Raw genomic sequence first — 57,671 nt, 5'->3', positions numbered from 1 at the left:
CCTGCACGTTGCGGTGGCCGAGGCTGTAGACCAGCGACCCGGGGAACGGGTTGTCGGGCGGGACCGACCCGTCGGGCCGCATCCGCAGGATCTTGCCGTTGCGGCTGGCCGGGTTCTGCGCGTTGGCGGTCTGCCCCGCGTCGCCGACGCCGGCGTAGAGCAGGCCGTCCGGGCCGAAGGCGATGCGCCCGCCGTCGTGGGTGCTGGCCCGGGCCAGGCCGGTGAGGATCGGCGTCTGGGTCTGCGGATCGGCGAGCCGGAACCGGACGATCCGGTTGTCCGTGGCGGTGGTGAGATAGACGTACACGTAGCCGTCCTGGGCGTAGGTCGGCGAGACGGCGAGGCCGAGCAGGCCGCCCTCGCCGACCGGGGTCACACCGGAGATCTGGGCCACCGCCTCGGTCGGCTGGCCGGGCCGCACCCGCAGCACCTGGGCGGAGTTGCGCAGCGTCACCAGCGCGCTGCCGTCGGGCAGGAAGTCCATCCCCCAGGGCACCGTCAGGCCGCTGGCGGCGACCTGGGGGCGGCTGAGGTCGAAGTCGCCGACGGCGAGGGCGACACCCGCCACCGGGCGGGGGCCGGCGGCCGACGGCGGGTCGGCGAGGGCCGCCGCGCCGACGCCGCTCACCGCGAGGCCCGCCACGACCGCCGCCACCATCATCGACCGGGCTCTCACGGCACACCCCTCCCACCAGCCAGCCAACCATCGGCGTCAATATATCCGGCCGGCGGGGGATCCGACAGCTCGGCGACGCGGGCCGGGTGCCGGCAATCACCGGGCGGCGGGGAGCCGGCCGTCGCAGCGGACGTCCGGGTCGGCGACCGGCCGCCGGGGCATCATCCAGTCCAGGACCGTCTCCTCCACCGGCCAGCCGTGCACCGACACCACGCTGTACGGCACCCGCGCCGCCTCCGGGCAGAGCACCTGCGACCGGACCCGGCCGTTCGGCAGGAACCGCACCCCGGCCGCCCGGTCCAGCACGATCGTCGACGTGTCGGTCACCGTGATGAGCGCGCCGAGCACCACCTCCGGCCCCGTCCGGTCGGCCGGCGTCGGGTCCGCGCCGGTGCCCGCCTCGGCGTCGGCCGCCCCCGCCGGGGCCAGCTCGACCGCGGCGGTCGGCAGCACCGGGACCCGGAGGAAGACCGCCCCCATCACCAGCGGCAGCACGGCGGCGACCGCGTACGCCAGCCCGTGCGTCAGCACCGGGGCGCTCCAGCCGGGGATCGGGCCGGTGAGCAGCACCGCCGCGGCGGGCGGCACCGCCAGCAGCGCGGCCGTGGCCAGCTCGTCCTGCCGCAGGGCCGACCAGATCGCCGGGCCCAGCGCGGTGTACGCCAGCACGGCCGCCGCCAGCGGCAGCGCCACACTCACCAGCAGGATCCGGGTCGGCTGGTCCGGATGCAGGTAGCGGGTGCGCAGCGCGAGCAGCCAGAGCCCCAGCATCAGCAGCGTCGGCAGGAAGCGCAGCTGCCACGTCAGCGCCCCCAGCGCGACGGCGCCGGTGAGCACCCAGCCCGGGGTGCGCGCCGTCCCGGAGGCCAACAGCGACCGCTCCGGGTCGAACCGGTCAGGGGCGCTGAGCCGCAGCAGCCGACCGAGCACGCCGAACGTGAGCACCACCAGGGGAAAGGCCCAGACCAGCGCGATCAGCAGCGCGCTGAGCAGGCCGAGCGGGCTGACGTACTGCACCAGCAGCAGCATGGTGGACATGTCCTGCCGGCTGAGCTGCCACAACCGCAGCACCAGGAGCAGGACGGGGAACGCGGGCAGGAGCGTCAGCAGCCACTGCTGCGCCTGCCGCGCCCCCGCCATGCGGCGCGGCCGCCCCGACTTGCCGGGGCCGGCGGCGATCCGGGGTGCGCCGGGGCCGGTAGCGCGATCCTCTCCCACGGCCACTGCCGTACCTCCACCTTCCTCGGCTCGGGCTGCCGCTGTTCCGCGACGGACTGCGGGAGGTTGTACCGCTGCTGCCAGCGCAGGTTCGCGTCGTACGCGTTCTCCCAGGTCGAGTTCTCCTCGTCCTCGGCCGACGCGTATAGGGCGAGGTCGACCAGGTCCCGCAGCGCCTCGTTGGGGCCGGTGTTGACGCCCCACTTCTCCTGCGCCGAGGAGCCGATGTCCCAGTGCCGCAGCGGCTTGGCGCCCCGCAGCTCGGCCGGGAAGCGCTGACCGTCGTCGTCGGGCCGGTCGCCGGTGACGAAGCCGGCAAGGATCGCGGCGTCGGTGGTGACCGCGTACACCTTGCCGTCGTAGAGCAGCTGGACGCAGTCGCTGATCCGGTTGCGGCCGATCGGCTTGGCGCCGGCCTCCCGCAGCCGCTGGGCGGAGGTCGAGGTGGTCAGCGTGCAGACCGTCCGGCCGCCCAGGTCCTCCAGGCTGCTCACCTGCTCCGCGTCGCCGACGCTGTCCAGGGTGATCACCGACTGCTCCGTGTAGAGGTAGGGGGCGGAGAAGACCGCGCCCTCCTCCTCCCGCTGCTTGGTGATGCTGTAGGAGGCGATCACCAGGTCGACGGTGACGAACCCGTCTCCGTCGCGGGCCTGACGGCGGGCCCGGTCCTCGCTCTCGATCGGCAGGAACCGCACCTGGGACCGGTCGAAGCCGAGGTAGCCGGCGATCATGTAGGCGATGTCGACGTCGAAGCCCTTCCACACGTTGTTCGGGAACCGCTGGGAGATGCCGGGCTGGTCGTCCTTCACCCCGATGAGGAGCTGCTGCCTGCCCTTCATCCCGGCCTGCTCCAACAGCTCGTCGCGGGTCGGCGGGCCGAACGCGAGCACGATCGGGATCAGGGCCGCCGCGAGGACGGCCAGCGTGACCGCGAGCCCCACCAGCCGGATCTGTCGGACCCGCGTGACGCGCGGCGGGGCGTCCCCCGCCGTGGCCGGCCGGGCCGGGCCCGGCTCGCTTGCCTGACTCAACTGCATCCTCCCCCGCCACACGGCCACGTGACCGGCCCTCCATTGTGAGCCACCGCCCGGGTCACGGCGAGCCGCCATCCCCCGGCGACCGGCCGGATACCGGACAGGCCGGCCGCCGGCCCGCCGGGCGGGCCCCGATTCGGCGGTATCGCCCCGGCGGCGGCGGCGATCGCGAGAGAGTCGGTGCCGAGAGGGTCGGTCCTGACCACCCGGCGAGAGGAGCAGGATCCCGTGCCACGATCCCGTCGCCTGCCGGCGCTGCTCGCCATGGCCGGGGGCCTCCCGCTGGTCGAGGCCACGATCCTGATGTGGCTCGACTTCGTCTCGCCGCAGGCGCTGGCGCCGCAGGTCACGGCGGTCTGGCCGTACGACACCTACCACGACCTGCGGTGGCTGTTCGTCTACCACGACTCGTGGCCGACCTTCGGCCTCGGCATGGTGGCGGCGATCGTGCTCCGGGGCGCCCTGTCCGCGCTGCTGGTCCTGCTCTCCTGGCCGGCGCAGGCGCCCCGCCCGCCCACCGGCGCGCTGGTCCGGCGCAACCTCGGGGTGGCCACGCTCACCGCCGCCATCGTCACGCCCTTCGCCGCGCTGTCGGTCGCGGCGTCGGCGGTGGCCCTGTCCTGGTACCTGTTCGTCTCGCTCGGCCCGATGATCCTGCTCGCCCCCTTCCTGCAACGGATGGCCGTCGTCCCCCACGGGTGGCGGGGCCTGCCGTCCGCGGAGCTGTTCGGCTGGTCGCTGCTGGACCTGGTGCTGCTCTCCGTGACCGGCGGCCTGGTCTGGAGCGCCGCCCCGGGCTGGACGCCGTTGGTCGCGCTGGGCGCGGGGGTGTGCAACGGGCTGCTCTGGCACCAGACGGTGCGCGCGGCCCTGCGGCCCGCCCACGTGCGGTTGCCACGGCTGCCGGCGGTGCCGGTCGTGGTGGTGCTGGCGCTGGCCGTGCCGCTGGTCATGCAGATCCTCGCGGTGCCGCGCAGCGGCATGCGGGACTCGTTCGGCCCGCCGCTGTTCTCGCAGCCGCTCGCGGCGTCCGTCCCGTACGCGGTGCTCCTGCTCGCCGGGCACGACAGCACCTACGACGGCCGGCCGGCCGCGGACCCCCGGGTGTGGCGCTACTCCTACGCCGGGGTGGACGCCCGGGGCCGGCCGTTGCCCTACGCGGCGTTGGCCACCCACCAGTCGCTGGCGACCAGCTCGGAGCTCCTGGCCGCCCAGGTCGACGCGCTGCACCGGCTCACCGGCCGGCCGGTCGCGCTGCTCGGGGAGAGCGAGGGGGCCATGGTGGCGCGGACCTACCTGCGCGACCGGCCGGACTCGCCGGTGCGCGCGCTGCTCATGTTCAGCCCGCTGGTCCGCTCCGGGCGGGCGTACTATCCGCCGGCGGAGGCCACCGGCGGCTGGGGGGTCGGCACCGGCTGGGTGCTGCGCGCCATGTTCGGACTCGCCAACCGCCTCGGCAACGGCACCAGCAACCCCGACGAGCCCTTCGTCCGCTCCCTCATCGACAACGCGCCCTTCTACCGCTACCAGACGATGTGCCCCGTCCCCGGGGTGCGGATGATCGCCTTCCTGCCGACCGTCAGCTCCGTGGAGGCTCCGCCGGGGCCGTTCACCAGGATCCCGGTCGTCGAGGTGCCCGCCTTCCACGCGGGGTTCCTCGGCCGCCGGGCCGTCGCCGACGAGATGATCGACTTCCTCGCCGGCCGGAACCTCGACAAGCCACGCGCCGAGTACGGCGTGCTCCAGCGCCTCGGGGCGGCCTGGCAGGCGCCGCCCCTGACGGTCACCCTGAACCCGGCCTGGCGAAGCCAGGTCCCGCCGGGCACGAAGCCGTTCCTGAAGTCGCAGCTCTGCGCGCCGGTCAGCTGATCCCCCGCCCGCCCGGCGCGGCGGGCCGCCGGCGGCCCGCCGCCCGCAGGCACCCGGCGAGCAGGCACACCGCCACGGCGGCGAGCAGCGCCGACAGCGCCCGCTCGACCGGATGGTAGGGCAAGAGCAGCACGGTGAGCAGGATGCCGAGCGAGCCCGCGCCGGTCGCCGCGAGGATGGTGGCCCGCCGGTTCACGGTCAGCGCCAGGGCCGCCGCGACCGTCGCCAGCCCCGCCGCGAGCTGGAGCCACGCCCACCCCGTGACGTCGAGCCGCCGGAACCCCTCGTCGACCACCACGTACGGGTCCACCCGCACGACGCTCGCCCCGACCGCCGCGTCGATGGCGCCGGCCACGCCGAGGAGCAGCCCGGCGACGAGCCGGCCGCTGCGCCGGTCGTCCGGCCCCGCCCCGCTGTCCGGGGGACCGGCCCGGCGCGGAACGGGTCCGTTCGGATCCAATCGCTGTCCTCGCATGCCGCTCCAGCGTGGTGCATCCCGGGCGCGCCCGGTGGCGCGGCCGTCGTGGCTCCCGTCGCCCTGCCGCCGGCAGGGCGACCGCCCTGTTGCCGAGGATGTCAGGTCCGCCGTCGAAGGCGGGCAGAAAGGCCCTATTTGGCGGGGCGCTGGCGGGCGTATTGTCGTCGTGTGGCACAACGGAGCGTCAGCCGCGCGCGGCCGGTCGTCGTCCTGGCCGGGATCAGCGTGACCGCCTCGGTCGCGATGGCGGTCGGGGTGTGGGGCAGCCGTCTCTGGGCCGGGAACTCGTTCGTGACCGCCTGCGTGGTCACGGCGCTCGTCGCGTCCGTCGGCGGCCTCGTCGTCGTGCCGTTGCTCAGCCGGTTCGCCGCGCGCGGGAACGGCCGGTCCTCGGCCGACTGACGCCCCACAGGCCAGCGCACCCCCACCTCGCGCCGGGCGGCGGGCCCGGGCCGGGTCAGGGCGCGCGGCCGTCGGTGGGCGTCCCGCCGCCGCGCCGCCGGACCAGCCAGCCGACGGCGGCCCCGGCCCCCGCGCCCCCGCTGGCGACGAGGGCGAGCTGCATGATCTGGTCGGCCTGCAGTCCGGCCCACTTGGCCATCGAGATGACCACGACGATCGGCAGCAGGGCCGCGCCGGCGTAGACGAGGAACATCAACGCCTGGTGCCAGCGCAGCCGGATGTAGAGCTGGTTCGTCGTCTCGTCGTCGGTCGCCCGGCGCAGGTGGTGGTCGCGGAACTCCAGCTCGGTCCTGGGGGGCTTGCTGTCGTAGGGGCTCGGCTTCCCGCGCCCGACGGCGCTCCGGCCGCGCGGTGTCCGATCGTTGTTGTTCGTCGCCGGGGCGCTCACTGTGCCCCCTCCCGGGGGATCGGAGGTTGTTCTGTGGGGGAGCAACATGTCCAGGCTACGACGACCACGACTGTCGCACAACGTGACTGCGAGCGTCCGTTCGCGTGTCGTCCTGCGTGACGCCCGACATCGCCGTCACCCGTCCGAGGGTATCTGCCAGAAACCAGCCGGGTGCCTGCTCCCTCATGGAGCAACACCGCGTACAGTGGAGACACCCCCTCCGAGGAGGTGTCGGCGTCATGGCCAGGCCGGAACTGACGAAGATCATCGCTGCCCGCATCCGCCGCCTGCGCGACGAACGCGGCTGGTCCGCCCGGCAGCTCGCCGAGCAGTGCGAGCAGCTCGGCACGTCCTCGCTGTCCCGCAGCGCGATCGCCAAGATCGAGGCGGGTCTGCGGGGAATCGACGTGGAGGAGCTGCACCTGCTGGCGACGGCGCTCGGGGTCACCTTCGACCAGCTCACCGCCGACACCGCGGTCACCGTGCTCCACCTGTCCCACCTGCGGTTCGCGCCGGGGCAGGCGTTCGGCGCACCGGTGCCGGCGGGCGCCCACGAGGAGGTCCTCGCGGCGTTGTGCGCGGACCTGGACCTGGTCGCCCGCAGCCTTCCGGGCGCCCGCCCGGACCTCGTCGTGGTCAGCGGCGACCTGGCGGTCACCGGGCGCCCCCGGGAGTTCGACCTGGTCAAGTCCTTCCTGGAGGGGCTCGCCGAGCACCTCGGCATCGGCTTCGGCCGGATCGCGGTCGTGCCGGGAGAACGCGACGTGAACGAGGCGGCGGCGCGGGCGTACCTGGCGCAGTGCGAGGCCGACGACGTCGCCCCGGTCAAGCCCTACTGGCACAACTGGCGGCACTTCGCCACCCTGTTCGACGCCTGGCCGGAGGACCGCCAGCAGGCCCGGATGCAGAAGGAGCACCCGTGGAGCCTGTTCGAGCTGCCCGACCTGCGGGTGGTGGTCGCCGGGCTCAACTCCACGATCGACGCCGAGCCGGCCGCCGGGACCGGCCCCCGGCCGGGCCGCATCGGCGCGGAGCAGGCCCGGCACGTGGCCGAGTCGTTGGCCACGTACGAGGAGCGGGGTTGGCTGCGGATCGGCGTCGTGCACCATGATCCGCACGGCCGCTCCGAGCCGGCCCACGAGCGGCTCGCCGACGCCGAGCTGCTCGACGGGGCCCTGGGCCACCGGCTGAACCTCCTGCTGCACGGCACCGGCGACGAGAAGGCCCCCGCCGGCGGCCAGTTGGCCGGCGGCCTGCCGACCTACGGGCTGGGTCCCCTCCCGAGCCCGGAGGCGGCCAGCCGCTACCAGCTGCTGCGGTTGACCGAGGACGGCCTGGTCCGGCTCAGCCGCCGGTTCGACCGGGAGCAGGCCCGCTGGCTGGGCGAGACCGCCGACGTGGTCGAGCGGCCCCGGTGGTCGCCGCCGACGCCGGTCGTCTGGCGGGCGGCGGAGAACACCTTCCCGGTGTCGTCGGCCCACCGGGTCGTGGCGCGCTCCGGGGACGGCTGGAGGCCCGCCGGCTCGGACTGGGATCAGCTCGACTCGCGGCGTCTGCTGCTGGACCAGATCGCCGACGTGTGCGTGGCCCGGCACCCGGGCGCGGTGGTGCACCGCATCAAGGGCGCGTTCCCCTACCTGCGGGTGACCTACGCCGACGGCGGGCGGGCGCGGCAGCTGCGCATCGGCGCCTGCGTGCGCACGGTCGACGAGCACGACGTGGACACCTTCCTGGAGCAGGTGCACGGCGCCGACCCCGACGTCGAGTCGGAACTCGTCTACCAGGGCGAGGAGCCGGCGCGGGCGCTGCGCGACTACGCCCGCCGACGCAAGGTGCGACTGCGCAGCTTCCGCCAGTTCCAGGGGCTGCTCGACCTCACCGGCTACCTGCGGACGCAGTCCGAGGCGCTGCTGGCCGACCCCCGCTATCCCGCGCAGGGCTACGTCCCGCAGCGGTTCGTCGACAAGACCCACGCCGCGGCCCGCCCGCGCGTCGACGACGACGAGACCCGCGAGGACCTGGTCGGGGAGCTGCTGGAGCTGGTGGGCGGCGACGAGGGCCGGTTCGTCCTGCTGCTGGGCGACTTCGGGCGCGGCAAGACCTTCGCGCTGCGGGAGCTGACCCGGCGCATCGGCACCGAACTGCCGCACGTGCTGCCGGTCCTGATCGACCTGCGGGCCTCGGACAAGGCCAACACGCTGGAGGGGCACGTCGCGGCGCACCTGGCCAACCACGGCCACGACAAGATCGACCTGCCCGCCTTCCGGTACATGCTGGACCACGGCCGGATCGTGCTGATCTTCGACGGCTTCGACGAGCTGGTGGCCCGGGCCACCTACGCCCGGGCGGCGGACCACCTCGGCACGCTGCTCGCCGCCGCCCGCGGGCAGGCCAAGATCATCGTTGCCAGCCGGACCCAGCACTTCGCCGCGCACTCGCAGGTCGCCACCGCGATGGAGGCGCGGATCGGCAGCCTGCCCCAGCGCCGCGTGCTGAGCCTGTCGCACCTGTCCGCCGCGCAGATCCGCGCCCTGCTGGTCCAGCGCTTCGGTGGGCAGGTCGAGGAGGTCGACCGGCGGCTCGACCTCCTGGCGAGCATTCCCGGGCTGATGCCGCTGGCCACCAACCCACGGATGCTGGGCTTCATCGCCGACCTGCCCACGGACCGGCTGCGCGCGGTGTCGGCGGCGAGCGGCACGATCAGCCCGGCCCGCCTGTACGAGGAGATCATCGACGCCTGGCTCGGCTACGAGGGCGACCGGACGCAGGACATCCGGGGCGTGCCGGTCGGCCTCGCCGCCGGGGACCTGTTCGCGGCGGTCACCGCGCTCGCGCTGCGGCTGTGGGAACGCGGCGAGGCGCTGATGCGGGTCGAGGAGATCCAGGACCTGGCCGGCACGCTGACCGATCTCGCCGGCCGGCACCTGTCCGCCGAGCAGATCACCCATGCCATCGGCGCCGGCAGCCTGCTCATCCGCACCGACGACGGGGTGTTCAGCTTCATCCACGAATCCGTCACGGAGTGGCTGGTCGCCCGGCACCTGGCCGACGACCTCTCCGCCACCGGCCGCGAGCACACCGGCCGGTTGCACGCCCACCCGCTGTCCCAGCTCACCATCGACTTCCTCTGCGACCTGGCCGAGCCGTCGGTCTGCCGGCGCTGGGCGCAGGGGGTGCTGGACGATCCCGACGCCACCCCCGCCGCCCGGACGAACGCGGGGCGAATCATCGCCCGGTTCAGCACCTCCCCCGGGCTCAACCTGCGCTCGGCCCTGCTCAGCGGGCTGCACCTGACCGAGCGGTCGTGGCCGGCGGCGGACCTCACCGACGCGGACCTGACCGGGGCCCGGCTGGCGGACATGGTGCTCGCCGGCGCCACCCTGCGCGGGGCCCGGCTGGCCGGCGTCGCCATCGAGGACAGCGACCTGTCCGGGGCCGACCTGCGGGACGCGGACCTGTCCGGGGCCCGGATCGTCGGCAGCAGCCTGGCCCGGGCCGACCTGACCGGGGCCGACCTGACCGACGCGCGGATCCTCACCACCGACCTGTCCGACGCGGTGCTGACCGACGTGCGGTGGCGGAGGGCGGCGGTGGTGTCGGCGACGGCCGCCCCGGCGGCGCTCGACGGGCTGCGCCGCCGGGGCGCGGTGGTGCTGCCCGGCAGCCCGCTGACCACGGCGGTCCGGCCGGTCGCGCTGGGCGTCCTGTTCGGCTTCGAGGAGGGCCGGCTGCCGCGCCCGGTCGGCTACGACGCCGAGGGCGCGTTGCTGGCGATCGGCTGCGAGGACGGCTCGGTGCTGATCTGCGACGCCCGGGACAACCGGCCGCTGCGCACGCTGACCGGCCACGAGTGGCGGACGTACTCGGTGAACTTCAGCCCCACCGAGCCGCTGCTGGCCACCGGCGCCCAGGACGGCCTCGTCCGCCTCTGGGACGCCACCACCGGCGAGTGCCGGCACGTGCTGTCCGGGCACCGGGAGTGGGTGTGGCCGCTGCTGTTCGACAGCAGCGGCACAATGCTGGCCACCGGCGACAAGGACGGCGTGGTCCGGGTCTGGGAGGTCGCCACCGGGCGACTGCGGTGGGAGCTGCCGGGGCACCGGGCGCCGGTGTGGACGGGCACGTTCAACCCGGACGGCTCGACGCTGGCCACCGGCGACGACGGCGGCGTCGTGCGGCTGTGGGACCTGCGCACCGGCCTGCTGCGGCAGCGCGCGGAGGCGGAGGACAAGCTGACGTACTGGCTGCGGCACGACCCGGGCGGCACCTTCCTGGCCGGTGGCGCGGAGGACGGCGTCCTGCGGCTGTGGGACCCCAGGACGGGCCGGCTGCTGCACCGGCTGACCGGGCACGCGGGGCCGATCTACACCTTCGACTTCCACCCCTCCGGCCGGCACCTCGTCAGCGCCGACGTCACCGGGTCGGTGCGACGCTGGGACCTGCCGGAGGGCTGCCACTCGCCGGTCGGCCGGGAGGTGGGCCGGCACAGCGGGGCCGTGTACCGGGTCGCGTTCAGCCCGCGCGGCACGATGTTCGCCACCGGGGACAGCGACGGGTGGGTCAGGATCTGGGACGACGCCACCTGCGAGGTACGCCACGAGCTGGACCGCCACTACGCCTCGGTGTGGCCGATCACGTTCCGCCCGGACGGTGACCGGCTGATCAGCAGCAGCAACGACTTCACCACGAAGGTGTGGAGCACCGGCAGCGGCGAGTCGGCCGCCGTGCTGCGCGGCCACGGCCGGCAGATGCGGGCCGTGGCCTTCAACCGGGACGGATCACTGCTGGCCACCAGCAGCAACGACGGGCTGGTCCGGTTGTGGGACCCGGTCGCCGGGGAGTGCCGGCAGGTGCTGGAGTCCAACCGGATGGACCGGCTGGTCTCGGTGGCCTTCGGCGCGGAGCCCCATCTGCTGGCCACCGCCAGCAACGACGGGCGGGTCTACCTGTGGGACGCCGAGGCCGGCGCGGAGGGCCGGCAGCTCGAGGTGTCGAGCGACGCGGTCTGGGCCATGGTGTTCGACCCGGCCGGGGACCGCATCGCCGTCGCCAACGACGACCACACGGTGCAGCTGCTGATCCGCACGACCGGGCGCACGATCGGGTGGCTGCGCGGCTTCCGGGGCCGGGTCCGGGCCCTGGCCTACTCCCCCGACGGCGCGACGCTGGCCACCGGCTGCGACGACGAGCTGGTCCGCCTGCACGACCCGGGCTCCGACGAGGCGCGGGTGCTGCCGAAGACGCACAGCGGCCGCATCGTGTCCCTGGCCTACCGGTCGGACGGGCGGATGCTCGCCTCGGCGAGCGCCGACGGCACGGCGGTGCTGTGGGACCCGCACGGGCAGGCCGTGCTGCGGGTGCTCCAGCCGGGGCGGCGCAAGTTGTGGACGGTGGCCTTCCACCCGGACGGCCGGCTTCTCGCCACGGCCGGCGACGACGGGGTCATCGACCTCTGGGACACGCGGACCGGCCAGCGGGTGCAGGAGCTGACGGGGCACACGCGCCGGATCTGGTCGGTGGCGTTCAGCCCGGACGGTGGCCTGTTGGCCAGCGGCAGCACCGACGGCACCGTGCGGCTGTGGCAGCCGGCGTCGGACGGCACGGCCGCCCACCGGTGCACGCTGCTGGGCCTGACCGAGCGTTCCTGGGTGGCGTTCACCCCGAACGGGCGGCACAAGTCGGCGGGCGAGGTCTCGGCCGACTTCTGGCACGTGGCCGGGATGTGCCGGTTCGACGTCGGTGAGCTCGATCCGTATCTGGACAACGTGGGCCGGATACCGGCCGGTGTCCCCCTGCGGGACTGACCCCCGACCTTCCTTCGACCGGACCGCCGGTGTTCGCGCGCGCCCGGACGTGAATCACGTTTCCTCTCATTCTCAGGAGATGACCGTCATGATCTACGCGACGCTGGAGCGGGCGATCCGTAGCGGATCACCCGACCGGGTCGCCGAGCTGGTCCGGACCACCTGGCTGGATCCGATCGCCAACGGCGAGTCGACGCTGTCCGCGGTACGCCACCCGCTGGGTTTCGCCTGCCTGCCGGTGCTGCGCGACGGCCGGCAGGGCGTCTGCGTGCACCTGTTCGGCGAGCGCCGCACACCCGTGCGGCTCTCCGTCTCGCCGTTCCACTGCCACAGCTGGGACCTGCTCAGCCACGTCCTCTACGGCCAGGTGGGCAACCAGCACGTGACGGTGGCGACCGGCAGCACGTACCGGGTGTTCGACACGCGTACCACGGCGGGCGGCGACCGGCTCGTGCCGACCACGCGCACCGTGGACGCCACGGCCGGCGCGCCGGAGCACTGGGCGGCCGGCAGCGCGTACGAGCTGGCCGCCGGGCACTTCCACGCGTCCACCGTCGTGGGCGGCGCGCCGGCCGCCACCGTCGTGCTCGGGTTGCACCATCCGGAGAAGCCGGACCTCACCCTCGGCGCCCTCGACACGCCCGCGCACCGGCTGACCCGGCGGCTGCACGGCCGCGCCGAGACGGTCTCGCTGGCCCGGACCGCCCTCGACCGGCTGACGAGGGACGCCGACCGGTTGACGCCGGCCGGCCGGCGGTGACCGGCGGGGGCCGCGCGGCGGAGGCGGCGCGGGAGGCCAACAGCCGGTGCTACGACGACGGCCGGGCGACCCGGGCGTACGTCGACGACCCGTACCACGCGGTGCGCCGACGCCTGGTCGGCGCGGCGCTGCTGGACGCGCTCGGGGGTCCCGACGGCGGCGACGGGTCCGGCGGTCCGGCCGGGGCCCTGCTGGAGCTGGGGCCCGGGGCGCGGAGCATCTTCGACGGCCTGCCCCGCCCGCGCCGGCCGACCGTGGTCGCCGACCTGTCCTGGGCGGCGCTGGCGGGGGCGCGCGTCGGTGGGCACCACCCGGTCCGGCTCGACGTCACCCGGCCGCTGCCGCTGGCGGACCGGTCGGTGGCCGGGGTCGTCGCGGCCGAGCTGATCGAGCACGTGTACCACCCGGGGGCCCTGCTGGCCGAGATCGCCCGGGTGCTGCGCCCCGGCGGCGCGCTGGTCCTGAGCACGCCGAACCTCGCCCCGCTCCAGGACCGGGTCCGGTTCCTCCTCGGCCGGTCGCCGCGTCAGGTCGATCCGACGCACCCGTACCTGCACCTGCACATCCGCCCGTTCACCGCGCAGATGCTGCGCCGGGTGCTGCGGGCCGCCGGCTTCGTCGACGTGTCGATCCGGTCGAACCACGTCGGCGTCCACGTCGGGCGGGGCCGCTGGCTCCAGTCCCGGCTGCTGGCCCGGCTGTTCCCGGGCCTGGGCGGGTCGCTCGTCGCCAGCGCCCGCCGCCCGCCGGGCCTCGACGGCTGAGCCACGGGCGCCCCGCCCCGACGGCCCGGCCCGCCGTTCGGGCCAGTCGTCGACGCCAATGCGGAGTGGCGTTCACCCCGCGGCCGACGGCCGGGCAGAATTGGCACATGACCGGCCAGTTCGGATCCCCCGCCGACGCGGCTCATTTCCTGATCAGCTATTCACCGGCCGACGAGCGGTGGGCGACCTGGATAGCCTGGGAGCTTGAGCGCGCGGGCTACCGGACGATTCTCCAGGCCTGGGATTTCGTGGCCGGGACGAACTTCATCGAATTCATGGACCGGGCGATCTGCGAATCGATCGCCGTCATCGCTGTGCTGTCGCCCAACTATGTCCGGTCCCGTTACGGGCGGCTGGAGTGGCAGGCGGCGTTCCGCAGCGCGCCCGACGACCCGCAGCGGCGGCTGATCACCGTACGGATCGAGGACTTCGACCCGGAGGGGCTGCTGGCCACCATCACCTACGTCGACCTGGTCGGCGCGGCCGACGAACGGGACGCCCGGCGACGGCTGTTGCGCCGGGTCGGCGAGGCGATGCGCGGCCGGGCGAAGCCCACGGCGGGGCCGGGGTTCCCCGCCGGCCCGGCGGTCGGGCCGGGCGACGACGAGCTGCCGGCCGGACAGCCACCCCCGCAGATCGCCGCGCACCACCCCCGGCTGCGGCTGCGGCACCCGCCGGCCTACCCGCCGCAGCGGTCGACGGGGCACGCCGCGGACACCGAGGTGACCCTGCTGCACCTGCCCGGCCCGCGGTTCGCCCGCCGGCCCGGCGCCGGGCCGGCCCCGCGCCAACGCGCCAAGGAGCTGCTCGACGCCGTCGGCTCCGGCGTCGACCGGCTGCTCGCCACCGGCGGCACCGGCCCGGACGCGCTGCTGATCAGCGGCGACCTGACCGCGGCCGGCGGGATCCGCGAGTTCGACGAGGCGCTGGCGTTCCTGGCCCGGCTCCGCGACGTCCTCGACCTGGATGCGGGGCGGATCGCGGTGGTGCCCGGCCCGCACGACGTCAACCACGCGGCCTGCCGGGCGTACTTCGCGAGTTGCGAGGCCGACGAGGTGCGGCCGCAGCCGCCCTACTGGGACAAATGGCGGCACTACTTCCGGTTCTTCACCGAACTCTACGACGGGGTGGACGGCCCCACGTTCGACCGGCACCGGCCGTGGAGCGTCTTCGAGATGCCCGAGCTCAACCTGGTGGTCGCCGGCATCAACTCGACGATGGCGGAGAGCCACCTTCCGGACGGCCACCACGGGTTGGTCGGCGCGGCCCAGGCACACTGGTTCGCCCGACGGCTCGACCGCTACCGGTCCGGCGGCTGGCTGACCGCCGGGCTGATCGGCCATCCGGCCGCGCCCGACGCCGTCCGGGACCACGACAGCGTCGCGGCGCTGCTGACGCCCCGGCTGCACCTGCTCGTGTCGCCACCGCCGAGGTGCGGCGGGGACGCCGTGTCGGCGGGCGCGGGGCCGACGTTCATCCGGCTGTCCAGCGCAGCGGCCGACGGGTCGGGCGCGGCGGACGATGTCCGGTCCCGGGTGATCGCGGCCGGCCCCGGCCCGGCGACGCCGGAATCCCCGGACATCGTTTCAGGTCGATGACTTGCCGGTGTGAACGGTAACACGCTAGTGTCCGCTGCAGGAGCGAAGGGCGCGCTCCGACCGGCAGCACGGTGTCCGATCCGGGACCGGAGCCGGAGGCACGAGCGGCACCGACGACAGCTGTCCGGGGCCATCCTTCGGGCGTCGCACCATGCCAGGCGCCGGCCGGAGATGGCAGCCTCTGTCGGCCGGGCCCCGGGTTGATGTCGACAGACCCGTGACGTTGCGCAGCCACGATCGTCCAGTCTCACCAGCCCGGACCGTGCCGGGCCGCCACCCGACCGACTTCCGTCCGCCGGCCCACGCCGACGGGCGCGGCGTCGCGGCGGTCGCGGTTCCCGCTGATCCGGCGGCGCGCCCCGCACGCCAGGTCGGCGACCCGCCCGACGTGCCACGACCAGCAGATCCAGGATCGCACAGAGGAGAGGAATGGCAGTGAAACGCTCGCGTCTTCGGCTCTGGCTCGCCGCGACGACGGTCATCGCCGTCAGCGCCGCCGGGTCAACCCTGGCCGTCTCCGCCCAGGCCGCCGTCGGTTGCAAGGTCACCTACACGGTGACCAACCAGTGGCAGGGCGGCTTCGGCGCCAACGTCGTCGTGGACAACCTCGGCGACGCGATCAACGGTTGGCGACTGACCTGGTCCTTCGCCGCCGGGCAGACGATCAGCCAGTTGTGGAACGGCACGGCCAGCCAGTCGGGCGCCCAGGTGACGGTGGCCAACGCCGACTTCAACGCCGCCATCCCCACCGGCGGCAACGTCAACTTCGGCTTCAACGGCACCTGGACGTCGAGCAACCCGGCGCCGACCAGCTTCGCCCTCAACGGGGTCACCTGCACCGGCTCGGTCCCCACGGGGAACCCGACCACGACGCCGCCGCCCACCACGCCGCCGCCGACCACTCCCCCGCCCACCACGCCCCCGCCGACGACGCCGCCGCCCTCGCCCTCGGGGTCGTTCACGAACCCGGTGCTGTGGCAGGACTTCGCCGACATCGACATCTTCCGCGTCGGTGACGCCTACTACTACTCGGCGTCCACCATGCACTACTCCCCCGGCGCGCCGATCCTGCGCTCCTACGACCTCGTCAACTGGGAGTTCGCCGGGCACTCGGTGCCCCGCCTCGACTTCGGCACCAAGTACGACCTCAACGGCTCGCACGCCTACGTCGACGGCATCTGGGCCTCGGCCATGAACTACCGCAAGAGCAACAACACCTTCTACTGGCTCGGCTGCATCGACTTCTCCAAGACCCACGTCTACAGCTCGACCAGCGTCGAGAGCGGCTGGAACCGCATCTCGACCATCAACAGCTGCTACTACGACGCCGGCCTGCTCGTCGACGACAACGACACCATGTACGTCGCGTACGGCAACACCCAGATCAGCGTCGCCCAGCTCTCCGCCGACGGCAAGACGCAGGTGCGCGCGCAGCAGGTCTTCTCCACGCCGTCCAGCGTCGGCACCCTCGAGGGCGCCCGGTTCTACAAGCGCAACGGCAGCTACTACATCTGGCTGACCCGCCCCGCCAACGGCCAGTACGTGCTCAAGTCCAGCTCACCGTTCGGGCCGTACGAGATGCGTCAGGTCCTGCTCAACATGCCCGGCCCGATCTCCGGCGGCGGCGTCCCCCACCAGGGCGGGCTCGTGCAGACCCAGAACGGCCAGTGGTACTACATGAGCTTCATCGACGCCTACCCCGGCGGCCGGGTGCCCGCCCTCGCGCCGATCAACTGGACCTCCGACGGCTGGCCCCAGATCCAGACCGTCAACGGCGCCTGGGGCGGCTCCTACCCCAACCCCCTGCCCACCCGCCCGGTCAAGTCCATGATCGGCAACGACACGTTCCCCGGCACCACGCTCGGCCCGCAGTACGAGTGGAACCACAACCCCGACAACACCAAGTGGTCGGTCAACAACGGGCTGCGGCTCCAGGCCGCCACGGTCACCACCGACCTCTACAAGGCCCGCAACACGCTGACCCACCGCATCCAGGGGCCGACCAGCACCGCCACCATCGAGCTCGACTACTCCACGATGCGCGACGGTGACCGCAGCGGCCTGTCCATGCTGCGCAACTCGTCCGCCTGGATCGGCGTCAGACGCGACAACGGGGCCAACCGGGTGGTCATGACCAACAACATCACCATGGACAGCAACTGGAACACCACGAACACCGGCAGCGAGATCGCCAGCGCGGCGATCAGCGGCGGACGCATCTGGTTGCGCGTCAACGCCGACATCAGACCGGGCGCGGGCCGGCAGGCCCGCTTCTCCTACAGCACCGACGGCACCAACTTCGTCTCCCTCGGCAACGCGCTCACCCTCGACAACAACTGGCCGTTCTTCATGGGCTACCGGTTCGGCGTCTTCAACTACGCCACCCAGGCCCTCGGCGGCAGCGCCACCGTCAGGAGCTTCAACATCACCACCCCCTGACCCGGTCCCCACCCGCGCCCCGGCACGTCGGCCCACCGGCCGGCGTGCCGGGGCGTACGCCCGTCGGCGCCGATGGGCCGGGGGCCACCGCCGAACGTGCGGTGGCGGGGGTTGCGGGATCTTGCGAGGCTTACGGCGTGTATGACTACGACCTGTTGGTGCTGGGCTCCGGGCCCAGCGGTCAGAAGGCCGCGATCGCCGCGGCCAAGCTCGGTCGGCGGGTCGGCATCGTCGACCGCCGCGACATGATCGGTGGGGTGTGCATCAACACCGGCACCGTCCCTTCCAAGACGTTGCGCGAGGCCGTGCTCTATCTGAGCGGCATGAGCCAGCGCGACCTGTACGGCAGCAGCTACCGGCTCAAGGACGAGATCACGGTCGGCGACCTGGCCGCCCGTACCCAGCACGTGATCAGCCGGCAGACCGACGTCATCCGCAACCAGCTGGCCCGCAACCGGGTGACGCTGATCACCGGCACCGGGCGGTTCGCCGACGCGCACACGATCTGGGTCGACGGCGAGTCGGGGCAGGAGTCGCGGGTCACCTTCGACAAGGCGATCATCGCCGCCGGCACCCGGCCGGCCCGTCCGGACAGCGTCGAGTTCGACGAGCGGACGATCGTGGACTCCGACGGGGTCATCAACCTGGAGTCCATCCCCCGCAGCATGGTCGTGGTCGGCGCGGGCGTGATCGGCATGGAGTACGCCTCCATGTTCGCCGCGCTCGGCACGAAGGTGACCGTGGTGGAGCGGCGCGACCGGATGCTCGACTTCTGCGACGAGGAGGTCGTCGAGTCGCTGAAGTACCACCTGCGCGACCTGTCGGTCACGTTCCGCTTCGGCGAGGAGGTGGCGGCGGTGGAGAAGCACGAGAGCGCGGCGCTGTGCGTCCTCAAGAGCGGGAAGAAGATCGTCGCGGACACCGTCATGTACTCGGCCGGCCGGCAGGGCCAGACCGACAGCCTGGCGCTGGAGGCGGCCGGGTTGCAGGCCGACCGGCGCGGCCGGATCACGGTCGACGCGGACTACCGCACGGCGGTGGAGAACATCTACGCCGTGGGCGACGTGATCGGGTTCCCGGCGCTGGCGTCCACCTCCATGGAGCAGGGCCGCATCGCCGCCCAGCACGCCTGCGGGGAGCCGGTCCGCGCGCTCAACGAGTTGCAGCCGATCGGCATCTACACCATCCCGGAGATCAGCTTCGTCGGGAAGACCGAGGAGCAGCTGACGGAGAGCTCCACTCCGTTCGAGGTGGGCATCGCGCGCTACCGCGAGCTGGCCCGCGGGCAGATCGTCGGCGACTCGTACGGCATGCTGAAGCTGCTGGTGTCACCGGCCGACGGCCGGCTGCTCGGCGTGCACGTGTTCGGCACCGGCGCCACCGAGATCGTGCACATCGGGCAGACCGTCATGGGCTGCGGCGGCACGGTCGACTACCTCATCGACGCGGTGTTCAACTACCCGACCCTCGCCGAGGCGTACAAGGTGGCGGCGCTGGACGCGTCCAACAAGATCCGCAACATCGTCCGGATCGAGGGTTAGCCCGACCCCGACCCCGACCCCGGCGCGTCGGGCCGGCCCGCACCGCTCCCGGTGCGGGCCGGCCCCGGGTCTCAGCCCAGGTCGAGGGTGAACTCGGCGGTGTGGACCTTGCCGTCGACCTGGAAGTCGAAGAACGCCCGGTAGCGGCTCGGGCCCGGCGCGGTCAGCCAGAACCGGGGCGCCCCGTCGACCAGCTCCTGATCCGGGTGGACGTGCACGTATCCCAGGTCGCCCTCGCGGACGACCACCAGGTGCCCGTACGCGCCCAGGTAGCGTTCCAGCGTCGGCGCGGGGCCGCCCGCGCGGCCCACCCGGAACGACAGCGGCACCGTCGCCCCGACCGTCGGGGCGCCCACCATCTCCACCTCGAACGGCCCGGTCGTCGCCCGCGGCGCGGCGGCCGGCAGGGGGGCCGGGGTGTGCGCGCCGGGGACCTGGTGGTCGACGCCGAGGACCAGCGGCCGTGCGGTGCCGTCGGCGGCGGTCGTGGCGAAGTCGGCGTAGACGCGGTAGCCCCCGGCCCGCTCGAGCGCCAGCGGCACGCTCCAGGTGCCGTCGGCGGCCATGGTGGGGTGCAGGTGCTGGTAGCCGCCCAGGTCCCGGCCCACCACGACCAGGTGCAGCGGCTTGTCGTGCACGACCGCGAAGCGCGTCTCCGGCTGCCCGTCGACGCCCACGATCCGGAACCGGTAGTCGGCGTCCACGCCGGCCGGCTGGGACCGCGTCACCGGCTTCAGCGTGTAGCCGCCGGCGCTGACCGTCGTCCCGGTCACCTGCGCCTGCGCCGGGTCGCCGTCGCCGGGATGCGTGTGCGCCCCGGCGCCCGGCGCGTGCTGGTGCCCGTCCCCGGCCGCGACGGGGCGGCCGGTGGCCGGCGACCCGCCCACGGCCGCCGTGGCGGCCCGCCCGTCGCCGGCGCCGACGCGGCCGAGCCCGAAGCCGGCCACCAGGGCGACCACCAGTCCCCCGACGAGCAGGGCGAGGCCCCGGTCGCCGAGCCGGGGCCCGTTGGCCGGCGGGTCCTCGGACGCCTCGCCCGGGGCGACCGGGCCGCGTCGGGGGCCGCCGCCGCGGGCCGCCGGGCGTGGGGTCGGGCCGGCGGGCTTCCGGCGTCCCGCCGCCCGCGCGGCCGGGGCGCGGCGCGCCGCCCGGCCGGCGGGGCGCGGGCGGGCCCACGGCCAGCGGGGCGTCGGGCCCGGGCCGCCGGCCCGCGCGGCGCGCCACCGCCAGGCGACGACGCCGGCCGCCGCCACGACCACCACGACCACCACGGCGACGACGCCGGGCCACCCGGACCCGCCGGTGTCCTCGGCCTCGACGGGGGCCGCGGCGACGGAGGCCGCGCCCGGGGCGGCGGGCGACGCGGCCGGCGTGGCCGGTCCGTTCGAGGACTGGGGCGCGCCGTGCCCGGACGTCGCGTGCTGCTCGGCGGCGGCGACGAGCGCCGGGTCCGGTCCCGCGGTCGGCGCACGCCAGCCCTGTGGGGCGGCCGTGACCCGACCGGTGTAGCGGAAGCTCATCGTGCCCCGCACCGGCTCGCCGTCGGAGGCCACCGACAGGTAGCTCACCGTGTACTGGCCCGCCGCCGGCAGGTGCGCCAGCTTCACCACCGCCGGGAAGCCGGTGGCGTACTCGCGCGGCTCGAACTTGCCGTCGACGAGCAGGTACTCGCGCACCGGCTTGTCCAGGGGAGCGGGCGACCCGTGCGTCCAGCCGTTGTCGACCCGGCCGCCGTTCGGCGCGGTGACCGCGAAGTACGCGTTGTCGGCGACCCGCTCGGTGAAGTAGAGCTGCACGGTCGCCAGCGGCTCGCCGACCGTGGCGCCGACCGCCGGCGTGGACATGGCCAGGGTGCCGTGCGCGGCGGCGGGCGGGGCGGCTCCGAGGACGGCGACCGCCGCGGCGAGGACGACGGCGAGCAGGCCCGAGACGAAGCGGCCGGGGACCGGAGGGGGACGACGCATCGGATCATCCTCGCCGCACCCGGACTTCCGTCAAGCCCATCCGAACTTTTTCCGCAGATGGCAAAAGTTTCTCTCCCCCCGGGCACCGGTCCGCAGGGCGGTCGCCGGCGCGCCCGCCCGGCCGGATCCCCCGAGTGGCGTGGGTCACGTTCGGCGGCGGAACTTTACCCCCCGTGACGCCGACCATCCAGCTGGAATCGATCATCGAAGGGGAAACGATGCCCAATCTCCGCGCACCCCGCCGGTCCCGGCAGACGAAAGTCCTGCTCACCGCCCTTGTCGCGGCGGCAGCCGTAGCCGGCTGCGGCTCGCCGGACAGCACGTCCACGGCCGCGCCGGACCAGACGCCGTCACCGTCGGTGTCGGCGAGCGCCGCCGCCGGGGTGCTGACCGTGCGTGACCCGTGGGTGAAGGCCGCCGACCAGGGCATGACCGCGGCGTTCGGCACCCTGGTCAACGACGGCGACACGGACGTGACCATCACCGGCGCGGCCACCGACGTGTCCCCGATGGAGCTGCACGAGATGACCATGAAGGACGGGACGATGGTCATGCGGGCCAAGCAGGGCGGCATCGTGGTCAGGGCGAAGAGCAGCCACGCGCTGGAGCCCGGCGGCGAGCACCTGATGCTGATGAACCTCCGGCAGCCGGTGCGGCCCGGCGACGAACTCGCCGTCACGCTCACCTTCGCCGACGGCCGGACGCAGACGTTCACCGCCGTCGCCAAGCCGTTCACCGGCGCGCAGGAGAGCTACGCGCCCGGCCACGGCGCGACCCCGATGCCGGGCACGAGCGGCACGCCGCGGGCGGCCACGAGCCCCGCGTCATGACCGACGCCACCACCGGCCGCCCGGTGCGCAGGCGCGCCCTGCTCACCGGCGGGGCCCTCGCCGCCGGGGGCACGCTCGCCGGGGCCGCCGTCGCCCTCGCCCGCCCCGGCGACACCGACGTGCGCCCCGAGGAGACCGTCCCGGTGGCCGACATCGGCGGCGCGGTGGTGCCGTTCCACGGCGCGCGCCAGGCAGGGGTGGACACCGAGCCGCAGGCGCACGCGGCGTTCGTCGCGCTGACCCTCGCCCCGGCCACCGACCGGGCCGCCCTGGGCCGGCTGCTGCGGCTGCTCACCGACGACGCCGCCCGGCTCACCCGGGGCCGGCCGGCCCTCGCCGACACCGAACCCGAGCTCGGCCTGCTGCCCGCGCGGCTGACCGTCACGTTCGGCTTCGGGCCGGGCCTCTACCGGGCCGCCGGCCTCGACGACCGCCGGCCGGCGTCGGTGGCGGCGCTGCCGGCCTTCCGCGTCGACCGCCTCCAGCCCCGCTGGTCCGGCGGGGACCTGCTGCTGCAGATCTGCGCCGACGACCCGGTCACGGTGGCCCACGCCCAGCGGGTCCTGGTCAAGGACAGCCGGCCGTTCGCGACGGTGGCCTGGGTGCAGCAGGGGTTCCGCCGGGCGGCGGGCGCGGAACCGGGGCGCACCCAGCGCAACCTGTTCGGCCAGCTCGACGGCACCGCCAACCCCCGCCCCGGCGGGCCGCTGGAGACCGCCTTGTGGGTGCCCGACGGGCCGGCGTGGCTGCGGGACAGCAGCACCCTGGTCGTGCGGCGGATCAGCATGAACCTGGAGACCTGGGACCTGCTCGGCCGCGCCGACCGGGAGCTGGCCGTCGGCCGTCGGCTCGACACCGGCGCCCCGCTCACCGGCACGGCCGAACACGACGAGCCCGACTTCGCCGCCGTCGACGCCGCCGGGCTCACCGTCATCCCCGACTTCGCCCACCTGACCCGCGCCCGGGTCACCGACGACCGGCTGCGCATCCTGCGCCGCCCGTACAACTACGACGGCGTGCCGGCCGCCGACGGCACCGCCGACAGCGGGCTGATCTTCGCCTCGTACCAGGCGGACGTCACGACACAGTTCCTGCCCATCCAGCGTCGCCTCGCCGAGCGGGACCTGCTCAACGAGTGGACCACCCCGATCGGCTCCGCCGTGTTCGCCGTGCCGCCCGGCTGCCCGGACGGCGGCTGGATCGGCCAGCAGCTGCTCGCCTGACCGGCGTCACCAGGAGAGGGACCAGCATGCGCAGAACCGTCCGTCACCCCCGCCGCGCGGCGGCCGCCGCCGCGCTGGCCGCCCTCGCGGTCCTGGCCGCGCCGGCCGCGCCGGCCGCCGCCCACAACAGCCTCGCCGCGGCCACCCCCGCCGCGGACACCCGGCTGGCCGAGCCGCCGTCCGAGATCACGGTGCGGTTCCTCCAGAAGCTGGACCCGGGCCTCACCACCGTCGTGCTCAGCGACGCCACCCGCCGGGTGGTGCCCACGGACGCGCCCGTCGTCGCCGGCACGCGGGCGACCGTCGCCGTCGCCGAGACGCTGCCCGACGGCACCTACACGGTGGCCTACCGGGTCGTCTCCACCGACGGGCACCCCGTGCAGGGCTCCTACCGCTTCACCGTCGCCCGCCCCGCCGCCACCGCACCGGCCCCGGCGAGCGCCCCGCACACCGCGCCACCCACCGCCCCGCCGACCAGCGGGGCGGCCGGCGCGGCGGGACGCGCCGGCCCGGGCGGCGGGCCCGGCCCGCTCACCGTGGCGGCCGCCGTCGCCCTGGCCGGTGTCGCCCTGGCCGCCGTCGCGCTCGCCGGCGCGCGGGTGCTGCGCCGGCGGCGCGCCCGGTAGCCCACGGCGATCGCGCCACGGCCCGGGAACTTCCCCGGCCCCGCGCCCGACCACCTCACCGGTGGGCCCTGCGGCACCGACGGGACCCACCCCTGTCGTACGGGGGCAGTCCCACCGGGAACGATCCCGGCTATTCCGATCGGAAGCGTATGTCCATCACCGAACTGCACGGCGGGTCGACGCCGGAGCCGCTCACCCCGGCCGACGGGCCCGCGCCGGTGGCGCGCCGGACCCCGGCGTGGGCGGCCTTCCTGCTCCGCCTGCACTTCTACGCCGGCATCCTCGTGGCCCCGTTACTGTTCGTCGCCGCCCTGACCGGCCTGGCCTACACCGTCACCCCGCAACTCGACCGGGTCGTCTACGGCGACCTGCTGACCGCCGCGCCGGGCGGCCCGCCGAAGTCCCTCGCCGAGCAGGTCGCCGCCGCCCGCGCCGCCCACCCCGAGGGGACCGTCGCCGCCGTGCTGCCGGGCGCGGACGGGGCCACCACGCGGGTGGTGTTCGCCCAGCCCGACCTCGGCGACCGGGAGCACACCGTCTACGTCGACCCGCACACCGCCCGGGTCGAGGGACAGCTCACCACCTGGTTCGACGCCACGCCCGTCACCACCTGGCTGGACGACCTGCACCGCAACCTGCACCTCGGCGACCTCGGCCGGCACTACTCCGAGATCGCCGCGAGCTGGCTGTGGCTGCTCGCCGTCGGCGGCGTCGTCCTGTGGTGGCGGCGGCGCGGCGCCGCCCGTACCCGCGTCCGGCACCTGCTCGTGCCCGACCTGTCCGCCCGCCGGGGGGTGCGGCGCACCCGGGCCTGGCACGCCACCACCGGGGTCTGGCTCGCCGTCGGCCTGCTCTTCCTCTCCGCGACCGGCCTGACCTGGTCACGGTACGCCGGTGGGCACTTCGGCAGCGCGCTCGACGCGCTGCGCGCCGGCACCCCCGAGATCTCCACCAGCCTCACCGGCGCGCCGCCGCCCGCCGCCGGGGAGCACCAGCACGGCGGCGTCACCGCCGGGCCGGCGGACCCCGCGACGTTCGACCGGGTGCTAGCCTCCGCCACCGACGCCGGGCTGGCCGGCCCGATGCGGATCTCCCCCGCCGAGGAGCCGGGCGACGCGTGGACGGTCGCCCAGACCGACAACACCTGGCCCGTGGCCCGGGACCGGATCGCCGTCGACCCGGTCTCCGGCACGGTGACCGCCCGCAGCGACTTCGCCGACTGGCCGCTGCTGGCCCAGCTCAGCAGCCTCGGCGTCCAGGCCCACATGGGCCTGCTGTTCGGCCCGGTCAACCAGGTCCTGCTCGCCGCACTCGCCCTCGGCCTGCTCTGCGTCGTCGTCTGGGGTTACCGGATGTGGTGGCAGCGCCGCCCCACCCGCGCCGACCGGCGCGCCGCCGTCGGCGTCCCGCCCGCGCGGGGCGGGCTGCGCGGCCTGCCGTGGTGGGCGCTGCTGCCGGGCCTCGCGCTGACCGCGGCCGTCGGGTGGGCGCTGCCCTGGTTCGGCGGCCCCCTGCTCGCGTTCGTCGTCGTCGACGTCGTCCTCGGCGCGCTGGCCCGACGCCGCCGCCGGGCCGCTCCGGTCTCGCCCGCCCCCGCCGGCGGCTGACCGGTCCGTGCGGGGCGGCGGGCCGGTGTCGGCCCGCCGCCCACCGGCGGCTACCGGGCGGCGCTGCCGAACGCGCTGGACAGGTACGCCCGCGAGTCGGCGATGGCCCCCTCGATGATGCGGGCCGCCTCCCGGGCCTCCTCGGGCCGGTGGCCGGCCTGCACCTGGAGCCGGAACCGCGACGACCCGGTCGGGGTGACCGGGAACTCCACCATGAACGCGAGCACCCCCCGGTCGAACAGCAGCCGGTTGGCCGTCCGGGCGAGCTTCTCGTTGCCGATCAGCAGCGGCACGATCGGCGACGGCTCCCCCATGCAGGTCAGCCCCCGGCCGGTCAGCTCGTCGCGCAGCGCGTGGATGGCGGTGAACAGCCGGGCGCGCAGCTCGTCGCCCTCGGGGGACCGGATGATGCGGGCGGCCTCCCGGACCACGGCGGTCTGCACCGGCGACAGCGCGTTGGAGAAGAAGTGGCTGCCGCTGAACATCTTCACGTACTGCTTCAGGGCCGGCGAGCGCGACGCCACGAAGCCGCCGTTGGAGCAGAACGTCTTCGAGAACGCCCCCATGACGATGTCGACCTCGCCGAGCAGGCCCTGCATGCCCAGCACGCCCGTGCCGCCCGGCCCCATCGCGCCGAGGTCGTGCGCGACGTCGACCAGCAGGGTCGCGTCGTGCTCCCGGCAGACCCGTTGCAGGGTCACCAGGTCGGGCCAGTCGGCGTCGACGGAGAAGAGGCCGTCGGTGACGACGAGGATGCCGTTGCGGGTGTCGTGCGACCGGATGTCGACCAGGTGCTGACGCACGGCCTCGACGTTGAGGTGCTCGTAGCGGACCACGTTGCGGGTCGCCGCCCGCGCGCCCTGCTGGAGGCAGGAGTGCGCGAGCCGGTCGATGACCACGTGGTCGGACTGGCGGACCAGGCCGACGATCGCGCCGAAGCCCGCGGACCAGCCGGTCGAGAAGAGCGTGACGTGCTCCAGCCCCGTCAGCTCGCCGAGGGCGGCCTCCAGCTCGTCGGAGATGCGGGTGTTGCCCAGCACCATCGGCGAGCCGGCGCTGTGCGGGCCGTAGTCGCGCATCGCGCGGACCGCCGCCTCGCGGATCGCCGGGTGGGTGTTGAACGACAGGTAGTCCTGCGAGTTGAAGTTGATGCCCCGGGTCCGCTTGCCCAGGTCGTTGGTGATCTCGGCGATGCTGTCCGGGGCCGCCTCCAGGACCCGGGAGTACTGCCAGGTCTCCGTGCGGCGGCGGGCCTGCACCCAGCCGTAGAAGTCCTCGGTACGGGCGAGCAGGTCGCGGCCGGCGGGCCGGTAGAAGTCGTAGGCGTTCTTGTCCAGCGCGTACTCCTCGTCGGGGTCGACGGGGTTGCGCAGGTGTGCCGGCTCCCACATCTCGGTCAGGTCCGCCACGACCCGGGCCAGCTCGCCGTCGGCCCCGGAGGCGTCGAGGGCCGCCAGGTCGTCCCAGGGGATGTGGGTGGCCCAGTTGCGGGTCATCTCGGAGACCTCGGCCGCCTCGCGGGCCATGGTCGCCACGTCGCCGCGCCGGGCGGCGTCGAGGATGGCCTCGATCAGCTCGCCGTCGTCGCGCTGCTGAAGGTCGGTGCTGGTCACGGTGTCGGCTCCCTGGTGCGGCATCAGGCGAAGAGGTTCTGCTGGTACATGCGCGACGTGGCGGCGAAGTCGTCGAAGACCGGGTACCCGGCGGAGGATTCCTTGGCGGCGTCGTTGAGCAGGAAGAGGTTGGACGCCTGGAAGAACTCCGAGACCGGCGCGATGTCGGCGTGCGTGGCGATGAACCGGTCGGTCTCCTCCTGGTTGCCCCGCAACGCGACGAACAGCTGCAGCTCGTCGTGCCGGTACGGCCGCATCTCGCTCAGCGTGCACACGTAGTCGTAGTAGGCGGCGGAGTTCTGGCTGCGGCGGCGGCCCTCGTACGCGGCCATCGCCTCGTCGAGCGACGACTCGCCGGCCAGCCACCGGTGCAGGGCGGCGCTGGCCAGCTCCGCGTCGCGGAACGCGTGGGTCATGCCGATGGCGGTGCACTGGTCCTTGGCCGACTCGGCGTCGCCGACGAGCACCCAGCCGGGCCCGTGCAGCTGCCGGAGGAAGCCCGACTGGTCCAGCGTGCCGTAGATGCGCTCCTCCCGGGTGCCCCGGGTGCGGACCAGCTCGCCCAGCTCGGGGCTGACGAAGTCCAGCGCCCGCTGGACGTTGCCGGGCACGTCGGCGCGGAACTCCCGGGACCACTCGCTGGGCCCCCAGACGAGGACCATGTTCTGCCCGAAGTTGGTCGGCACCACCGCGCAGCCGAGCCGGCCACGCCGGTGGATCTGCCCCCGGCCCGGGTCGAAGCCGGACCAGTAGCTCCAGTAGGCGAACGTGCAGCGGGGCCGCTCGTCGAAGCGGGGCAGGCCGAGGGTGCGCGCGACGAACGAGTTGCGGCCGTCGGCGCCGACGACGATGCGGGCCCGCTCCTCGAACTCCCCGCCGTCGCTGGCGCGCCCCCGCACGCCGACGACCCGGCCGTCGGAGATGACCAGCTCCCGGACGGTGCTGTGCGTGCGGACCTCGGCACCGGCCTTGGCCGCCGCCTCCACGAGGATCTGGTCCAGCACCCGGCGGCGCACCGAGGCGTAGCTCTGTACGACGCCCGAGTCGTCGCCGTGCAGGTCCCGGAAGTGCTCACGCAGCAGCGACACGGGCACCGAGCCGCTCAGCGGGATGCCGTCGTTGACGATGTCGACGACCGTGTGCGTGGGGGTCACGGCGGTGACCTGGTCCAGCAGGCCCCACCGGTTGAGGTAGGACATCCCGTGCGGCCACAGGAAGTGCGTCGAGATGACGTCGCTGGGGAAGGACGAGCGGTCCACCACCAGCACCCGGTGGCCCTGCCGGGCGAGTAGCAGGGCGGTGGCGGCGCCCGCGCAGCGCCCACCGACGACTATCGCGTCGTACATGATTCGTAGTCCTTCGAACGAGGTCCGGCTGCCCCGCCGGCCGGGCCTTCGGCGCGTCGGCGGACCGGCCCGGGGCACGGACCGCCCCGCGCTGCCACCGGCGAACGGGAGTGAACCGTCAAAGTACACAGTGGACCGGTCTCGGCTCGGCCCGTCGAATAGGGGTGTGCCCGTGGCCGGACCGCCGTGACCGCGCTGGTCACCGTGGCACCGGGACGCTGTGCCACCCACCCCCGGTGGTTGCTGTCCGAAAGCCGACAGTCACCGGGCCGACCTGGCGCCGGCGAGGCGCGGCGTCGACACCCCCTCGACCGGATCTTCAGCCGGCCCCGGCGCCCCGGCAGCGGGCCAGCTCCGCCCGCAGGTCGCGGCGCAACGCGCGGTCCAGGCCGGGCTGGGCGAGCGCGTGGGCGAAGTCGCGGGCGGCCTCGTCCCGGCGGCCGAGCCGCAGCAGCGCCGTGCCCCGGTTGTAGCGGGGCACCGGCGCCGACGCGGCCAGCGCCACCGCCCGGTCCAGGTCCGCCACGGCGGCGGCGACGTCGCCGCGGTCGAACCGGACCGCGGCCCGGTTGGTCCACGCCTCGACCAGCCCCGGGTCGCCGGCCAGGGCCCGGGTGAACAGCTCGTCGGCCTCGGCGGACCCGCCGCGCTCGGAGCGGACCAGCCCGAGGGTGCACAGCAGCGCGGGCTCCTGCGGGGCCAGGGCCAGCCCCGCCCGCGCGCCGGCCTCGGCCGCGTCGTGCTCCCCGCGCTCCAGGTGCAGGTTGACCAGGGCGATGCGGGCGTCGAGGTGCCCCGGGTCGATGGCGAGCACCCGGTCGAGGTCGGCGCGCGCCCGCCCGGCGCGGCCCCGCTGCTGCTGGAGCACGGCCCGGTTGTAGTACGCCTCGGGCAGGTGCGGCCCGAGGCGGATCGCCGCGTCGTAGTCGCGGATCGCGGCCCGGGCGCGGCCCGCCGCCCGGTGCAGGGCGGCCCGGTCGACGTAGTACTCGCAGTTGTCGGGGTCGTGGGCGATCACCGTGTCGAGCTCGGCCAGGGCCCGGTCGGCGTCCCCCAGGGCCAGGTGCACCTGCGCCCGGTTGTGGCGCAGCCGGGCCAGGTCCTGCGGGCGTTCGCCGGGGGCGAGCACCGCCGCCAGGCGGGTCAGCCCGTCGTCGATCAGCCGCAGCGCGCGGGCGGGCTCGCCGGCCCGGCTGTCCAGCAGCGCCACGCCCTGCTCGTAGAAGACGGTGGACAGCACCCGCCGGCGCGGGTCGGCCAGGCCGCCGGCCAGGCGCAGCGCCTCGTGCAGCCAGTGCCGCGCCCGCTCCGGGTCCTGGTCGGCGGCGGGAAGGTGCCGGGCGTACAGCATGGCGGTGGCGTACGCGGCCGACATGGTGATCTTCGGGTCGTCGGTGGCGGCGCGGGCCTCGTCGTAGAGGTCGAGCGCCTCGGCGGCGCGGTCGAGGGCCGCCAGGGCGGTGGCCAGGCCGGTGGTGAACGCCCACCAGTGCCGCAGGTCGCCCGTCGCGGTCACGGCGGCGCGCCCGCGCCGGGCGGTGCGGGCGGCGTGGTGGTAGAAGCCGCGGGCCAGCGAGTCCCCCACGGCCGCGCGCAGCGCCGCAGGCGTCGGGTCCGCGGCGGCGCGCCGGGCGGTGCCGCCGTCGCGCAGGTCCAGCCGCAACGGGGCCGGCCCGACCCGGCGCGACAGGGCGTCCAGCAGTTCGCGGGTGGTCTCGTCGGCGGCGTCGACGTGGTCGAAGCGCACCGTGACCGGGCGCCGCAGGGTGCCCGCCCAGGCGAGCACGAACTCCGTCGCGCCGTAGGCGAGGCAGGCCGTGCGGCGGGCGGGGTGGAACCGGATCGGCTCCTCGTCGGCAGCGGCCCGGGCGGCGGGGTCGAGCGCGGGCGCGATGGCGCGCAGCTCGACGGCGTGCCGGGACGCCAGGCGGGGGCGGGCGGCCGCGATCCGGCCGAGGAAGTCGGCGACGCCGGCGTACGGCCCGTGGTCGCGGTGGCAGTCGTAGCCGCCCGGGTCGACGCTCACGACCGGGCCGGTCCCCGCAGGGGCGGGCGCCCGGGGACGCCCGCCGCGCCGGGTCCTACCAGCACCACTCGATCCAGAGCCGACGGGCGCCGGACAGCAGGCGCAGGGTGCTCGTGCGACGCACGGTCATCTTCCTCATGTGAACCTCCATAGTGATCACTGTGGAACTGCCCAGAGCGTAGGCCCGATCGGGGCGAATATGAAGAGCGTTCGTGATCATCGGTGCTCCGTCGGCGGCACGGGACGTCCGCAGCCGGGGCGATCCGGGCGTACCGTCGACGGCACCAGGTCGACCACGAGAGCAGGTCGACCCCGCGACCGAGGAGATGCGACCATGTCGAGCGCGGCGGACCCCGCTCCCGCAGCCGCCCTGCCCGCCCCGGAGCACCCGGCCACCCTGCCGGCCCCGGGAGACCTGGCGTCGGCCCTGGCCTGCTTCGACGGCCTCCCGCCGGTCGCCGTCGAGGAGATGCTCGGCGCCTGGCGGGGCAGCGGCTTCGCCACCGGCCACCCGCTCGACGGCCTGCTGGAGCGCTACGGGTGGCACGGCAAGCGGTTCGACGGCCCGGAGGACGTGCACCCGCTGGTCTTCGCCGCAGGCGGGCGGCTGGTCAGCGTCAACCCGGCGCTGGTGCCGACGGGGCTGCTGGTCCGCCCGCCCGGCGCGGTGCGCACCCCCCTGGCCGCGCGGGCCTTCGCGCTGGCCCGGCCGCTGCTGACCACGACCCGCCCGGCGGCGCGGCTGCGGATGACCGAGTACCGGGGGGTGGTGTCGGCGACGATGTGTTACGACCGCCTCCCCATCCACGACGTGTTCCGGCGGGTCGACGAGCGCACGCTGCTCGGCGTCATGGACCTGCGCGGCGCCGACCGGCCGTTCGTGTTCGTGCTGACCCGGTCCACGGCGTAGGCCGGCGGGGTGAGACGGGGACCCCTCTCTACCGAATGCGTTAACAAGGGGCCCTTCCTTACACGTGGGCGTGGCCGTGGTGATGGTGATGGTGGTGGTGGCCGCCGACCGGGTCGTCGGGGTGGTCGTGCGGGGTCTGCGGCCGGCCCACCTTGTCGGCGAAGCCGGGCAGCGCCACCCGGTAGGCGCAGGTGTCGCAGTTCATCCGGATGTCCCCGCGCAACGCCTCGGCGTGCCGTTCGAGGACCAGGTCGGCGAGGGCGTCGCAGTCGCCGATCAGGTCGGCCACCCGCACGTCGAGGTCGGGGTGGGCGGCGGCGAACTCCGCCGACCGGGCCACGATCCGGTCCGGCAGCACCCCGGCGAACAGGAAGTACGGGGCCACGACGATCCGGCGCGCGCCGAGGCGGCGCAGCCGCTCCAGCACTGCCGGCACCGACGGCTCGGCCAGCGAGACGAAGCCCGGTTCGACGCCCGCGTAGCCGCGCCCCTCCCACAGCAGCCGGGCCACCTTGGCGACCTCGGCGTTGGCGTCGGGGTCGGTGGAGCCCCGGCCGATCAGCGCCACCCACGTACCGGCCCGGTCGACGCCGGCCAGCGCGGCGTCGATCCGGTCGGCGAGGACGTCGTGCAGCAGCGGGTGCGGGCCCAGCGGGCGGCCGTAGGCGTAGCGGAGGCCGGGGAAGCGTTCCTTCTCCCGGGCCAGCGCGGCCGGGATGTCGCCCTTGCCGTGCCCGGCGGCGGCGAGGACCAGCGGCAGCGCCACGAGCCGGCGGTGCCCCCGGCCCACGAGCGCGCCGACCGCGTCGGTCAGCGGCGGGCGGGACAGCTCGATGAAGCCGCCCTCGACGTCGTCGACGGCGCGGCGGCGGCGGATCCGGTCGACCAGGGCCGCGAACTGGGCGACGCCGGCGGCGCTGCGGGTGCCGTGGCCGACGATCAGCAGCGGGGTGCGGTCCTGCCCCCGCGCGTCCGTTCCGGGTCGGTTCGTCATGTCTCCTCCAGGTACAGCAGGGCATTGAGGGCGGCGGCGGCGACCGCCGAGCCGCCCTTCTCGCCGACGTTGGACACGGCGGGCAGGCCGCTGGCGCGCAGCGCCGCCTTGCTCTCGGCGGCGCCGACGAACCCGACCGGCAGGCCCACCACCAGCGCCGGCCGCACACCGAGGTCGAGCAGCTCGAACAGGGCGGTGGGCGCGCAGCCGACCACCCACACCGCGCCGGGGCCCACCCGGTCGTACGCGACCCGCACCGCCGCCGCCGAGCGGGTGAGGCCCGCCGCGCGGGCCAGGGCAGCGGTGGCCGGCTCGGCGATCGGGCACACCGGCCCGGGGCCCGGGCGGGTGATCCCGGCGGCGACCATCGCCACGTCGGCGACCACCGGCGCGCCGCCGCGCAGGGCGGCCAGCCCGCCGGCCAGGGCCGCCTCGTCGCAGACCAGGTCGGCGACGTAGTCGAGGTCGGCGCTGGCGTGCACCACCCGCTCGGTGACGGCCCGGGTCAGCGGCGGCAGGCCGGTCAGGTCCACCCGGGAGCGCAGGATCGCGTACGACCGCCGCTCGATCGGATGCACGACGCGGCTCACCGGTCCGCCGCCCCGGGTGCGGCGCGGTCGACCCGGCCCGCCTCCCCCGACGCGACGTGCTCGACCCGGTCGGCGGGACCGACGGCGGCGGGGGTCCCGTAGCGCTCGTCGTAGCGGCGCAGCTTCCACAGCGCGGCGGCGGCGACCCAGGCCAGCGCGAAGAGCGCCACGACGGCGTAGCCGAGCTGCTCGAAGTGCTCGGCGAGCGCGGCGTACCCGGCCAGGGCGGACACCCCGAGGTGGTCGACGAGCAGCCCGGCGAGGTAGACGCTGGCCACGAGCGCGCCGACGAGCACGGTCATGCCGGTGGTGGCGAGGTTGTAGTAGAGCCGGCGGGCCGGCTGCCGGTACGCCCACGAGTACGCCCGGCTCATCAGCAGGCTGTCGGCGGTGTCCATGGCTGACATCCCGGCGGCGAACAGCAGCGGCAGGGTGAGCAGGGCCAGCACGGGCAGTCCCCCGGCGGCGGCGGTGCTCGCGGATAGGGCGAGCAGGGTCACCTCGCTGGCCGTCTCCAGGCCCAGGCCGAACAGGAACCCGACGGGCGCCATGTGCCAGGACGAGCGCACCAGCGAACGCGCCCGCGACCCCAGCACCCGCTGCACGAGGCCCCGGTTGAGCAGGTGCAGGTCCAGCTCCCGCTCGTCGAGGCCGCCGTGGCGCAGCCGCCTCCACAGCCGGGCCAGCCCGGCCAGCACCACGGCGTTGAGCCCGGCGACGAGGCTCAGGAACAGGGTGGCGGTGACGATCGCGACGGTCGCGCCCACCTCGCGGGCCTGCGCCAGGCCGGGGCCGGCGAGGCTGGTCGAGGCGAGCCCGACGATCAGGGCGAGCAGCAGCACCACGGCGCTGTGGCCGACGGCGAAGAAGAAGCCGACCCCGACGGGACGCCGGCCGCGCAGCAGCATCAGGCGGGTGGTGTCGTCGATGGCGGCGATGTGGTCGGCGTCGAAGGCGTGCCGCACCCCGAGGGCGTACGCGAGGGTGCCGGCCCCGGCCAGCCCGCCGGCCGCCGCGGGCTGGCCGTTCCAGTAGAGGTAGAGGCTCCAGCCGGCGACGTGCAGCACGGCGACGGCGAGCACGATGCCGCCGAGGCGTACCCGCTCGGCGCGGCTCCACCGGCCCGCCGGGGGCGCGGCGCTGACCACGGTCGTACTCATCGGGTTCCTCCACAGGGGTCGGTGCCGGTGACGCGGATGGCGTCGACCGGGCAGATCTCCAGGCACTCCAGGCAGCCGGTGCACGCCTGCGCGCGCACCAGCAGCCCGCCGGGGGTGGGTCGGATCGCGTGGGTGGGGCAGGTCAGCAGGCACGCGCCGCACCCCTGGCAGCCGACGATGGTCACGGGGGCGCGCGCCGGCGGCGCGGCGGCGGGCGCGGGCAGGGGGCGGGGCGGGGGCGCGGCGGCGGGCGGGGCGGTCACGCGCGCCACCGGTAGCCGCGCGGGGTGACCATCCGGCCGGCGACGAGCCGGGTGCGGCTGCTGCCGACCACCACGACGCTGTACATGTCGACCACGGCCGGGTCGAGGGTGGCGAGGGTGGCCAGGTGCACCCGTTCGCCGGGCCGGCTGGCGTTGCGCACCACCCCCACCGGGGTGTCCGGCGGCCGGTGCGCGGCGAACGTCTTCAGGGCGGCGGCGAGCTGCCAGTCCCGGGCGCGGCTGCGCGGGTTGTACAGCAGCGCCACGAAGTCGCCCTCCGCGGCGGCGGCGACGCGCCGCTCGATGACCTCCCACGGGGTGTGCAGGTCGGACAGGCTCAGGTAGGCGTGGTCGTGGCCCAGCGGCGCGCCGAGCAGCGCCGACGCGGCGAGCGCGGCGGTCACCCCGGGGACGCCGACGACGTCGACGCGGTCGTCGGCGTGCTCCAGGGCGGGGCTGGCCATCGCGTACACCCCGGCGTCGCCCGAGCCGACCAGCGCCACGGCGTGCCCGGCGGTGGCCTCGGCGACGGCGGCACGGGCGCGTTCCTCCTCCGCGCCGAGGCCGCTGGCGAGGATCCGGGTGCCGGGGCGCAGCACGTCGCGCACCTGGTCGACGTACTGGTCGAGACCGACGACCACCGCGGCGCGGCGCAGCTCGGCGAGGGCACGGGGGGTGCGCAGGTCGGCCGCCCCGGGGCCGAGGCCGACGATCGCCAGCCGGCCGCGCGGGGCGTGCCGGGCCACCGCGACGGTGGCCATCGCCGAGGCGGTCTTCGGCGCGACGAGCGTCGCGTCGGCGCGCCGGCCGGGCTCGCCGAGCAGCGCGGCGGCCTCCGCGACGCTGGGCGTGCCGACGGCCGCGCGGACCACCTCGCTGGGGTGCGGCACGTCGACGGCCGCCAGGTCCGCCGCCGGATGCGTCACCAGGGGTACGCCGAGCGCGTCGGCGGTCGCCCGGATGCCCGCCTCGTCGGCCTTGATGTCGGCGCTGGCCAGGCAGCGGACGCTGGCCGGGCTGAGGCCGGCGGCGGCGAGGACCCGGTCGAGCAGGTCGCGCACCTGCCCGGCGGGCACGCCCCGGCTGCCGCCCACGCCGACGACCAGCGACGGCGGCCGGAGCACGGCGGTGCGCCCGTCGAGCGGCACGACCCGGTCGGTGACGAGCAGCCGGGGCGAATCGGCGGGGGCGTCGGCGCGCACGTGCGGCGGCAGGGCCGGCAGCGGCCAGGCCGCGTCGGCGACGAGCCGCACCGGCTCGCCGTCGAGCAGGGCCCGGGTCACGGCGGCGACCGCCCCCTCGACGGGCCAGCCGAGCGTGTCCAGGCCGGGCAGGTCCGCCGCGTCGGTGGCGGTGGTGACCACCGGCCGGGCGTCGAGCAGCGCGCCGACGTCGGCGGCGAGGGCGTTCGCGCCCCCGGCGTGGCCGCCGAGCAGCGCCACGGCGTGCCGGGCGGCCTCGTCGACGACCACGACGGCCGGGTCGGTGCGCTTGTCGCCCAGCAGCGGGGCGAGGATCCGCACCACCGCCCCGGTGGCCAGGAACGCGACGACGGCGTCGTGCCCGGTGAACGCGGCGCGCAGCGCGTCGGCGGCGGTGTCGGCCTCGACGAGGCGGGCGTGCGGCCAGGCGGCGGCGAGGGTGCGGGCGTGGCGGCGGCCGGCGGCGGTGGCCGCGACGAGTCCGATGCGGGTCATCTGCGCTCCCCGGGGGACGGTGGGTGGTCGGCGGTGAGGACGAACACCGGGTTGGTGGCGGCGAGGCGCACCGACCCGCCGGGCAGGTCGGCGAGGCGGGCGGCGGAGAGCTGCACGCCCTCGACGCGGTAGCCGTGCCCGCGCAGCAGGTCGAGGGCGGGGGCGACCCGGTCCAGGGCGGCGATGGCGGCCACCACGCGGGCGGGCCGGCGGGCGGCGACGGCGGCGAGCGCGGCCAGTCCGCCGCCGCCGACGAAGACGGCGTCCGGGTCGGGCAGCCCGGCCAGCGCCGCCGGGGCGGGACCGGCGACGACCCGCACCTCGACCCGGTGCGCGGCGGCGTTGCGCCGGACGAGGCCGGCGGCGTCCGGGTCGCGTTCGACGGCGATCACGGCCGCGCCGAGCAGGGCGCACTCGATGCCGACGGAGCCGCTGCCCGCGCCGACGTCCCAGACGAGGCGGCCGAGGCGGGGGCGCAGCCGGGCCACGACGAGGGCCCGCACCTCCGCCTTGGTGATCATCGAGTCACGGTGGGCGTAGGCGTCCTCGGGCAGCGCCCAGCCCCCGGCGGGCGCGGCGGCCGGCTGGTTGTCGGCGCGCGCCCCGGCCGACGCCCCGCCGACGCCCGGACCTGCGCCGACGCCCGGACCTGCGCCGAAGCCCGGACCGGCGGCGGGGCCGGGCTGGTCGGCCGGGTCGGCCGGTGGGTCGGCGGGGCCGGGCGGCACGGGCGGGTCGGCCGGATCTGCCGGTGCCGGGTCGGCGGGGCCGGGCGGCACGGGCGGGTCCGCCAGCGCCGGGTCGGCGAGGCTGAGCAGCACGTGCGGGTCGGCCCAGGCGGTGCCGGCCGCGGCCTGCGGGGTGGTCTCGACGATCCGCTCGGCCGGGGTGCCGAGGCGCTCGGCGACGACGAGGCGGCGCGGCCAGCCGACCAGGCCCGCGCCGATCTCGGCGGCCCCCGCCCCGGGGGCGGTGAGCACGGCGACCGCCGGCAGCGCCCGCGCGGCGTTGAGCGCGGGCCGCAGGTCGCGGCCGTGCGCGCTGACCACGGCCGCGCCGTCCCAGGGCAGGCCGGCGCGGGCGAACGCGGCGGCCACGCTGGACACGGCGGGCAGCACCCGCAGCGGCAGCCCGTCGGCGCGCAGTCGGCGCACGATGCCGAACAGCCCCGGGTCGCCGCTGGCCAGCACCACCGCCGGGGTGCCGGCGGCGACGGCGGCGGCGAGCCGCTCCAGCGCGGGGGCGAGGGGGCCGAGGGTGACCGTGGCGCAGCCGGGGGGCAGCGCGACGGCGGCGAGGTGCCGGGCCGCGCCGACGGCCAGCCGCGCCCCGGCGAGGGCGTCGGCGGCGGCGGGGTGCGACGGCGCGCCGCCCGCGTCGACGCCGACGACGGTCACCGGGGTCCCGACGCGGACGACGGGCGCGGGGGGATCGACGCCGACGACGGGCGCGGGGGCGTCGGCGGCGCGGGGCACCCGCCCCGGCGGGACGTCGCCGGGGAGCAGGCGGCCCGCCGGGCCTGCGCCGGGGGTCACGCCGCCCACCGGCCCGCCGACGCGACGAGATGCTCCCCGGCGAAGTCGACCATCGCCACGTCGACGTCGACGGCGTGCCCGGCGAAGCGCAGCAGCACCTGGCGGACCCGGGCGCAGAGCAGGTCCCCGGCGGGGCGCAGCAGCCCCGCGTCCGCCCACAGCTCGTACGCGTGCCGGCCGGTGTTCGCCGCCACCACCTCGGCCACCAGGGCCGGGTCCCCGCCGGCGTCGGCGGTGACCGCGCCGAGCAGCGACAGGTCCACCTTGGAGCGGGTGTAGTGGGTCATCAGCACCCCGGCGGCGAGCTTGGCCAGCTTGCCGGCCATCCCGACGAACGCCACCCGGGTCAGGCCGTCGCCGACGGCGGCGGTGACGGCCGCGCCGGTGAAGTCGCCGACCTCGACGAAGCACACCTCGGGCAGGTCGGGCAGCAGGGCGCGGGCGGCCCGTTCGGTGCGCCCGCCGGTGCACAGCACCACCGTCCGCTCCCCCTGGGCGGCCATCACGTGCACGGCCTGCACCACGCTGGCCCGCCAGGACGCCGTCGAGAAGGGCCGGACGATCCCGGTGGTGCCGAGGATGGAGATGCCGCCGAGGATGCCGAGCCGCCGGTTGGTGGTCTTGCGGGCCATCACCTCCCCGCCGGGGACGCTGATGACCACCCGTACCCCGACCTCGGCGAGGTCGACCACCTCGGCGACGGCCTGGCCGATCATGCGGCGCGGGGTCTCGTTGATGGCCGGGCCGCCGACGGCGAGCCCGAGGCCCGGCTTGGTGACCGTGCCGACGCCCGGCCCGCCGGCCAGGTCGAGGCCGGGGGCGTCGCGCCAGCCGACGGTGGCGGTGAGGTGCGCGCCGTGGGTGACGTCCGGGTCGTCCCCGGCGTCCTTGACGACCACGGCCTCCGCGCCCGCGCCGGGCGGGTCGGCGAGGTCGCAGCGGGCCACGGGGAAGGCCACCCGGCGGCCGGCGGGCAGGTCGATCTCCACCTGCCGCTGCGGCACGCCGGTGACCAGCGCGGTCACCGCCGCCTTCGCCGCCGCGGTGGCGCACGCGCCGGTCGTCCAGCCGGTGCGCAGCGCGGTGGGCCGGACCTTCGCGGTACGCGGCAGATCCGGCTCGCGCAGCTCCGGTTCGGGGTACGTCATCCGGCCCGTCCCGGCGCGGCCGGTGTCCCGGGCTCGGCGTCCCCGCCCGCGCCGGTGCCGTCGTCGCGGCGGCGACGCAGCTGCGCGCGGGCGGCCGGCTCGGCCCGGCGGAAGGTGTGGAAGTGCCCGGGGTGATAGAGGTGCGAGCGGGTGCCGGCGGCGGCCAGCGCCGGCCCGACCAGGAACAGGGTGTGTTTCCACAGCCGGTGCCGCTTGACGGTGGCCTCCAGGGTGCCGACGGTGCAGCGCGCCACCAGCTCGTCCGGCCACGTCGCCCGGTACGCCACCACGGCCGGGGTGTCCGCCGGGTAGCCGCCGGCCAGCAGCTCGGCCTGCACCTGCCCGGAACGGGCGGCGGAGAGGAACAGCGCCATGGTGGTGCCGTGCCGGGCGAAGTCACGGACCCGCTCGCCGGGCGGCATCGGCGTCTTGCCGCCTTCGAGGCGGGTGAGGATCACCGACTGGGCCACCTCGGGAACGGTCAACTCCCGGCCGACGAGCGCGGCGACGGCGGTGAACGCGGACACGCCGGGCACCACCTCGACGGCCAGCCCGAGGGCCCGGCACAGGTCGAGCTGCTCCTGCACCGCCCCCCACAGCGCCGGGTCGCCGGAGTGGATCCGCGCCACGGTCAGCCCCCGGGCGGCGGCCCGCTCGTAGACCGGCAGCACCCCCTCCATCGCCAGTTGCGAGGAGTCGACGATCTCGGCGTCGGCGCGGGCGTGGTCGAGCACGTCGGCGTGCACCAGGCTCGCCGCCCAGACCACCACGTCGGCCGCGCCGATCACCCGGGCGGCGCGCAGGGTGAGCAGGTCGGCCGCGCCCGGCCCGGCCCCGACGAACCACACCTTCCCCGTGGTCGCCGGCGCGCCGGCGGCGTCTCCTGCGGTGCTCACAGCTTGCCTCCCCGGGTGTCCCGGCGGGCCGGGACGAGCAGCGTCGACAGGTACGGCAGGTCGCCGTCGTCGGGGTCCGCCGGGCCGATCCGCTCCCCGGGCAGGCCGAGCCCCCGGCCCAGCACCGCCTCGCTGAGGCGGCCCTGCCGGCGCAGCTCGGCCACCAGCTCGGGATGCCGCCGCCAGCCCTTGTACGCGACGACCGTCCCCGGCCCCGCCAGGGCGGCGGCGAACAGCTCCGGCCCGGCGGTGGCGGGCAGCAGGGTCAGCGGCTCGCGCCCCTCGCAGAGCACGGTGCCGCTGCGGGCGGCGAGGTCCTGCATGGCGGTGATCCCGGGCACCGTGGCGACCCGCACCGCCGGGCGCAGCGCGCGCACGCCCTGGGCCAGGTAACCGAAGGTCGAGTAGACGTTCGGGTCGCCGATGGTGGCGAACGCGACCCGCCCCGCCCCGGCGTCGAACGCGTCGGCCACGGCACGGGCGGCCGCGTCCCAGGCGGCCCGGCGGCGGGCGGTGACGCCGCCCCGGTCGTCGAGGGCGAACGGCAGCCGTCGCACCCGGCCACCGTCCACGTACGACCGGACGGTCGCCTCGGCCCGCCCGCCGCCGTCCACCGTCCCCGGGCCGGTCCCGGTCCCGTCGGGACCGGCCGGGGCGTCGGGGCCGGCTGGCGCGTCGGGGTGCTCCGCCATCACCGGGACGAACACCACGTCGGCCTCGCGCAGCACCCGCACCGCCTTCACGGTCAGCAGCTCCGGGTCGCCCGGCCCGACCCCCACGCCGGTCAGCGTGGGCCCGTCGGGGCGCGCCGCCGGGGCGGGCCACGACGCAGGGACGGGCCGTGGCCCCGGGGCGGTCACCGGCACGCCTGCACGAGGCGACGGGCGGCGTGCGGCTGGCCGGCCCAGTGGACGTGCAGGTAGGAGGCGTGCACCCGGCCGTCGACGAAGCCGTGCGCCGCGCCGTCGAAACGCCACGCCGGGGTGTCGCCGTGGCCGGGATCGGTGACGGTGCGGTGGAACTCGTGGCCGCGTACCCGCTCGCCGGCCCGGGTCACCGGGGAGTCGGCGGCGGCCACCGCCTCCCGGTAGCCGAGGGTGAGCCGGCCGGTCATCCGGGCGGTCAGGTCCAGCCGCCCGCACATCGGCGCGCCGTCGAGGGAGCGGCCCAGGTAGAGCAGGCCGGCGCACTCGGCGACGACGGGCCCGTCGAAGGCGGCCAGCTCGGCGCGCAGCGCGGCGTTGCCGGCGAGCGCGTCGGCGTGCGCCTCCGGGAAGCCGCCGCCGATCACCACCGCCCGGGTGCCGGCCGGCAGGCCGGGGTCGCGCAGCGGGTCGAACGGGGCCACGGTCGCCCCGGCCGCCGCGAGGAGTTCGGCGGTCTCGGCGTACGAGAAGGTGAAGGCCGCCCCGGCGGCGACCGCGACCGTCGGGCCGCCGGTGCGCGCCGGGCCGCCGACGGCGGCGGTGCTGGCTGGGCCGCCGACGGCGGCGACCGGGTCCCAGGCGGGGGCGGTCAGCGGCGGGGCGCTGCGGGCCAGGTCGAGCACCGCGTCGAGGTCGACGGTGGCGGCGACCAGGTCGGCGAGGGCGGCCACGACCGCGAGGGACTCCGGGGCCCGCTCGGCGACCGGCACCAGACCGAGGTGCCGCGAGGGGGCGGCGACCTCCACGGACCGGCTGACCGCCCCGAGCACCGGCACGCCCACCTCGGCGAGGGCGTCGCGCAGCAGCGTCTCGTGCCGGGGCGAGCCGACCCGGTTGAGGATCACCCCGCCCACGCGCACCCGCTCGTCGAAGGCGCGCATGCCGAGCACCAGGGCGGCGGCGGAGCGGCCCTGGGCGGTCGTGTCGAGCACCAGCAGCACGGGGGCGTCGACGAGGGTGGCGACGTGGGCCGTGGAGGCGTACCCCCGGCGGCCGACCGCGCCGTCGTGCAGGCCCATCACCCCCTCGATCACGGCGACGTCGGCGGGCGTCGGGACGCTCGCGCCGTGGCGCAGCAGCGGCGCGACGCGCTCCGGCCCGACCAGCCACGGGTCCAGGTTGCGGCCCGGCCGGCCGGCGGCGAGGCCGTGGTAGCCGGGGTCGATGTAGTCGGGGCCCACCTTGTGCGGGCTGACGGTCAGCCCGCGGCGGCGCAGCGCGCCGAGCAGGCCGGTGGCCACGGTCGTCTTGCCGTGCCCGCTGGCCGGGGCGGCGACCACCACCCGGGGCAGCGCCCATCCGGTGCTCACCACTCGATGCCCTTCTGGCCCTTCTGGCCGGCGTCCATCGGGTGCTTGACCTTGGTCAGCTCGGCGACCAGGTCGGCTGCGGCGACCAGGCGCGGGTCGGCGTCGCGGCCGGTGATCACGACGTGCTGGAAGCCGGGCCGGTCGGCCAGCGTCGCCACGACCTCGTCGACGTCGACCCAACCCCACTTCATCGGGTACGTGAACTCGTCGAGCACGTACAGGCCGTAGCGCTGCGCGGCCAGGTCGCGCTGGATCTGCCGCCAGCCCTCCAGGGCGTCGGCGGCGTGGTCGGCCTCGCCGCCGCGCTGGATCCACGACCAGCCCTCGCCCATCTTGTGCCAGGCGACCGGCGCGCCCTGGCCGGTGCGCTCGTGCGCCTCGCCGAGGGCGCGGAAGGCGTTCTCCTCGCCGACCCGCCACTTGGCGCTCTTGACGAACTGGAACACCCCGATCGGCAGCCCGGCGGTCCAGGCGCGCAGGGCCAGCCCGAACGCGGCGGTCGACTTGCCCTTCATCTGCCCGGTGTGGACGATCAGCAGCGGCCGGTGCCGCCGCTGCCGCGTGGTCAGCCCGTCGGCGGGCACCCGTTCCGGCCTGCCCTGCGGCATCAGCGCACACTCCTGTCCTGCCGGCTCGTCCCGCCGACTCTCCGCGATCTTGCAGTTGCGGCCCCCGCTTGCACCGCCTTCGTCCCTTTCGTCCGGGCCGCAAGTGCAAGATCGTTGTGCGTGAGGGCCGTGAGGGGGTGGTGGGGGGCGTTGAGGTGGGTGGCCAGGCGGCGGGCCAGGTGCAGGCGGACGGGGCCGGACTCGCAGTCGACGACGACGCACGGCGCGCCGGTGGCGGCGAGCGCCGCCGCCGCGCGGTCGGCCCGCTCCAGCGGGCGGGGCCCGGCGGTGGCCCGGCCGTCGGTGAGCACCAGCACCAGGGGACGCCGCCTCGGGTCGCGCAGCCGCTCCACCCGCAGCAGCTCGGCGGCGGCGGCGAGGCCCTCCGCGAGCGGGGTGCGCCCGCCGGTGGGCAGGTCGGCGAGCCGGGCGGACGCGGCCAGCACCGACGACGTCGCCGGCAGCAGGGTCTGCGCCCCGGCCCCCCGGAACGCCACCACGGCCACCTTGTCCCGGCGCTGGTAGGCGTCGGTGAGCAGGGCCAGCACGGCGCCCTTCACGGTCGACATCCGCTCCCGCGCGCCCATCGAGCCGCTGGCGTCGACGACGAACAGCACGAGGTTGCCCTCGCGCCCCTCGCGGACCGCCTCCCGCAGGTCGGCCGGGCGCAGCCGCAGCGGCCCGCCGACCCGGCCCCGGGCCGCGCGACGCCCGGCGGCGGCGCGGATCGTCGCCGGCAGGTGCAGCGGGCCGGGCCGGCCGGCGCGCGGGGTCCGCGCCCCGGTGGTGCGGCCCCGGCCGGTGCGGGCCCGCGACCGGCGGCCGGGCACCCCGTCGCCGACGCCGGGCGCGGTGAGCAGCCGGGCCGTCAACCCCCGCTGGGGTACGGCCACCCGCTGCCGCCCGCCGCCGCCGTCCCCGGGTCGGTCGACCGGCTGGTCGGCGGGCGGGTTCCCGCACTGGGCTGTGGGCTGGTCCCCGGGCTGTCCGGGGGCCCTGGCGTCGGCGGCCGACCCGGCTGTGCCGTCGCCGGAGCCGTCGCCGTCGTGCCAGCCGCTCGCCGGGCCGCCAGCCGCCGTCCCGTTCCCGGGGCCGTCGCCTCCCGCCGGGCCACCGCCGTCCGGGCCGCTCCCGTCGGGACCGCCACCGACCCCGGGGCCACCGCCGCCATCCGGGCCGCCCCCGGGACCACCACCGTCCGGGCCGTCGCCGTCGCCGTCGCCGTCGGGGGCGGGCGGGTCGTCGTCGGGGTGGTCGTCGGCGGCCCGCCGCAGCGCCTCGTCGAGACGGTCCTCGTCCAGCCCCGGGGCGTCGAACGGGTCACGGCGGCGGCGGTGCGGCAGGGCGAGCCGGGCGGCGACCCGCACGTCCTCGGCGGTCACCACCGTCCGGTCCTGCCAGGCGGCGTGCGCCATCGCGGCGCGGGCGGTGACGATGTCGGCGCGCATCCCGTCCACGTCGAACGCGGCGCACACCTCGGCGATCTGGCGCAGCGCGGCGTCGGGCAGCCGCACCCGGCCGAGCCGGTCCCGGGCGGCGGCGACCCGCCGGGCCACCTGGGCGTCGGCGTCGGCCCAGCGGGCGGCGAACCCGGCCGGGTCGGCGTCGGCGGCCAGCCGGCGGCGCACCACCTCCACCCGCACGGCCGGATCGCGGCTGGCGGCCACCTCCACGGTCAGCCCGAACCGGTCCAGCAGCTGCGGGCGCAGCTCCCCCTCCTCCGGGTTCATCGTGCCCACCAGCAGGAACCGGGACGCGTGGCTGACCGACACGCCCTCCCGCTCGACGTGGTTGCGGCCCATCGCGGCGGCGTCGAGGAGCAGGTCGACGAGGTGGTCGTGCAGCAGGTTGACCTCGTCGACGTAGAGCACGCCCCGGTGGGCGGCGGCGAGCAGGCCGGGCTCGAAGGCGCGTACCCCCTCGGCGAGGGCCCGCTCCAGGTCCAGCGAGCCGACCACCCGGTCCTCGGCGGCGCCGACGGGCAGCTCGACCAGGCGGGCCGGGCGACGCTCGACGGGCGCGGCGGCGCGACCCGGAACGGCCGCGCCGGCGGGGTGCGGGCCGTCGGGCGGGCCCGGGTGCGGGCCGTCGGGGCAGGACGGGTCCGGCGTCGCCGGGTCGCAGGCGAACCGGCAGCCGGCGACCTGGTCGACGGGCGGCAGCAGGGCGGCCAGGGCCCGCACGGCGGTGGACTTCGCGGTGCCCTTCTCGCCCCGCACGAGGACCCCGCCGATGGCCGGGCAGACGGCGTTGAGCAGCAGCGCGAGGCGCATGTCGGCCATGCCGAGCACGGCGGAGAAGGGAAACGCGCTCACTGCCGGTCCTCCAGGTCGCCCTCGCTGGCCAGGTACGTCTCGCGGAGCCGGTCGAGGGTGGCCGGCTGCGGGGCGGCCCACATCCCCCGCTCGGCGGCCTCCAGCAGCCGCTCGGTGATGCCGCGCAGCGCCCACGGGTTGGACTGCTCCAGGAACGCCCGGGTGGTGTCGTCGAAGACGTACTCGGCGGCGAGGCGCTCGTACATCCAGTCGTCGACGACGCCGGCGGTGGCGTCGTAGCCGAACAGGTAGTCCACGGTGGCGGCCAGCTCGAACGCGCCCTTGTAGCCGTGCCGGCGCATCGCGGCGATCCACTTCGGGTTCACCACCCGGGCCCGGAACACCCGCCGGGTCTCCTCGCCGAGGGTGCGGGTGCGCACGTCGTGCGGCATCGCCGAGTCCCCCACGTACGCGGCGGGGGCGACGCCGGTGAGGTGGCGCACCATCGCCACCATCCCGCCGTGGTACTGGAAGTAGTCGTCGGAGTCGACGATGTCGTGCTCGCGGGTGTCCTGGTTCTTCACCGCCACGGCGATGCGGGCGAAGGACCGTTCCATGTCGGCGCGGGCCTCCCGCCCGTCCAGGCCCGGCCCGTACGCGTAGCCGCCCCAGACGGCGTACACCTCGGCGAGGTCGGCGTCGCTGCGCCAGTTGCGGGCGTCGATCAGCGGCAGCAGCCCCGCCCCGTACGCCCCCGGTTTGGAGCCGAAGACGCGGGCGGTGGCCCGGCGCTCGTCGCCGTGCTCGGCGAGGTCGGCGGCGACGTGCGCGGCGACGTAGTTGTCCCGCGCCGGCTCGTCGAGGGCGGCGACCCGGCGCACCGCGTCGTCGATCAGCGCGACGACGTGCGGGAACGCGTCGCGGAAGAAGCCCGAGATGCGGACGGTGACGTCGACGCGGGGCCGGCCCAGCTCGGCGAGCGGCACCACCTCGACGCCGGTGACCCGGCGGGACCGGTCGTCCCAGGTGGGGCGGCAGCCGAGCAGGGCGAGCACCTCGGCGACGTCGTCGCCCTGGGTGCGCATGGCGCTGGTGCCCCAGACGGTGAGCCCCACCGAGCGGGGGTAGGCGCCGGTGTCGGCGAGGTGCCGGGCCAGCAGCGAGTCCGCGAGGGCCACGCCGACGTCCCAGGCGTTGCGGCTGGGGATCGCCTTCGGATCGACGGAGTAGAAGTTGCGGCCGGTGGGCAGCACGTTGACCAGGCCCCGGGTGGGCGAGCCGGACGGGCCGGGCGGCACGAACCGGCCGTCGAGCGCGCCGAGCACCCGGCCGACCTCGTCGGTGGTGCGCGCCAGCCGGGGCACCACCTCGCGGGCGGCGAAGCGCAGCACGTCGGCGGCGTCGGGGATCGCCCGGCCGGTGACCTCCGCGACGACGGCGTCGACCCGGTCGGCGCTGGCGTCGGCGGTGCTGGCGTCGGCATCGGCGGTGGTGCCGGTCTCGGCGGCGTCCCAGCCGAGGGTCTCCATGGCGACGACGAGGCGGCGGGCCAGGCCCTCGATCAGGTCGACGGCGTCGGCGGCGGTGCCGGCGGGGCCGTCGGCCACGTCGGTCAGCTCCGTCGGCACGGCGATGCGCCGTCCCGGCTCGGCGAGCAGGGCGGCCTCGTCGAGGCCGTACGCGGCGGCGAGCGCCTGGCGCAGGCCGGGCAGGGCGCGCGCCCCGCCCCACACCTGGGGGGCGCGCAGCACGGCGAGGACCAGGTTGACCCGCGCCTCGCCGGTGGGCGCGCCGCCGAGGACGTGCAGGCCGTCGCGGATCTGCACGTCCTTGACCTCGCACAGGTACCCGTCGAGGTGCAGCACGAAGTCGTCGAAGTCGTCGGCGGCGGGCATGTCGGCGGTGTGCAGGTCGTGGTGCAGCTCGGCGGCGCGCACCAGGTCCCAGATCTGCGCCCGCACCGTCGGTACCTTCGCCGGGTCGAGGGCCTGCACGGTGGCGTACTCGTCGAGGAGCTGTTCGAGTTTCGCCAGGTCGCCGTACGTCTCGGCGCGGGCCATCGGCGGGACGAGGTGGTCGACGACGACGGCGTGGGCGCGGCGCTTGGCCTGGGTGCCCTCGCCGGGGTCGTTGACGATGAACGGGTACACCAGCGGCAGGTCACCGAGGACGGCGTCGGGGGCGCAGTCGGCGGCCAGGCCGAGGCCCTTGCCGGGCAGCCACTCCAGGGTGCCGTGCTTGCCGAGGTGCACCACGGCGTCCGCGCCGAACCCGCCGTCCGCCACGGGCGCGGCCAGCCAGCGGTACGCGGCGAGGTAGTGGTGGCTGGGCGGCAGGTCGGGGTCGTGGTAGATGGCGATCGGGTTCTCGCCGAAACCGCGCGGCGGCTGGATCGCCAGCAGCACGTTGCCCAGCCGCAGGCCGGCGAGCACCACGTGCCCGTCGTCGACGTACAGCTCGCCGGGCGGCTCGCCCCAGTGCTCGCGGATCCGCTCCCGCAGCGCGGCCGGGACCGCCTCGAACCAGCGCCGGTAGTCCGCCCCCGGCACCCGGGCGTCGGCGGCGGCGAGCTGCTCGGGGGTGAGCCACTCCACGTCGTGGCCGCCGGCGGCGATCAGGGCGTGGATGAGCGCGTCCCCGTCGTCGGGCACCGGCCCGTCGCCGAGGTGGTAGCCGGCGTCGGCGAGCGCGGCGAGCAGCCGCACCGCCGAGGCGGGGGTGTCCAGGCCGACGGCGTTGCCGACCCGGGAGTGCTTCGTCGGGTAGGAGCTGAGCACGATCGCCAGCCGCTTCTCGGCGTGGGGCACGTGCCGCAGCCGGGCCTGGCGCGCGGCGATCCCGGCGACCCGGGCGGCCCGCTCGGGGTCGGGCTCGTAGACCGACAGCCCGTCGGCGTCGATCCGCTTGAACGAGAACGGCACGGTGACGATCCGGCCGTCGAACTCGGGGATGGCCACCTGCATGGCGGCGTCCAGCGGGGACAGCCCGGCGTCGCTGCCGGCCCACTGGTCGCGGGTGCTGGTGAGGCAGAGCGCCTGCACGATCGGCACGTCGAGGGCGGCGAGCGCGCCGACGTCCCAGGCGTCGTCGCCTCCGGCGGAGGCGTCGGCGGCCACCGTCCCGCCGGCGGCGAGCACGGTGACGACGAGGGCGTCGCAGCGGGCGAACAGCTCCAGCGGCCCGTCGCCGGGGGCGAGCCCGCGCAGCGAGCCGCAGAAGATCGGCAGGGGGTTCGCCCCGGCGGCGTCGACGGCGTCGGCGAGGGCGTCGACGAAGGCGGTGTTCCCGGCGAGGGCGTGCGCCCGGTAGAAGACGATCCCGACCGTCGGCCGCTCGGGCTTGACGGGCCGCTCGCCATGGACGCCGTGCCCGGGGGTGGGCGCGGGCGGGGCGAAGCCCTCGCCGGTGAGCAGCACCGTGTCGGAGAGGAACCGGGCCAGCTCGGCGAGGTTGCCCGGCCCGCCCTCGACCAGGTACGCCAGGGCCCCGGTGGCCACCCCGGAGGCCACGGTGGACGCGGCCATCAGCTCCGCGTCGGGCACCGCCTCGCCGCCGAGGACGACCGTCGGCACCCCGGAGCCGAGCACGGCCGCGAGGCCGTCCGGCCACGCCTGCCGGCCCCCGAGCAGCCGTACGACGGCGAGGTCGACGCCGTCGAGCAGCGCCGGCACGGCGTCGGCGGCGACCCGGGCGGGGTTGGCCAGCCGGTAGCCGGCGCCGCTGGCCCGGGCGGCGAGCAGGTCGGTGTCGGCGGTGGACAGCAGCAGGGTGCGCACGGAGGGCTCCGGAGAGTGATGCACGGGGCGGCGGGCAGGCCGCCTGCGGGCAGGCATGGGCGCGGGTTCAGCGGGTACGGCGGGCCTGCGGCCGGCTCACCGGCGCGGGCCGGGGCGCCGGGGGCGCAGCATGGCGCGGTACGCGGGGCTCGGGCTCAGGTGCGGCGACGGGGCGCGGGCAGGCTGCCGCGCGCCAGCAGGCGGCGACGGTGTACGTCGATGTGCGAGACGCCGTGCGTCATCGGGTCCTCCTCGGGTGTCCACGCCCTGGGGTCGCTCCGACGGCCGAAGTATCCTGGCTTCCGGATCGACGCTCTCCCCCGGCCTTCCAACCGCAGACACACGGCCGTGACTCACGAGGGGGGATCGCTCCCCGGTGACAGTGGCGGGACCGCGCCGGAATCGCACCGGCTTCCTTCACTGCCGTCAGGCCGCGAATGCTGCCACACCCGACCGCCGCCGGTCAACGCCGGGCTCCCGGCCACCCCACCCCCCTAACTACATCGATGCCTGACAATTGCATCGGGAATCGGATGCGGCGAAAGCAAATGTCGTACGCCGATGGATGCGACCCGTTCCGCGCGCATTTCCCCGCCGCCCGCCCCCGGGCTGGCTAGGCTGATTCCGATCATCGCCCGCCGGCGCGGGACGGGACTTGCCCGAAGGGAATCCGATCAGTGGCGACGCAGGTCATCGTGCTCAACGGCGGCTCCAGCTCGGGCAAGTCCGCGATCGTCCGGTGCCTCCAGCGCATCCTGCCGCACCCGTGGATCAGTCTCGGCGTGGACGACCTGATCGCCCGGCTGCCGCCGGCCCTGCTGGGCAGCCCCGCCGGGCTGAGCTTCGGCCCACACGGCGAGGTCGACGTCGGCGGGGACTTCCTCGCCGTGCAGCACGCCTGGCTGGTCGGCATCGCCGCGATGGCGGACGCCGGGGCGCGGATCATCCTGGACGAGGTCTTCCTCGGCGGCGGCGCCTCCCAGGAGCGGCTCGGCGGCTACCTGGCCGACGTCGACGTGCTGTGGGCCGGCGTGCGGTGTCCCCCGGCGGTCGCGGCGGCGCGGGAGATCGCCCGGGGCGACCGGGTGATCGGGATGGCGGCGACGCAGGCCGAGACCGTGCACGAGGGGGTCCGCTACGACGTCGAGGTCGACACCGGCCGCACCGAGTCGCTCGACTGCGCCCGCGCCATCGCCGCGCACGTGCGCTGAGCGACTCGGTGCGGCGGGCCGGCGGCGCCCGGGGTCAGCGCGCCCGGCGCTCCGGGTGCGCCCGGTTCCAGGCCCGCATCCGCTCCGGGTACCCTGTCCGCGCGGCCTCGTACAACGGCACGGCGTGCCGCTGGGCGATCTTCGCGGCGGCCCGCGGCGACCCGGTCCGCCGCCGGATCCACTCCCCGTCGTGGGCTATCGCCATCACGGTGGTGTCGGTCGCGGTGGTCTCCGGCTCCAGGTAGAACTCCACGCCCCGGCGGCTGCGGACGAACTCCTCCAGGGCGGCCAGGTCGTCCGGCGTCGCCTCGCGGTCGAGCTTCGTCGGGATCCCGTCGGCGACAGGTCGGCGGCGGCTGAACCAGCCCATGCCCGGCTCCTCTCCTCGGCGTGCCCTCCAGTGGAGCATCCCCGCCTGGCAGCCTGCTGGACGCGGGATGTGAGGAAGCTGACCCGGCCGGCCTCCCCGTACACTCCCCCGGTGGCGGCGTGGCGGGCGGTGGCGGCGCGGGACAACGCCGACTGGTGCGACCTGGTCGGCCGGGCCCACGGCCTCGCGGGGGCGCGCGACGCGGACGCCTGGTCGGTGCCCCGCCGTTCTCCGCAGTGGTATCCGGACGCGGTGACCCTGCGCCCCGGCGTGGACGCCGCCCGGCTGCTGGCCCGGATCGACGCCGGCCCCGGCGCGTCGGTGAAGGACAGCTTCGCCGACCTGGACCTCGCCCCGCACGGCTTCCGGGTGCTCTTCGCGGCCGAGTGGATCCACCGCCCGCCCGCCGTACCGCTCGGCGCGCCGCTCGTCGTGCCGCCCGGCACCGGCCCGACCGCACTGGCCCCGGTCACGTCGGCGCGAGGGCTGGCCGACTGGTCCGCCGCGCACGGCAGCGAGGTCCTGCGCCGGCCGGCGCTGCTGGCCGACCCGCGGGTCACGATCCTCGCCCGGCACGCGGCCGACGGCGCGGTCACCGCAGGCGTCGTGCTGACCGACGGGGGCCCGGCGGTCGGGGTCTCCAACGTCTTCGCCGCCGACGGCGATCTCGCCCGGGTGTGGCGGGGCGTCGTGGCCGCCTGCCCGGACCGGCCGCTGGTCGGCTACGAGTCCGGGGGCGGCCTGCCGCCGGCCGAGGAGGCGGGTTTCCGGCGGATCGGGCCGCTGCGCGTCTGGCTGCGCCCGGACCACGACCGCGACCCGGACCCCGCCACCGGCTGACCACTCTGCGCAACCGACGCACGGGCACACGCCGCCCGTGCGCCGGTTGACCGTACGTCACCGCAGGTGTCACCCCGTACCCCCGCGCTCACTCCTTTGCTCTGCACCCACCGACGCAGCACCCCGATCGAGCTGGTCAGATAGAATGTCATGAATATCCGGCGACGCAGCAACGTGGTCACGCTGCGCCAGCGCTGCGTATGTGGGTGCAGAGCAAAGCGTTCTGATCGGTGGGTGCCCTCCGGCGGCCACGATGGCCAGCGAGGTGCGGTGCGTAACGACGAGCGGCTCAGGAGCGACCCGCTGCGGCCGCCGTCGACGGTCGGCACGGGACGCCCCGCGGGTGGGCGCCGCGTTGGGTCCGGACTGGACGGCCGGGCTAGGCCGGGCGGCTGCGCGTGCCGGCCGGCGGCCGGAGCACCGGGACCAGGGCGAGGGCGGGCACCAGGAGCAGCGGCACCAACAGCAGCGCCCGCAGCGTGCCCACCTGGTCGCCGAGCAGGCCGAGCAGCGGCGGGCCGCCGAGGAAGGCCGTGTAGCCGATCACGCCGACGACGCTGACCCGGGCCGGGGCCCGGTCCTCCTCGTCGGCGGCGGCGCTGAGCCCCACCGGGAAACCGAGCGACGCGCCCAGCCCCCACAGCGCCACGCCGAGGATCGCCACCGGCCCGTCGCCGGCCAGCACCGCGAGGCCGGCGCCCGCCGCGGCGAGCAGGATGGTGCCGAACAGCACGGGCACCCGGCCCCAGCGGTCGATCGCCACGGTTCCGGCGGTGCGCCCGATGGTCATGCCGACCACGAACACCCCGAACACGGCGGCGCCGGCCGCCTCGCTGAGCCCGTACCCGTCGACGAACGCCACGGCCAGCCAGTCGTTGGCGCTGCCCTCGGTGAACGCCATCACCAGCACCAGCAGGCCGATGAGCAGCGTGCGCGGCTCCCGCCAGGCGGCGAGCAGCGACGCGCGCCGGGCCGCGGCGGCGGCCCGCTCCCCGCCGGCCGACGCGGTGCCGGCGGCGAGGAACGTCCGGACCCCGAGCAGCGTGCCGACCAGCACCACCGCCGCGAGGACGCTCAGGTGCGCGGCGATCGGCACCCCGACCCGCGCGGCTCCGGCCCCGATCCCCGCCCCGGCCACCGAGCCGAGGCTCCAGGCCGCGTGGAACCGGGGCAGGATGGTACGCCCCAGCCGCCGCTCGACCGTCGTACCCTCGATGTTCATCGCCACGTCGCAGGTGCCGGCGCCGTAGCCGAAGGCGAACAGGCCGACGGCGGCCCCGGGCAGGAAGCCGGCGACCCCGGCGGACGTGCCGGCGACGGCCAACCCGCCCGAGACCAGCGCGGTGCCGAGCAGCACCGCGCGGGCCGTGCCGAGGCGCTGGGCCACCAGCCCGGCCGTCGGCATGGCCAGCAGCGACCCCACCGACATCGACAGCAGCAGCAGGCCGAGCCCTCCGGCGCTGAGGTCCAGCGCCTCCCTGGCGGCCGGCACCCGGGCGAACCAGGTGGCGATCGCGAGCCCGTTCAGGGCGAACACGGCCGCCACGCCGTTGCGGGCGGGCAGGACCGGGCGTTGCGCGCCGACCCGACCGGCATCCGGCTCGGCAGGCGGCGCGTCGGTGCTGCTCACGACGAGTTCCTCTCGGCTCTGCGGGCGTCGACCGCCCATTGGACACCCTGGCGCGACAGCACCGATCTTGGCCCCGCCCCTTACCGTAATCCGGACCGGCCCGCTCCCGGCAGACGCCGGGGCCGGCGTCACACGGCCGGCAGGCCGAGCGCCTCGTCGACCCGGCCGAGCACGGCGGCGTCGTCGTCCACGCCGACCCCGCGCAGCAGGTCGATCGCGGTGGCCCGCACCTGCCCCACGATCATCGCCAGCGGCAGGGGCTGGCCGGAGGCGAAGAGCCGCCCGGCGACCCGGACGGCGTCCAGCGCGGCGGCCTCGGCGCGGCCGGCGTGCTCGTCGGCGACGGCGTCGCGACCGTCGAGGTCGGCCGCGAACGCCTCCCCGGCCGCCTGCACGGCGTCGGCCAGGCAGCGGACCGCCCCGCCGAGGTCGGCCGGGACGGGGGCGGCCAGCCGGGTGAGGGTCACCCCGGCCCGGGCCAGCACCCGCACGTTGCGCACGGCGTAGTCGATCTGCCCGATGGACGCGTCGACGGTGCGCAGCCGGCCCAGGTGCCGGCGGCGGCGTACGTGCAGGGTCAGCGCCTCCCCGGCGGCGAGCACCGCGTCGCGCAGCCGCTCCACGGCCGCGTCCATGCCCCGCGCCCGGTCCAGGGCGGCCAGGGCGGCCTGCTCGTCGCGGCCGTCGAGGGCGTCGGCGACCTCGCGCAGCAGCCCGGCGAGGCCCTCGAATGTCTGCCGGAACTCGACGACCAACGGGGCGAGCGGGCGGCGGGCGTCGACGATCTGGCTGGCCACGAGGGCCACCGCCCCGCCGATCAGGGCGTCGACGAACCGGAACGGGATCAGCGACTCGGTCGGCGGGGCGACCACCACCAGGTAGAGGGCGGAGACGGCGGCCTGCACCACGGAGACGCCGGTCGCGCCGACCGCCACGGCCAACACGATGGTGAGCAGGATCACCGTGAAGACCGTCCAGCTGCTGTGCGGGCCGAGGGCCTGCACCACGACGTCGGCGACGAGCACCCCGGCGGCGACGCCGAGCACCACCTCCACCGCCCGGCGCATCCGCTGGCCCCGGGCCTGCCCGAGGACGATGAGCGCGGCGGCCGGGGCGAAGAACGGCTGCGGGTGCCCGACCAGCCGGGTGGCCAGCACCCAGGCCACCGTGGCCGCGACCGTGCCTTCCACCACCGGCAGCCAGCCCTGCCGGACCCGGCCTGCGGCCTCCCGGAACCAGCTCCACCGCACCATCGCCGCCTCCCCTGCCCTCGCGCTCCCCTGCCCTCGCGCCACCGCCCATGGTGCTCCGGCCCCGCCCCACCCCGGAACCCGGGCCGGCACCTCACGCGATCTTGCACATTCGGCCCCGACGAATGGTGCGAAAGCCCCACCGGAGGGGCCGCAAGTGCAAGATCGCGTGGGGGTGGGGTCGGTGGGTCAGGCCACGTGGGTGAGGTGGGCCGTGATCGCGGCGGCGAGGATCTCCGGGCCGGGGCGGGCCCAGAGGTCGGCGTCGAAGACCTCCACCTCGATCGCCCCCCGGTAGCCGGCCGCGTCGACGGCGTCACGGAACCGGCGCAGGTCGACGCAGCCCTCGCCGGGCAGCGCCCGGCCCAGCAGCACGCCCGCCGGCAGCGGGGTGACCCAGTCCGCAACCTGGAACGCGGCGATCCGGTCGCCCGCGCGGGCGATCTGCCGGAACACGGTGTCGTCCCACCACAGGTGGTACGTGTCGACCACCACCCCGACCGCGCCCGGGTCGAACCGCTCGGCGATGTCGAGGGCCTGGCCGAGGGTGGAGATCACGCACCGGTCGGCGCAGAACATCGGGTGCAGCGGCTCGATGGCCAGCCGCACCCCGGCCGCCCCGGCGTGCGGCACGAGCTCGCCGATCGCGTCGGCGACCCGTTCGCGGGCGGCGTCGACGTCGCGGCTGCCGGCCGGCAGGCCCCCGGAGACCAGCACCAGCTCGCGGGTGCCGAGGGTGGCCGCCTCCTCGATCGCCCGCAGGTTCTCGTCGCGCCAGCCGTCGGCGGTGAAGAACCCGCCCCGGCACAGCGAGGTGACGGCCAGCCCCGCCTCGCGGACCAGCCGCGCGGCCCGCTCGACGCCGTATTCCCGCACCGGCTCCCGCCAGAGCCCGACGCCCGGCACGCCGGCCGCCACGCAGCCGGCGACCAGCTCCTCCAGGCCCCAGCCGGTGGCGGTGGCCTGGTTGAACGAGAACCGGGCCAGCCGGCCGCCGAGGCGGTCGCCCGCCGGGCCGTCGGCGGCGGTCACTGGGCCACCCCGGCGACCGTGAAGTAGGCGCGGGCCCGCGCGGCGGCCAGCTCCGCGTCGGGCAGCAGCCCGGCCGCGTCGGCCAGGACGAGCAGCCGGGCCAGGTGGGCCGGCGACCGGCCCGCCTGCTGGCCGCCGACCATGGTGAAGTGGTCCTGGTGGCCGGTCAGCCAGGCCAGGAACACGATGCCGGTCTTGTAGTGCCAGGTCGGGGCCGCGAACAGGTGCCGGGCCAGCGGCACGGTGGGGGCGAAGACCTCGTCGTACGTCGCGAGGTCGCCGGCGTCGAGGGCGGCCAGCGCGGCGGCGGCGGCCGGCGCGATGGCGGCGAACACCCCGAGCAGCGCGTCGGAGTGGCCCATCGCATCGCCCCGGATCAGCTCCGGGTAGTGGAAGTCGTCGCCGGTGTAGAGGCGCACCCCGGCGGGCAGCCGGCGGCGCAGGGTGACCTCCCGGTCGGCGTCGAGCAGGGACACCTTGATCCCGTCGACCTTCTCGGCGTGATCCTTGATGAGGTCGAGCACGGCGTCGGCGGCGAGGTCCAGGTCGGCCGAGCCCCAGTAGCCGGCCAGCGCCGGGTCGAACATGTCGCCGAGCCAGTGCAGCACGACCGGCTGGTCGGAGGCGGCCAGCAGGTGGGCGTACACCTGCTGGTAGTCCTCGGGGCCGCGGGCGGCGGCGGCGAGGTGCCGGCTGCACATCAGCACCGGCCGGGCCCCCGCGGAGAGCACCTCGGCGAGCTGCTCGGCGTAGGCGTCGCGGATCTGCGCGATGCTGGCCGGGCCGACGGGGAGCTGGTCGGTGGCGACCCCGGCGACGATCCGGCCGCCGGCCGCGCGGGCCTCGGCCGCGCTGCGCCGGATCAGCTCCCGGGTCGCCGGGTAGTCCAGGCCCATGCCGCGCTGCGCGGTGTCCATGGCCTCGGCGACCCCGAGCCCGTACGACCACAGGTGCCGCCGGAAGGCGAGGGTGCGGTCCCAGTCGACGGCGGCCGGGGCGCCGGGGACGTTCTCGGCGTGCGGGTCGGCCACCACGTGCGCGGCGGCGTACGCGATCCGGGTGGTCGCCGGGGCGGCCGGGCGGGGGAAGCCGCCGCTGCCGGTGAGCCGGTGCCGGGTGCCGTCGGGCAGGACGACCCCGCCGCTCATCGGTCCAGCTCCGGGATCTCGATGCGGCGGTGCTCGCGGGCGGAGCGCAGGCCCAGCTCGGCGAGCTGCACGCCGCGCGCGCCGGCCATGAAGTCCCACGGGAACGGCTCGCCGGCCACCACGTGCCGCAGGAACGCCTCCCACTGCACCTTGAAGCCGTTGTCGAACTCGTCGTTGTCCGGCACCTCGCTCCACTGTGACCGGAAGCTCTCGCCGGAGGGCAGGTCCGGGTTCCACACCGGCTTCGGGGTGACCGAGCGGTGCTGCACGCGGCAGTTGCGCAGCCCGGCTACGGCGCTGCCCTCGGTGCCGTCGACCTGGAACTCGACCAGCTCGTCGCGGTGCACCCGGACGGCCCACGAGGAGTTGAGCTGGGCGATGATCCCGCCTTCGAGCTCGAAGATGCCGTACGCGGCGTCGTCGGCGGTGGCCGGGTAGGCGCGCCCGGCCTCGTCGACGCGGCGCGGGATGTGGGTGGCGTTGACGCAGGTGACCGCGCGCACCGGGGCGAACAGCTCCGCCAGCACGTAGTGCCAGTGCGGGAACATGTCCATCACGATGCCGCCGCCGTCCTCGGCGCGGTAGTTCCAGGACGGACGCTGGGCGGGCTGCCAGTCGCCCTCGAAGACCCAGTAGCCGAATTCGCCGCGCACGGACAGGATGCGGCCGAAGAAGCCGCCGTCGACGAGGCGCTTGAGCTTGCGCAGGCCGGGCAGGAACAGCTTGTCCTGCACCACGCCGGTGCGGATGCCGGCGGCGTCGGCGGCGCGGGCCAGCTCGACGGCGGCGGCGCTGTCCTCGGCGAGGGGCTTCTCGGTGTAGATGTGCTTGCCGGCGTCGATGGCCTGGCGGACGGCCTTCTCGCGCTGCTGGGTGAGCTGGGCGTCGAAGTAGACGTCGACGTCGTCGCGGGCGAGGGCGGCGGTGAGGTCGGTCGTCCAGTCGGTGAGCCCGTGCCGCTCGGCGATGTCGCGCAGCCGGCTCTCGTTGCGCCCCACCAGGATCAGCTCGGGCCAGATGCGGGTGCCGTCGGCCAGCGGCACCCCGCCCTGCTCGCGGATGGCGAGCAGCGAACGGACGAGGTGCTGGCGGTAGCCCATCCGACCGGTGACGCCATTGACGATGATCCCTATCGGCCTACGGCTCATGATTCTCTTCCCTCTCTTCGGGCGGCCGGCACCCGCCCGGCGGGCACACGCGGCCAATCCGCCAGGCAAGCGCTTTCCTGGGAGCGTAGGGGCCGCCGCCCCGCAGGGCAAGGGCTTTCGGATGCGACTGCGGTAACCTGTCCGCGACCGCGCGGGGTCCGGCCGCGCGGGCGGACCACGAGGGGCGGCGGATGGCGACGCTGGCCGATGTGGCGCGGCGGGCGGGCGTCTCCCCCGCCACGGCGTCACGGGTGATCAACGGCAGCAGCAAACCGGTCGCCGACGAGCTGCGCGAACGCGTGCTGCGCGCCGTCGCCGACCTGCGGTACGTGCCGAACGCGCACGCCCAGTTGCTGGCCCGGCCGCAACGCAGCGTGGTCGGCGTCGTCGTCCACGACGTCTCCGACCCCTACTTCGCCGAGGTGACCCGGGGACTGCAACGGGTCGCCACCGAACGGGGCCGGCTGCTGATCATCTGCAACAGCTACCGCGACCCCGTCCGCGAGCTGGACTACGTGGAGCTGCTGCGCGGCCAGCAGGTCGCCGCGATCGTGCTGGCCGGGTCCGGCTACCACGACGCCGCGTTCACCACGACGCTCAACGAGAAGCTCGCCGCGTACGAGGCGACGGGCGGGCGGGTCGCGGTGATCGGCCGGCACGACCACTTCGGCGACGCGGTGATGCCGGCCAACACGACCGGCGGCGAGC

At 76.0% G+C, this 57,671-nt stretch carries 42 protein-coding genes, 3 pseudogenes and 1 riboswitch (2 of these 46 running past the window's edge); of the genes and pseudogenes, 16 read left to right on the top strand and 29 right to left on the bottom strand.

From position 1 onward, the window contains the following. From O7633_RS01855 to O7633_RS01845, 3 genes are all read right to left on the bottom strand, one after another. Positions 1-676, bottom strand: partial view of a PQQ-dependent sugar dehydrogenase gene (locus O7633_RS01855; protein ID WP_278134931.1) — the beginning only. It extends 833 nt beyond the left edge of the window; 676 of the gene's 1,509 nt are visible here — the first part of the coding sequence; the start codon lies at positions 674-676; the stop codon falls past the left edge of the window. 96 nt (positions 677-772) lie between these two features. Next, positions 773-1,816, bottom strand: a complete 1,044-nt coding sequence (locus O7633_RS01850) for a hypothetical protein (protein ID WP_282325625.1) — start codon at positions 1,814-1,816, stop codon at positions 773-775. Further along, positions 1,780-2,931: a transporter substrate-binding domain-containing protein gene (locus O7633_RS01845; RefSeq protein ID WP_278134927.1), complete on the bottom strand. Its 1,152-nt coding sequence runs from the start codon at positions 2,929-2,931 to the stop codon at positions 1,780-1,782. Before O7633_RS01845 ends, O7633_RS01850 begins: the two co-directional genes overlap by 37 nt. 225 nt (positions 2,932-3,156) lie before the next feature. Here O7633_RS01845 and O7633_RS01840 point away from each other — a divergent pair, with 225 nt between their 5' ends. Beyond that, a complete protein-coding gene (locus O7633_RS01840) occupies positions 3,157-4,797 on the top strand; it encodes a hypothetical protein (protein ID WP_282325622.1) in 1,641 nt (546 codons plus the stop codon). On the opposite strand, the gene O7633_RS01835 is transcribed toward O7633_RS01840, so the two are convergent. Next, positions 4,790-5,272 carry a hypothetical protein gene (locus O7633_RS01835; protein WP_282325621.1) on the bottom strand — a complete coding sequence of 161 codons (483 nt, stop codon included), beginning with the start codon at positions 5,270-5,272 and terminating at the stop codon, positions 4,790-4,792. The genes O7633_RS01840 and O7633_RS01835 overlap by 8 nt on opposite strands. 171 nt (positions 5,273-5,443) lie before the next feature. Here O7633_RS01835 and O7633_RS01830 point away from each other — a divergent pair, with 171 nt between their 5' ends. Beyond that, positions 5,444-5,677 (top strand): hypothetical protein, encoded by a 234-nt coding sequence (locus tag O7633_RS01830; RefSeq protein WP_074476115.1) that lies wholly within the window; start codon positions 5,444-5,446, stop codon positions 5,675-5,677. Positions 5,678-5,732: 55 nt separating this feature from the next. Here the strand turns inward: O7633_RS01830 and O7633_RS01825 are convergent, their stop codons facing one another. Further along, positions 5,733-6,125, bottom strand: coding sequence for a hypothetical protein (locus O7633_RS01825; RefSeq protein ID WP_074476116.1), 393 nt, complete (start codon positions 6,123-6,125; stop codon positions 5,733-5,735). Positions 6,126-6,364: 239 nt separating this feature from the next. On the opposite strand from O7633_RS01825, the gene O7633_RS01820 reads away from it, so the two are divergent. The 6 genes from O7633_RS01820 to sthA all read left to right on the top strand — a co-directional run bounded on the left by O7633_RS01820 (position 6,365) and on the right by sthA (position 19,031). Continuing rightward, complete coding sequence (locus O7633_RS01820; RefSeq protein WP_282325620.1) at positions 6,365-11,929, top strand: pentapeptide repeat-containing protein; 5,565 nt, start codon at positions 6,365-6,367, stop codon at positions 11,927-11,929. 79 nt (positions 11,930-12,008) lie between these two features. Next, positions 12,009-12,689, top strand: coding sequence for a hypothetical protein (locus O7633_RS01815; protein ID WP_282325619.1), 681 nt, complete (start codon positions 12,009-12,011; stop codon positions 12,687-12,689). Next, complete coding sequence (locus tag O7633_RS01810) at positions 12,686-13,453, top strand: class I SAM-dependent methyltransferase (RefSeq protein WP_282325618.1); 768 nt, start codon at positions 12,686-12,688, stop codon at positions 13,451-13,453. The genes O7633_RS01815 and O7633_RS01810 overlap by 4 nt, the downstream gene beginning before the upstream one ends. 107 nt (positions 13,454-13,560) lie before the next feature. Continuing rightward, complete coding sequence (locus tag O7633_RS01805) at positions 13,561-15,051, top strand: TIR domain-containing protein (RefSeq protein WP_282325617.1); 1,491 nt, start codon at positions 13,561-13,563, stop codon at positions 15,049-15,051. 429 nt (positions 15,052-15,480) lie between these two features. Beyond that, positions 15,481-17,490 (top strand): family 43 glycosylhydrolase, encoded by a 2,010-nt coding sequence (locus tag O7633_RS01800; protein WP_282325616.1) that lies wholly within the window; start codon positions 15,481-15,483, stop codon positions 17,488-17,490. Between the two features lie 137 nt (positions 17,491-17,627). Next, complete coding sequence (gene sthA / locus O7633_RS01795) at positions 17,628-19,031, top strand: Si-specific NAD(P)(+) transhydrogenase (protein ID WP_074476121.1); 1,404 nt, start codon at positions 17,628-17,630, stop codon at positions 19,029-19,031. A gap of 71 nt (positions 19,032-19,102) precedes the next feature. Here sthA and O7633_RS01790 read toward each other — a convergent pair whose 3' ends face one another. After that, positions 19,103-20,995, bottom strand: coding sequence for a copper resistance CopC family protein (locus O7633_RS01790; protein ID WP_282325615.1), 1,893 nt, complete (start codon positions 20,993-20,995; stop codon positions 19,103-19,105). Positions 20,996-21,213: 218 nt separating this feature from the next. On the opposite strand from O7633_RS01790, the gene O7633_RS01785 reads away from it, so the two are divergent. From O7633_RS01785 to O7633_RS01770, 4 genes are all read left to right on the top strand, one after another. Beyond that, a complete protein-coding gene (locus O7633_RS01785; protein WP_282325614.1) occupies positions 21,214-21,825 on the top strand; it encodes a copper chaperone PCu(A)C in 612 nt (203 codons plus the stop codon). After that, positions 21,822-23,048: a Dyp-type peroxidase gene (locus O7633_RS01780; protein ID WP_282325613.1), complete on the top strand. Its 1,227-nt coding sequence runs from the start codon at positions 21,822-21,824 to the stop codon at positions 23,046-23,048. The genes O7633_RS01785 and O7633_RS01780 overlap by 4 nt, the downstream gene beginning before the upstream one ends. A gap of 26 nt (positions 23,049-23,074) precedes the next feature. Next, complete coding sequence (locus O7633_RS01775; RefSeq protein WP_282325612.1) at positions 23,075-23,674, top strand: copper resistance CopC family protein; 600 nt, start codon at positions 23,075-23,077, stop codon at positions 23,672-23,674. Positions 23,675-23,823: 149 nt separating this feature from the next. Then, the gene (locus O7633_RS01770) at positions 23,824-25,281 is read left to right on the top strand and encodes a PepSY domain-containing protein (protein WP_282325610.1); all 1,458 of its coding nucleotides are present in this window, start codon (positions 23,824-23,826) and stop codon (positions 25,279-25,281) included. 50 nt (positions 25,282-25,331) lie between these two features. On the opposite strand, the gene O7633_RS01765 is transcribed toward O7633_RS01770, so the two are convergent. From O7633_RS01765 to O7633_RS01755, 3 genes are all read right to left on the bottom strand, one after another. Next, entirely contained in the window at positions 25,332-26,894 is a 1,563-nt protein-coding gene (locus O7633_RS01765) for an aminotransferase class I/II-fold pyridoxal phosphate-dependent enzyme (RefSeq protein WP_074476252.1), read from the bottom strand. Positions 26,895-26,917: 23 nt separating this feature from the next. Further along, positions 26,918-28,240, bottom strand: coding sequence for an FAD-dependent monooxygenase (locus tag O7633_RS01760; RefSeq protein ID WP_282325606.1), 1,323 nt, complete (start codon positions 28,238-28,240; stop codon positions 26,918-26,920). Positions 28,241-28,559: 319 nt separating this feature from the next. Continuing rightward, positions 28,560-30,266 carry a tetratricopeptide repeat protein gene (locus tag O7633_RS01755; RefSeq protein WP_282325605.1) on the bottom strand — a complete coding sequence of 569 codons (1,707 nt, stop codon included), beginning with the start codon at positions 30,264-30,266 and terminating at the stop codon, positions 28,560-28,562. Between the two features lie 334 nt (positions 30,267-30,600). Between O7633_RS01755 and O7633_RS01750 the strand changes: the two genes are divergently transcribed. Beyond that, positions 30,601-31,176, top strand: a complete 576-nt coding sequence (locus O7633_RS01750) for a DUF4334 domain-containing protein (RefSeq protein ID WP_282325604.1) — start codon at positions 30,601-30,603, stop codon at positions 31,174-31,176. Between the two features lie 44 nt (positions 31,177-31,220). Here O7633_RS01750 and O7633_RS01745 read toward each other — a convergent pair. The 14 genes and pseudogenes from O7633_RS01745 to cobN all read right to left on the bottom strand — a co-directional run. Next, positions 31,221-32,170, bottom strand: a pseudogene (locus tag O7633_RS01745) (sirohydrochlorin chelatase); the annotation flags it as partial. After that, positions 32,167-32,760 carry a precorrin-8X methylmutase gene (locus tag O7633_RS01740; protein WP_074476128.1) on the bottom strand — a complete coding sequence of 198 codons (594 nt, stop codon included), beginning with the start codon at positions 32,758-32,760 and terminating at the stop codon, positions 32,167-32,169. The gene O7633_RS01740 and the pseudogene O7633_RS01745, both read right to left, overlap by 4 nt. Beyond that, positions 32,757-33,920, bottom strand: a complete 1,164-nt coding sequence (locus O7633_RS01735; protein ID WP_282325602.1) for a HoxN/HupN/NixA family nickel/cobalt transporter — start codon at positions 33,918-33,920, stop codon at positions 32,757-32,759. Before O7633_RS01735 ends, O7633_RS01740 begins: the two co-directional genes overlap by 4 nt. Then, on the bottom strand, positions 33,917-34,144 hold the full coding sequence (locus tag O7633_RS01730; RefSeq protein WP_282328446.1) for a 4Fe-4S dicluster domain-containing protein: 228 nt from the start codon (positions 34,142-34,144) through the stop codon (positions 33,917-33,919). The genes O7633_RS01735 and O7633_RS01730 overlap by 4 nt, the downstream gene beginning before the upstream one ends. A 35-nt stretch (positions 34,145-34,179) precedes the next feature. Next, on the bottom strand, positions 34,180-35,880 hold the full coding sequence (gene cobJ, locus O7633_RS01725; protein ID WP_278134892.1) for a precorrin-3B C(17)-methyltransferase: 1,701 nt from the start codon (positions 35,878-35,880) through the stop codon (positions 34,180-34,182). Further along, entirely contained in the window at positions 35,877-36,401 is a 525-nt protein-coding gene (gene cbiT, locus O7633_RS33110) for a precorrin-6Y C5,15-methyltransferase (decarboxylating) subunit CbiT (RefSeq protein WP_348776332.1), read from the bottom strand. The genes cobJ and cbiT overlap by 4 nt, the downstream gene beginning before the upstream one ends. 282 nt (positions 36,402-36,683) lie before the next feature. Continuing rightward, a pseudogene (cbiE, locus tag O7633_RS33105) lies at positions 36,684-37,277 on the bottom strand (precorrin-6y C5,15-methyltransferase (decarboxylating) subunit CbiE); the annotation flags it as partial. A 134-nt stretch (positions 37,278-37,411) separates the two neighbouring features. Then, on the bottom strand, positions 37,412-38,563 hold the full coding sequence (locus tag O7633_RS01715) for a cobalt-precorrin-5B (C(1))-methyltransferase (protein ID WP_278134889.1): 1,152 nt from the start codon (positions 38,561-38,563) through the stop codon (positions 37,412-37,414). Next, entirely contained in the window at positions 38,560-39,459 is a 900-nt protein-coding gene (gene cobM / locus O7633_RS01710) for a precorrin-4 C(11)-methyltransferase (RefSeq protein WP_282325599.1), read from the bottom strand. Before cobM ends, O7633_RS01715 begins: the two co-directional genes overlap by 4 nt. Then, entirely contained in the window at positions 39,456-40,247 is a 792-nt protein-coding gene (locus O7633_RS01705) for a precorrin-2 C(20)-methyltransferase (protein WP_282328445.1), read from the bottom strand. Before O7633_RS01705 ends, cobM begins: the two co-directional genes overlap by 4 nt. A gap of 68 nt (positions 40,248-40,315) precedes the next feature. Next, entirely contained in the window at positions 40,316-41,698 is a 1,383-nt protein-coding gene (locus tag O7633_RS01700; RefSeq protein ID WP_282325598.1) for a cobyrinate a,c-diamide synthase, read from the bottom strand. Further along, a complete protein-coding gene (gene cobO, locus O7633_RS01695; protein ID WP_091277672.1) occupies positions 41,692-42,303 on the bottom strand; it encodes a cob(I)yrinic acid a,c-diamide adenosyltransferase in 612 nt (203 codons plus the stop codon). The genes O7633_RS01700 and cobO overlap by 7 nt, the downstream gene beginning before the upstream one ends. 119 nt (positions 42,304-42,422) lie before the next feature. Then, positions 42,423-44,585, bottom strand: a pseudogene (locus O7633_RS01690) (VWA domain-containing protein); the annotation flags it as partial. 29 nt (positions 44,586-44,614) lie between these two features. After that, entirely contained in the window at positions 44,615-48,334 is a 3,720-nt protein-coding gene (cobN, locus tag O7633_RS01685) for a cobaltochelatase subunit CobN (RefSeq protein ID WP_282325595.1), read from the bottom strand. Positions 48,335-48,622: 288 nt separating this feature from the next. Continuing rightward, positions 48,623-48,752: riboswitch (cobalamin riboswitch) on the bottom strand. A 259-nt stretch (positions 48,753-49,011) separates the two neighbouring features. On the opposite strand from cobN, the gene cpt reads away from it, so the two are divergent. After that, positions 49,012-49,545 carry a chloramphenicol phosphotransferase CPT gene (cpt, locus tag O7633_RS01680; protein WP_282325593.1) on the top strand — a complete coding sequence of 178 codons (534 nt, stop codon included), beginning with the start codon at positions 49,012-49,014 and terminating at the stop codon, positions 49,543-49,545. Positions 49,546-49,579: 34 nt separating this feature from the next. On the opposite strand, the gene O7633_RS01675 is transcribed toward cpt, so the two are convergent. Further along, positions 49,580-49,915, bottom strand: a complete 336-nt coding sequence (locus O7633_RS01675) for a hypothetical protein (RefSeq protein WP_178064694.1) — start codon at positions 49,913-49,915, stop codon at positions 49,580-49,582. A 111-nt stretch (positions 49,916-50,026) separates the two neighbouring features. Here O7633_RS01675 and O7633_RS01670 point away from each other — a divergent pair, with 111 nt between their 5' ends. Continuing rightward, positions 50,027-50,755: a hypothetical protein gene (locus tag O7633_RS01670; RefSeq protein ID WP_282325590.1), complete on the top strand. Its 729-nt coding sequence runs from the start codon at positions 50,027-50,029 to the stop codon at positions 50,753-50,755. Between the two features lie 379 nt (positions 50,756-51,134). On the opposite strand, the gene O7633_RS01665 is transcribed toward O7633_RS01670, so the two are convergent. The 5 genes from O7633_RS01665 to O7633_RS01645 form a co-directional block, all read right to left on the bottom strand. Then, the gene (locus tag O7633_RS01665) at positions 51,135-52,385 is read right to left on the bottom strand and encodes an MFS transporter (RefSeq protein WP_282325589.1); all 1,251 of its coding nucleotides are present in this window, start codon (positions 52,383-52,385) and stop codon (positions 51,135-51,137) included. A 128-nt stretch (positions 52,386-52,513) separates the two neighbouring features. Then, on the bottom strand, positions 52,514-53,638 hold the full coding sequence (locus O7633_RS01660) for an FUSC family protein (RefSeq protein ID WP_282325588.1): 1,125 nt from the start codon (positions 53,636-53,638) through the stop codon (positions 52,514-52,516). 186 nt (positions 53,639-53,824) lie between these two features. Next, positions 53,825-54,622, bottom strand: coding sequence for a sugar phosphate isomerase/epimerase family protein (locus O7633_RS01655; RefSeq protein WP_282328719.1), 798 nt, complete (start codon positions 54,620-54,622; stop codon positions 53,825-53,827). A gap of 41 nt (positions 54,623-54,663) precedes the next feature. Next, on the bottom strand, positions 54,664-55,815 hold the full coding sequence (locus tag O7633_RS01650) for a dihydrodipicolinate synthase family protein (RefSeq protein WP_282325587.1): 1,152 nt from the start codon (positions 55,813-55,815) through the stop codon (positions 54,664-54,666). Continuing rightward, on the bottom strand, positions 55,812-56,963 hold the full coding sequence (locus O7633_RS01645; RefSeq protein WP_074476145.1) for a Gfo/Idh/MocA family oxidoreductase: 1,152 nt from the start codon (positions 56,961-56,963) through the stop codon (positions 55,812-55,814). Before O7633_RS01645 ends, O7633_RS01650 begins: the two co-directional genes overlap by 4 nt. A gap of 191 nt (positions 56,964-57,154) precedes the next feature. Here O7633_RS01645 and O7633_RS01640 point away from each other — a divergent pair, with 191 nt between their 5' ends. Further along, positions 57,155-57,671 carry the 5' portion of a LacI family DNA-binding transcriptional regulator gene (locus O7633_RS01640; protein WP_278134867.1) on the top strand. 500 nt of this gene lie beyond the right edge of the window, so the window shows 517 of its 1,017 coding nt (coding positions 1-517); it begins with the start codon at positions 57,155-57,157; the stop codon falls past the right edge of the window.

It is taken from the genome of Micromonospora sp. WMMD712 (genome assembly GCF_029581295.1).
Lineage (GTDB): Bacteria > Actinomycetota > Actinomycetes > Mycobacteriales > Micromonosporaceae > Micromonospora > Micromonospora carbonacea.
Note: the sequence above shows the minus strand (reverse complement) of the source record. Positions and strands in the feature narration are given on the sequence as shown.

Excerpts from the sequence above, each read along its gene's own strand:
- O7633_RS01650 (WP_282325587.1), bottom strand. The coding sequence starts at position 55,815 with ATGAGCGGCGGGGTCGTCCTGCCCGACGGCACCCGGCACCGGCTCACC.
- O7633_RS01850 (WP_282325625.1), bottom strand. The coding sequence starts at position 1,816 with ATGGCGGGGGCGCGGCAGGCGCAGCAGTGGCTGCTGACGCTCCTGCCC.
- O7633_RS01800 (WP_282325616.1), top strand. The coding sequence starts at position 15,481 with ATGGCAGTGAAACGCTCGCGTCTTCGGCTCTGGCTCGCCGCGACGACG.
- O7633_RS01835 (WP_282325621.1), bottom strand. The coding sequence starts at position 5,272 with ATGCGAGGACAGCGATTGGATCCGAACGGACCCGTTCCGCGCCGGGCC.
- O7633_RS01770 (WP_282325610.1), top strand. The coding sequence starts at position 23,824 with ATGTCCATCACCGAACTGCACGGCGGGTCGACGCCGGAGCCGCTCACC.
- O7633_RS01675 (WP_178064694.1), bottom strand. The coding sequence starts at position 49,915 with ATGGGCTGGTTCAGCCGCCGCCGACCTGTCGCCGACGGGATCCCGACG.
- O7633_RS01820 (WP_282325620.1), top strand. The coding sequence starts at position 6,365 with ATGGCCAGGCCGGAACTGACGAAGATCATCGCTGCCCGCATCCGCCGC.
- cbiT (WP_348776332.1), bottom strand. The coding sequence starts at position 36,401 with ATGATCACCAAGGCGGAGGTGCGGGCCCTCGTCGTGGCCCGGCTGCGC.
- O7633_RS01660 (WP_282325588.1), bottom strand. The coding sequence starts at position 53,638 with ATGGTGCGGTGGAGCTGGTTCCGGGAGGCCGCAGGCCGGGTCCGGCAG.
- O7633_RS01775 (WP_282325612.1), top strand. The coding sequence starts at position 23,075 with ATGCGCAGAACCGTCCGTCACCCCCGCCGCGCGGCGGCCGCCGCCGCG.
- O7633_RS01780 (WP_282325613.1), top strand. The coding sequence starts at position 21,822 with ATGACCGACGCCACCACCGGCCGCCCGGTGCGCAGGCGCGCCCTGCTC.
- O7633_RS01815 (WP_282325619.1), top strand. The coding sequence starts at position 12,009 with ATGACCGTCATGATCTACGCGACGCTGGAGCGGGCGATCCGTAGCGGA.
- O7633_RS01845 (WP_278134927.1), bottom strand. The coding sequence starts at position 2,931 with ATGCAGTTGAGTCAGGCAAGCGAGCCGGGCCCGGCCCGGCCGGCCACG.
- cobO (WP_091277672.1), bottom strand. The coding sequence starts at position 42,303 with ATGCCGCAGGGCAGGCCGGAACGGGTGCCCGCCGACGGGCTGACCACG.
- O7633_RS01760 (WP_282325606.1), bottom strand. The coding sequence starts at position 28,240 with ATGTACGACGCGATAGTCGTCGGTGGGCGCTGCGCGGGCGCCGCCACC.
- O7633_RS01715 (WP_278134889.1), bottom strand. The coding sequence starts at position 38,563 with ATGACGTACCCCGAACCGGAGCTGCGCGAGCCGGATCTGCCGCGTACC.
- O7633_RS01645 (WP_074476145.1), bottom strand. The coding sequence starts at position 56,963 with ATGAGCCGTAGGCCGATAGGGATCATCGTCAATGGCGTCACCGGTCGG.
- cobJ (WP_278134892.1), bottom strand. The coding sequence starts at position 35,880 with ATGACCCGCATCGGACTCGTCGCGGCCACCGCCGCCGGCCGCCGCCAC.
- O7633_RS01785 (WP_282325614.1), top strand. The coding sequence starts at position 21,214 with ATGCCCAATCTCCGCGCACCCCGCCGGTCCCGGCAGACGAAAGTCCTG.
- O7633_RS01790 (WP_282325615.1), bottom strand. The coding sequence starts at position 20,995 with ATGCGTCGTCCCCCTCCGGTCCCCGGCCGCTTCGTCTCGGGCCTGCTC.
- O7633_RS01735 (WP_282325602.1), bottom strand. The coding sequence starts at position 33,920 with ATGAGTACGACCGTGGTCAGCGCCGCGCCCCCGGCGGGCCGGTGGAGC.
- O7633_RS01805 (WP_282325617.1), top strand. The coding sequence starts at position 13,561 with ATGACCGGCCAGTTCGGATCCCCCGCCGACGCGGCTCATTTCCTGATC.
- O7633_RS01750 (WP_282325604.1), top strand. The coding sequence starts at position 30,601 with ATGTCGAGCGCGGCGGACCCCGCTCCCGCAGCCGCCCTGCCCGCCCCG.